This is a genomic window from Nonomuraea sp. NPDC005501 (genome assembly GCF_040605905.1).
Classification (GTDB): domain Bacteria; phylum Actinomycetota; class Actinomycetes; order Streptosporangiales; family Streptosporangiaceae; genus Nonomuraea.
Window position 1 is genome coordinate 1 of sequence record NZ_JBEXDT010000058.1, and the last position, 56,153, is coordinate 56,153.

Consider the following 56,153-nt stretch of genomic DNA (forward strand, 5'->3'; position numbering starts at 1 on the left):
CCCAGCAAGCCGCCTTCGCCACCGGTGTTCCTCCTGATATCTGCGCATTTCACCGCTACACCAGGAATTCCACTTGCCCCTACCTACCTCTAGCCGGCCCGTATCCACCGCAGACCCGCAGTTAAGCTGCGGGCTTTCACGGCAGACGCGACCAGCCACCTACGAGCTCTTTACGCCCAATAATTCCGGACAACGCTTGCGCCCTACGTATTACCGCGGCTGCTGGCACGTAGTTAGCCGGCGCTTCTTCTGCAGGTACACGTCAACTTCGTCCCTGCTGAAAGAGGTTTACAACCCGAAGGCCGTCATCCCCCACGCGGCGTCGCTGCGTCAGGCTTTCGCCCATTGCGCAATATTCCCCACTGCTGCCTCCCGTAGGAGTCTGGGCCGTGTCTCAGTCCCAGTGTGGCCGGTCGCCCTCTCAGGCCGGCTACCCGTCGTCGCCTTGGTAGGCCACTACCCCACCAACAAGCTGATAGGCCGCGAGCCCATCCCCAACCGAAAAACTTTCCACCACCACCAGATGCCTGGGGCGGTCGTATCCGGTATTAGACCCAGTTTCCCGGGCTTATCCCAGAGTCAGGGGCAGGTTGCTCACGTGTTACTCACCCGTTCGCCGCTCGAGTACCCCGAAGGGCCTTTCCGCTCGACTTGCATGTGTTAAGCACGCCGCCAGCGTTCGTCCTGAGCCAGGATCAAACTCTCCAAAAAAGGTCTGAACCTAACTGAAAAAAGGAATCCGTCACCGAAATGACGGGGTTGTGCATCATGCACTGGCTTTTAACACACTGTTGAGTTCTCAAGAAACGGACGCGTACTCCCCGGAACTGCGAGAGGCGCTTTTCGCTTCGGTCTTTCGTTGTGTCTTTATTCTTTCAGCGACCCGATTTACTGTCAAATTCGGCGCTTCCGGAATTCCGACTTACCCCGTCTCCGGGGCAACCCCTCTAACTTACCAGCCCGCAGCCATGCTCCGAACCGACTCGCCAGAGGGAGGTTGTCGACGACCAACGACACAGCCCATGCCGAATCCACTGGAGTGGAGGAGGATGGTTGTGCCGCACCGCGTCGGCTTCACAAGATTAGCAGCGCGTCCGACTGCTTGAGCCGTCTTCGCCGAGTCTCGCGGCCACAGACGGATTACGGCCGAACATAGACTCCCCACGTGAGCAGCCAAACCCAAGCGAGCAGCCAGGCCCCCGGCGGCGCGTCGACGCCCCCGGTGGCGAAGAAGGTCCCGACGGAGCGCACCCACCACGGTGACACCGTGATCGACGAGTTCGCCTGGCTCGCCGACAAGGACGACCCGGACACGGTCGCCTATCTGGAGGCGGAGAACGCCTATCTCAAGGAGCAGACCGCCCATTCGGAGGGTCTCCAGGAGCAGGTGTTCCAGGAGATCAAGGGGCGCGTGCAGGAGACGGACCTGTCGGTGCCGAGCCGCAAGGGCGGCTGGTGGTACTTCACCCGCACCGAGGAGGGCAAGCAGTACGCCGTGTCGTGCCGGGTGCCGGCGAACGGCGAGACCCCGCCGGAGATCACTACCGGTGAGCGGCTCGACGGGGAGGAGGTCATCCTCGACGGCAACGAGCTGGCGGGCGACAGCGCCTTCTTCTCGGTCGGCGTGAGCGCCATCTCCCCCGACGGGACGATGCTGGCCTACTCCACCGACTACAAGGGCGCCGAGCGCTTCACGCTGAAGTTCAGGAACCTCACGACCGGCGAGACGCTGGACGACGAGATCGAGGACATCTTCTACGGCGGCGCGTGGTCGGCCGACGGCTCGACGTTCTTCTACACGCGCGTGGACGACGCGTGGCGGCCGTACCAGGTCTACCGCCACACGCTCGGCACGCGTGACGACGTGCTCGTCTACGAGGAGTCCGACGAGCGGTACTGGGTCGGCGTCTCGCTGACGCGCAGCGAGAAGTACCTCGTGCTGGGCGCCGGCAGCAAGATCACCAGCGAGGTGCGCATCCTGGACGCCGCCGACCCGACCGGCGAGTTCCGGGTCGTGCGTCCCCGGACGGTCGGCGTGGAGTACGGCGTCGAGCACGCGGGCGACTTCTTCTACGTGCTGCACAACGAGAACGCCGAGAACTTCGAGCTGGCCACGGCCCCGCTCGACGACCCGGGCGCGTGGACGCCGCTGATCGCGCACCGCGAGGACACGCGGCTGCTGGAGATCGACGCGTTCGCGGGCCACGCCGTCGTCCACTTCCGGCGCGACGGCCTCACGGGCATCCGGGTCCTCCCGTACACGGAGGACGGCGGGGCCGCGGAGGGCGGCTGGCGCGAGCGGGCCGAGGCCGCCGCCGGCACCGCGGCGTACGAGATCGAGTTCCCCGAGCCGCTGTACGACGTGAGCCCCGCCGGCAACCCCGAGTTCGTCACCGCGCGGCTGCGGCTCGGCTACACCAGCATGGTCACCCCGTCGAGCGTCTACGACTACGACCTGGCGACCCGCGAGCTGATCCTGCTGAAGCGGCGGGCGGTGCTGGGCGGCTACGACCCGGACGACTACGAGCAGTTCCGCGAGTGGGCGACGGCCGAGGACGGCACGCGGGTGCCGATCTCCCTGGTCAAGCGGAAGGACACCGCCACTCCGGCGCCGACCGTCCTGTACGGCTACGGCAGCTACGAGACCTCGATCGACCCGGGCTTCTCGGTGCCGCGGCTGTCGCTGCTGGACCGGGGCTTCGTGTTCGCGGTCGCCCACGTGCGCGGCGGCGGGGAGCTGGGCCGGCGCTGGTACGAGGAGGGCAAGCTCACCAGGAAGCGCAACACGTTCACCGACTTCGTGGCCGCGGCGCGGCACCTGAAGCAGGCGGGCGTGAGCGAGCGGGTGGTGGCGCGCGGCGGCTCGGCGGGCGGCCTGCTCATGGGCGCGGCCGTCAACCTGGCGCCGGAGGAGTTCGCGGGCGTCGTGGCCGAGGTGCCGTTCGTCGACGCGCTCAACACGATCCTCGACCCGTCGCTGCCGTTGACCGTGATCGAGTGGGACGAGTGGGGCGACCCGCTGCACAATCCCGACGTCTACGCGTACATGAAGAGCTACACGCCGTACGAGAACGTCGACGGCCGGTCGTACCCGCCGATCCTGGCGATCACCAGCCTGAACGACACGCGTGTGCTCTACCACGAGCCGGCCAAGTGGATCGCCCGGCTGCGGGCCACCGCGGACGGCGGGCCGTTCCTGCTGAAGACCGAGATGGGCGCGGGTCACGGCGGCCGGAGCGGGCGTTACGACGCCTGGCGGGAGGAGGCGTTCGCGCTGTCCTGGATCATCGGGACGGGCACGGGGACGGGCACCGACGGGAGTGCGGCGTGACGTACACGGCGGACGAGGGCCGCTACGAGCGGCAGCCGTACAACCGCAGCGGCCGGAGCGGGCTGCGGCTTCCGGCCGTCTCGCTGGGGCTGTGGCACAACTTCGGCGACGACCGGCCGGTCGCGACGTCGCGGGAGATCCTGCGCCGCGCGTTCGACCTCGGGGTGACGCACTTCGATCTGGCCAACAACTACGGCGTGCCGTACGGCTCGGCGGAGCGGAACTTCGGCCGGATCTTCCGCGAGGACTTCGCCCCGTACCGGGACGAGCTGGTCATCTCCACGAAGGCGGGCTACGACATGTGGCCCGGCCCGTACGGCGAGTGGGGCTCGCGCAAGTACCTGCTGGCCAGCCTCGACCAGTCGCTGGAGCGGATGGGGCTGGAGTACGTCGACGTCTTCTACAGCCACCGTCCCGACCCGGACACGCCGCTGGAGGAGACGATGGGCGCGCTGGACCGGGCGGTGCGCTCGGGCAAGGCGCTGTACGCGGGCGTGTCCAACTACTCGGCGGAGCAGACGGCCCAGGCGGCCCGGATCATGCGGGAGCTGGGGACGCCGCTGCTCATCCACCAGCCGTCGTACTCCATGATCAACCGGTGGATCGAGGGTGGCCTGCTGGACACGCTGGAGGAGGCGGGCATGGGCTGCATCGTCTACTCCCCGCTGGCGCAGGGGTTGCTGACCGACCGTTACCTGGAGGGCGTGCCGGCCGGGTCGCGGGCGGCGACGAGCAGGTTCCTGAGCGCCGAGCAGATCGACCGTGAGCTGGCCGGCGAGCTGAACGAGATCGCGCGGGGCCGCGGTCAGTCACTGGCGCAGATGGCGCTGCTGTGGACGCTGCGCGATCCGCGGGTGACGAGCGTGCTGATCGGCGCGAGCAGCGTGCGGCAGCTCCAGGACAACGTGGCCTGCCTGCAGGGACCGCCCTTCACCGAGGACGAGCTGCGGGAGATCGACCGGATCACAGGGCCTCGTGCCGCTGGAGGTGCGTGAAGGACGCCCAGCCGGGCAGCACCGGCAGCCAGAACGTGAGCAGCCGGTACAGCAGCACGGCCGAGGTGGCCAGCTCGGCGGGCAGCCCGGCGACGGTCAGGCCCAGCGTGAGCGAGGCCTCGACCGCGCCGAGCCCGCCGGGGGTGGGCGCGGCCGAGCCGATGGCGTTGGCCGTGAGGTAGACGACGGCGACGGTGGTGAAGCTGATGGAGCCGCCGAACGCCTCCACGCACGCGTCGAGGCAGGCCACGAACGCCAGGGTGATCATGAGGGTGCCGAAGGTGGCCTCGATCATCTTGGCCGGCGACTGGAGCACGTCCAGCAGCCGCGGCAGCACGTTGGAGAACAGCCGCCGCATGCGTCCGGTGACGAGCCGGCGCAGCGGCGGCACGCCGAGGAGCACCACGACGAGCACGGCCACCGCGAGCATCGCCACGACCAGCCCGCGCGAGGGGGTGAAGGACGTGGCGGTGCTCGACCCGGTGATGTAGGCGAACAGCAGCAGCAGCGCGATGTGGAAGATCATCATGACGAGCTGCGACGCGCCCACGCTGGCCATCGCCGAGGCGGGTGAGATCCCGCGTTTCTGCAGGTAGCGGGTGTTGATGGCGACGCCGCCGACGGCGGCGGGCGCGACGAGCTTGACGAACGACGCCGCGAACTGCACGAGCACGGTACGCCAGAGGGGCAGCGGCTCGGGTACGAACCCGCGCAGCATGAGCGCGGCGGCCACGAAGCTGACGAACGAGGCGACCAGCGCGAGCCCGGACCACGCCCAGTCGGCCGTGGTGACGACCTGGGCGAGGTTGACCCGGCTGAGCTGCGACAGCAGGAAGTAGGCGGCCAGGGTGCTGGCGATGATGGTGACGAGCGTGCGCGGCCGGAAGCGCTCCAGCCGGATCTCCTCGGCCTTGCCCTGCGGCTTGAGCGCGACGATCTGCTCGCGCAGGTTGCCGAGCAGGGCCTTGTCCCTGGCCAGGGCCGCGCGGGTCTCGCGGGTGAGCGCGATGCGCTGCAGGAGCGGCAGGGCGGCGGCGAGCGCGTCGGGCCCCATGACGGCGGCCGCGGCGCGGACGGAGCGCTCGGGGCCGACCCGCAGGGCGAGGTAGGTGAGGAGCTGGGCGACGTCGAGCCGGAGCAGCAGGTCGCCGGCGGCGATCTCGCCGCTGCGGGCGTCCGTCAGCACGACGCGGCCGGCCTGGTCGAGGTGGATGCCCTCGCCGGTGAGCCGCCGGTGGGCGAGGCGCTGGATCTGGAGCAGCTCGATCTGCTCCCAGATCTGGGCGAGCACGTTGTCGTCGATCTCGGCGTCCGGCACCTCGTCCAGGGGCCGGGTGTCGAGGTGCTCGTAGGCGAGCAGTGCGGCCTCGGTGCCGATCTCGCTGGTGCCGAGCAGGCGGGGCGTGCTCGCGCCGGCCGCCTGCGCGGCGTACGCCATGAGCGCCTCGCGCTCCAGCTCGGCGCGGAGCGAGCGGATCGCGCGGCGGCGGGTCTCGGAGTTGAGCCGGATGCGCCGCCACAGCCTGTACGGCAGGCCGGCCACCTGGCGGTCGCGGTCGAGGACGGTGACGTCGAGGCTGCTGCCGTCCTTGAGTCCGATGGCGTAGCGGCGGCTGCCCTGGTGGTCGTCGTCGATGCGGCGGGCGGAGACGGGCGTGAAGGACAGCTTGCGCAGGGCGGCGACGACGGCGTTGCCAGGGGGCCGGGTGTTGGGGCTGCCGACGCCGTACAGGGTGCCGTAGCCGACCGCCATGCCTAGCAGGACGGTGATGATGCCGCCGACGAGCGTGATCTGGTAGCCGGTGAAGAAGGCGAGGGCGTACAGCCCGATGACGGTCCACATGAGGGCCCGCCAGGTGGGGCGGCGGGAGATGCGGACGGCCGTGGAGTAGGCGATGACCGACGTGAGCAGCGTGTTGAGCGGCTCGATGTCGCGGTTGCCGGTCAGCAGGAGGCGCAGGTCGGTGGGGGCGGCGGTGACGATCCAGCCGCCGAGCAGGAAGGCGATGACCATGCCGAGGATGGCGGCGACCAGGCCCTCGGCGACGCGCAGGCCGTCGCGGTGGAAGACGCGCTCGACGGCGAAGGCGACGGGCACGACGAGCAGCGCGGCGCCGCCCAGGAACGTCGCGACGCGGCTCAGCAGCTCGGGCAGGCGGGTGGCGCCCTCGGTGACGTCCTTCTCCAGCCCGTTCAGGGTCTGCTTGGCGACGAGCGCGATGACGATCACGCCGACGATGGCGACCAGCGTGGCGAGGAAGCGGAGCAGGTCGGAGGGGCGGCGCAGGCGCTGGGGCAGCAGCGGCTCGACCACGTACACGTCGTGGTCCGGGCGCGCTTCAGCCGCGGCCGGCCCCCCTTCCGAGAGGTCCCCCGTGTCTTCACGTTCCCTGATGTCGGCCACCGACAGCGATTCTGCACCTTCCCGACCGGACCGTACGATCTTTGGCCGCTAGTGTCCCCAATCGTCACCTCGGTTACCGCACCAGGGGTGACGCTCGACGAGCCCTTCCCTTCGATTTCTACCGCTGTCCGAGCCGTGCCGCGTGACGTGGGGTCTCCGGCCGCCCCGTGCCACGCTCGTTCACCCGTCATAAGCTGGAGCGCATGTCGGGTGAAATGCGAGTTTTGGGGGCTTGTCCGCTGGACTGCCCTGACGGCTGCTCGTGGGTGGTCACCGTCGAGGACGGCCAGGCCGTGAAGCTGCGCGGCAACCCGGACCATCCTTACACCCGGGGCGCGCTGTGCGTGAAGGTCAACCGCTACCTGGAGCACACCCGGGCCGACGACCGCATCCTGTACCCGCTGCGCCGCATCGGCCCCAAGGGCTCCGGCCGGTTCGAACGGATCACGTGGGACGAGGCGCTGGGGGAGATCTCGACCCGGCTGCGCGGGATCGTCGAGGAGCACGGGGGCGAGGCGATCTGGCCGTACGCGGGCACCGGCTCGCTCGGTTACCTCCAGGGGTGCGAGGGCGTGGCCGGCCGCCGGTTCTGGAACGTGCTGGGCGCCTCCAAGCACTGGCTGAACATCTGCTCCAGCGCCGGCAACTCCGGGCTCACCCTGGCCAACGGCACCCCCGGCGGCATGGACACCGAGGACTTCGCACTCTCGCGGCTGATCCTGCTGTGGGGGACGAACACGCTGACCAGCGGCCATCACCTGTGGAAGTTCGTGCAGGAGGCCCGGGCGAACGGCGCGTACGTGGTGGCGATCGACCCGATCCGCACCAGGACCGCGGACCAGGCGGACCGGCACCTGGCGATCAGGCCCGGCACGGACGCGGCGCTCGCCCTCGGGCTGCTCAACGTGGTGCTCGCCGAGGGCGCGCAGGACGATGACTACCTGGCACGGCACACCGCGGGCTGGGAGGCGTTCCGCGAGGAGATCCTGGCCTACCCGGTCGAGCGGGTGGCCGAGATCACCGGCATCCCGGCCGAGGACATCCACAGCCTGGGGACGCGGCTCGCGCGCACCCGGCCGACCGCCATCCGCGCCACGATGGGCATCCAGCGGCACGAGGGCGGCGGCACGGCGATGCGCACGATCGCCGCGATCCCCGCCGTCACCGGTGACTGGCGGCACCCGGGCGGGGGCGTGGCCTACTCCACCAGCGGCCACGTCCACCTGAACATCGACACCCGCGACGACCTTCTCGCCAAGCCGGTCCGCACCCTGACGATGACGCGCCTGGCCTCGGAGCTGGACTCGGTCAAGTGCCTGTGGGTGTACGGCGCGAACCCGCTCGGCTCCACCTCCGACACCGGCGCGATCAGGCGCGGGCTGGCCCGGGAGGACCTGTTCACGGTCGTCATGGAGCACTTCCCGACCGACACGGTCGACCACGCCGACATCGTGCTGCCCGCGACGATGCAGACCGAGCACGCCGACCTGCACGCCGGCTACGGCCACATGTACCTCCACTGGAACGAGCCCGCGGTGGAGGCGCCCGGCGAATGCCTGTCCACCACGGAGACGTTCCGCCGCCTGGCCCGGCACATGGGCCTGACCGAGCCGTCCCTGTACGACTCGGACCTGGAGCTGGCCGAGCAGCTCCTCGCCAGTGGCCATCCGTCGCTGGAGGGCGTCACGCTGGACCGGCTGCGCAAGGAGGGCTGGGTGCGGATGAACTATCCCAAGCCGTTCACTCCGTTCGCCGAGGGCTTCCCGACGTCGTCCGGTCGGATGCGCTTCCCGTCGCGGGGCAAGGCGTACGTGCCGTCGAGGTCGGCGCGGGAGGCGGGGAGCGGGCCGTACCCGTTGACCCTGATCACGCCGGCGGCGCACACGTTCCTCAACACGACGTTCGCCAACAACCCCGAGCTGCGGCGCCGCGCCAAGGATCCGGTGGTGCTGGTCAACCCGGCCGACGCGGCCGAGCGGGGGCTCGAGAGCGGGCGGCGGGCGCGGGTGCACAACGCGGGCGGCGAGTTCCTGGCCGAGGTGGAGGTGAGCGACCGGGTGGCGCGCGGCGTGGTCGCCTCGCCCAAGGGGCACTGGCCGAAGCACGTGCCGGGCGGCGCCAACCCGAACGCGGTCGTACGGGAGGCCGACGCGGACCTCGGCCGGGGCGCGGTCTACCACGACAACCTGGTCGAGGTCAGCCCTTGCTGACCTGCCCGTTCCTGATCGTCAACTGTGCCGGTCCATGAACGTGAGGATGCGGTCGAGGACCTGAGGGCCGTAGGCGGCGCCGAACATCGCGGAGGCGTGGGCGCTCTCGCCCTTGACCAGGAGCAGCTCGTTGGCGGCCGCCTTGGTGGCGGCGTCGTGGGCGGCCCGGAGGTCGGCGGCGCCGCCGTAGCCGTCGTTCTCGGTGCCGATCTGGAGCAGCGGCGCGGTGATCGCGGCGGCGTCGGCGGGGTCGATCGAGCCTGACAGGGCGACGACCCCGGCCGCCTTGCCGCGCATCCTGGCCGCCGCGAGGGGGGCGGTGGTGGCGCCGATCGAGCCGCCCACGAAGAACAGGCGCTTGACGCCCTTCTCCTTGGCCAGCCGCTTGCCCATGGCCACCGCGACGTCCTCCGGCGGGACCCTGCTGTCCCTGGCGTACAGCAGCACGCGGTAGCCGGCCCCCACGAGGCGGTCGGAGAGCGGGCGCCAGGTGCAGACGCTGCCGTTGCGCTCGTACGTGATCACCACGCCAACCGATCCCTTGCCCGTGATGACGCCGGGCAGGTCGTCGCCGTGGGTGAAGATCCTGCCGTCCTTCTCGGTGAAGCAGCCGCTGACGTTCGGACCGGTGACGACGGGTGACGGCGTCACCGAAGGACTGGCCGGCGCCGACGTCACCGGCCTCGGAGATGCCGGAGACGGCGCCGCCGCGGTGTTGACCGTGCCCCCGCAGGCGGTCAGCAGCGCCACGAGCCCCGCCAGGCCGGCGCCTCCCCACCCGGTGTGCCGTGAGCCGATGATCGCGCGCATGCCCGTCCCCTCTCCTCAAACTATGTCAGAAGTGACATAGCCTGGCGGCAGAATATCCTTGGCGCACGATGACCTCAACGCTTGGTTTCGCGATCCTCGCCGTCCTGGCGCGGGGCGACCGCACGGGCTACGACATCGCCGCCGCCATGCGACGGCCCGTGTCGTACTTCTGGACGGCCGGGCACAGTCAGATCCACGCCGAGCTGCAGAAGCTGTCGGCCGGGGGGCTCGTCGCGTTCGAGACCCGGCACGGGCCCGGCCCGCAGGACAAGAAGGTCTACCGGCTGACGTCCGAGGGCGGGGACGCGCTGCGGGCGTGGATCACCGAGCCACCGCGCGAGCGGCCCGAACGCGACGAGCTGGTGCTCAAGACGTACGCCTCGTGGCTGGCCGACCCCGAGCTGGTCAGGCGGCTGTTCGCCGAGCAGTTGCGGGCGCACGAGGAGCGGCTGGCCGAGTACGAGCGCGAGGAGGAGCTGTTCGGGGCGCCTCCCGACCCGGGCGACCCCCGCTTCGGCAACTACGCGGCGCTGCGGTGCGGGCTCGGCTACGAGCGGCACCGCGCCGAATGGTGCCGGTGGATGGTGGATCAGCTCAGCGCGAGCTTGAAGCCCTCGTGGGAGGCGGTGAAGCCGAGCGAGCCGTAGAAGCGGTGCGCGTCGGCGCGGGACTTGTCGGAGGTGAGCTGCACCATCGCGCAGCCCCGGGCGCGCGCCCGGTCCACGGCCCAGCCGATCATCTTGCGGCCGAGGCCCTGGCCCCGGGTGGAGGCGGCGACCCTGACCGCCTCGATCTGGCAGCGCTCGGCGCCCAGCCTCGACAGGCCGGCCAGGTAGGTGAGCTGCATGGTGCCGACGACCTTGCCGTCGACCTCGGCCACGATCAGCTCGTCGTAGGGGTCGGTGTCGATGCGGGTGAACGCCTTCAGGTAGCGCTCGTCGTTCGGGTCGCCCTCGCGCCGCGCGCCGAGCGGGTCGTCGGCCAGCATGGCCACGATCGCGGGCACGTCCTCGGCCCTGGCCCGGCGGAACAGCAGCGACAGCGCGTACTGCGACTCCCCCACCTCCGGGTCGGACGGCAGCCTCATCGTCCGGCCTGTGGGGGTGAATCCCTTACGCAGGTAGAGGGCGCGGGCGGCCTCGTTCGCGTCCACGATCCACAGCCGCACCTCCTCGGCGCCCACCGCGCGGGCCCCGGCGACCACCTCGTCCACCAGCAGCGAGCCGACGCCGCGAGTGCGGGCCTCCGGCGCCACCCACAGGGACAGCAGATGGACCCCGCCCTCCTCCTGCCGGGCGCACACCAGCCCGAGGTCGGCCGTGCCGTCGGAGGCCACCAGCCACCGCGACTCGGGGGCGCTCAGCCGCTCCGCCCACGTCTCAGGCGGGAAATCGTTCTCCCTGGCGTACGTGGACGCGAACGCGCCGGGCGCGTCCAGCAGCGCTCTCAACCTGATCTCCCGCAGACGCTGCACGTCGTCCACGCCCAGCTGCACAAGTACGATGTCCGGCATAACCGGCATCATGCCAGTAACCGGCTTGACGGCTTCGCCGGTGTCACGGTTGGGTGATCGCATGATTGAGATCCATGCTGTGACCATCGACGCCGCCGACCCGTACGAGCTGGGGAGCTGGTGGAGCAAGGTCACCGGGCTTCCGCTCGGAGACGACGACAATCCGGGCGACCCCGAGATCATGCTTCGCACCAAGCAGGACCCGTTCCTGCTGTTCATCCGCGTCCCCGAGGGCAAGGCCGGCAAGAACCGCGTCCACCTCGACGTCAACGCCATCGAGGGCAGCCGGGACCAGGAGGTCGAGCGGCTGCTGGAGCTGGGCGCCACCATCTTCGAGGACCACCGCAGGCCCGACGGGACCGGATGGGTGACCATGCACGACCCCGAGGGCAACGAGTTCTGCGTCACCCGGAACCAGGCCGAGCGGGACGGCCTGCTGGGCTGACGTCCCACCGGCCTCACGAGGACGAACGCGCGCGGCCCTTCACGGTCATCGTCAGGATGCCCGCGATGACGTACACGAGCACGCCGTGCCAGACGGACTGGAAGGCCGAACCGAAGACGCCCTCGGAGTCGAGCACGAGCTGCACCGGGTAGTCGAGCACCGTGGCGATGCCGGCGGGCAGCAGCGCGAACTTCCACGGGTGGTTCAGCGCCCACTGGCGGGCCTGCCGGGTCACCCGGTCGCCGACGTCCGGCTTGGAGACCGCGCCGATCGCCGCGATCAGCGCGAACAGGTTGATGCCGAGCCCCAGCGCCCACACCAGGTTGGCGTCGCCGGGCAGCAGGACCCCGAGGCCGAAGCTGACACCGGCCACCACACCGCCGCCGACGGCCGCGGCCTTCCAGGGCGCGCCGCGCAGCGCGGCGCCGGACAGCGAGACTTCGTCGCGTCGAGTGATTTCGTTCATATGGCCAGGGTGCCTCGCGGGCCACCCTGGCCACATCGGGGATCGTCCCTGATAAGTCCCCGACCACCCGCGGGCCCGGCGGTCAGTCCCACCAGATCGTCACCCAGCGCTCGCGCGGCAGCGGCCACATGCCCATGGAGAGCGCGGTCTCGGCGACCTCCTCCGCGCGTGCCGGGTCGAGGCAGATCCGGCGGCAGGCGCCCGCCGCCAGCTCCTCCAGGCTGCTGAATCGTTCCAGCGGGGCCTCCCGCTCCTCCACCTGGACCCGGTACCCGAGCGCCGCGGCCAGCGCGACGCAGTCCTCGGCGACGGGGCGCACGGGACGGTTGACTCCGTGGAAGTGCTCCCAGAGCGGGGTTATCCAGCTCATGGGGTGGCGGTGGGCGAGCTCGAGCACCACGCGGCCGCTCGTACGGGCGTCCAGGGCGCGCAGGAAGCCGGCCAGGTCGGGCACGTTGTAGACCACGTGCGCGGCGACCGACGCGTCCGCCACCGGCACCTGGTCGGCCACGTCGGGCCAGCGTCCCTCGACCATCGTGTGCGCGACGCCCAGCTTGTCGGCGCGCAGCGCCAGCTCGGCCAGCATCGCGGCGGAGGTGTCGACCGCGTACAGCCGTCCGGCGCGCTCGTGCAGCGGCAGCGAGGCGGCGCCCGTGCCCGCGCCGACGTCCAGGAGCGTGCCTCCCTCCGGCAGGGCCTCCGCGAGCCGGGTCATGGTGGGACCGTCGTCCGGCTCGGCCAGCGCCCTGTCGGTACGCGCGGCGAAACGGGTCGGGGAGTGGCCCCACGGATCGGCGTGGGCCTTGGCCAGGATCTCGGGCGGGATGGCCCACGAATCAAGGCGCTCTCGCCAGCGCGCGGCGAGTTCTTCGGCGTCCATGGAGATGAGCATGCCACGCATATCCACTGTTACTCGCGGGTAGCATTCGGAGTAAGGTTACTAGCCGGTAGATAAAGACCTCGGGTCAAGGAGATCAGCACCCATGGGCCACTACAAGAGCAACCTGCGTGACCTCGAGTTCAACCTCTTCGAGGTGTTCGGGCGCGGCGAGATCCTGCGCACCGGCCCGTACGCGGACATGGACGAGGACGTCGCCCGCAGCATCCTCGACGAGGTCAACAGGCTGGCCACCGGGGTCCTTGCCGAGTCCTTCGAGGAGGGCGACCGCAACCCGCCGGTCTTCGACCCCGAGAACCGCACCGTGAGCGTCCCCGCCGGTTTCAAGAAGTCGTACCAGGCGCTGCTCGACGGAGGCTGGGCGAACCTGGACCTGCCCGAGAGCCTCGGCGGCCCCGGCATCCCCCGCAGCCTCGCCTGGGCCACGGCCGAGATGGTCCTCGGCGCCAACCCCGCCCTCTACATGTACGCCGCCGGCCCCAACTTCGCCTACACCCTGTGGAAGCTCGGCACCCCCGACCAGAAGCGCTTCGCCCAGCTCGCCATCGAGCGGAACTGGGGCGCCACCATGGTCCTCACCGAGCCCGACGCCGGCTCCGACGTCGGCGCCGGCCGCGCCAAAGCGGTCCAGCAGCCCGACGGCACCTGGCACATCGAGGGCGTCAAGCGCTTCATCACCAGCGCCGAGCACGACCTGACCGAGAACATCTTCCACCTCGTGCTGGCCCGCCCCGAGGGCCACGGCCCCGGCACCAAGGGCCTGTCCATGTTCCTGGTGCCCAAGTACCACGTGAACCTCGACAACGGCCGGCTGGGCGAGCGCAACGGCGTCTACGTCACCAACGTCGAGAAGAAGATGGGCCTGAAGGTCTCCACCACCTGCGAGCTCACCTTCGGCGACCGGCACCCGGCGATCGGCTGGCTGGTGGGCGACGTCCACGAGGGCATCAAGCAGATGTTCATGGTCATCGAGCACGCCCGCATGATGGTCGGCACCAAGGCCATCGCCACGCTCTCCACCGGCTACCTCAACGCCCTGGAGTACGCCAAGTCCCGCGCGCAGGGCGCCGACCTGACCCGGATGGCCGACAAGTCCGCCCCGCGCGTCACCATCACCCACCACCCCGACGTGCGCCGCGAGCTCATGCTGCAGAAGGCGTACGCCGAGGGCATGCGGGCGCTGGTCCTCTACACCGCGACGTTCCAGGACGCCATCCAGATCGACCCGGACGACCGGCACGCCCAGGCGATGAACGACCTGTTGCTGCCCCTGGTCAAGGGCGTCGGCTCCGAGCGCTCGTACGAGCTGCTGTCCCGCTCCCTGCAGACCCTCGGCGGCTCCGGCTACCTGCAGGACTACCCCATCGAGCAGTACATCCGCGACGCCAAGATCGACTCCCTCTACGAGGGCACGACCGCGATCCAGGGCCTCGACCTGTTCTTCCGCAAGATCCTGCGCAACCAGGGCGCCGCGATCGGCGCGCTGCTCACCGAGATCAACGCCTTCGCCGGCTCCGAGGCGGGCAACGGCCGGCTCAAGGAGGAGCGCGGGCTGCTCGCCGAGGCCGCCGCGGACGTCAAGGCCATGGGCGACACGATGGCCGGCTGGGCGCTCTCCTCGCTGGAGCAGCCGCAGGAGGTCTACAAGGTCGGCCTCAACACCACCCGGTTCCTGCTCTCGCTCGGCGACCTCGTGATCGGCTGGCTGCTGCTGCGCCAGGCCGAGGTGGCGCTGGCCCGCCTGGCGGACGGCGAGGACCCCTTCTACCAGGGCAAGGTGGCCGCGGCCTCGTTCTTCGCCAAGACCGTGCTGCCGCGCCTGGCGGCCGAGCGGCGCGTGCTCGACGGCACCGGCCAGGAGCTCATGGAGCTGCCGGAGGAGGCGTTCTAGCGACGCCCTCTCCCGCGCTCCCCGACGCCCGCTCCGGACTCCGGAGCGGGCGTCCCGCGTCCGGAGGTACGGTCGCCCCATGAGCGCCACCCCTCATGACCACCCCCTCCCGCCGCCGCGCGTCGAAGAGGTCTCCGACGGCGTGTACGCCTACGTCCAGCCGGACGGGAGCTGGTGGATCAACAACACCGGCTTCCTGGCCGGCCGGCGCGGCGTCATCGGGATCGACGCGTGCTCGACCGAGCGTCGCACGCGGGCCTACCGCGAGGCCGTCGCCAGGGTCACCGACCGGCCGGTCACGACCCTGGTCAACACCCACCACCACGGCGACCACACCTTCGGCAACTACCTGTTCCCCGAGGCCACGATCGTCGCCCACGAGCGGACCCGCGAGATGGTGCTGGCCGAGGGCATCCCCGCCTACCGCGCCGCCTGGTCGCCCGACGTCGAGTGGGGCGAGCTGGAGGCGGTGGCGCCGTTCCTGACCTACGCCGACGGGGTGACCCTCCACTCGGACGAGCTGCGCTGCGAGGTACGGCACATCGGCACCGCCGCGCACACCACCAACGACTCCTACGTGTGGATCCCGGAGCGCCGCCTGCTGTTCTCCGGCGACCTGCTCTTCAACGACGGCACGCCGTTCGTGCTGATGGGCTCGGTGGACGGCGCGCTGGAGGCGCTGGACCGGCTGGAGGAGCTGGGGGCGGAGACGATCGTCCCCGGCCACGGCGACGTGTGCGGCCCCGAGGTGATCGGGCGGGTGCGCGGCTACCTGCGCTTCGTCCGGGAGACCGCCGAGCGCGGCCGGGCGGCGGGGCTCACGCCGCTGGAGACCGCCCGCGAGACCGACCTCGGCGAGTGGGCGGAGCTGCTCGACGCCGAGCGGATCGTCGGCAACCTGCACCGCGCCTACGCCGAGCTGGACGGCCTGGCGAGGGGCACCGCCATCGACATCGTCGCGGCCGTCGGCGACATGATCACGTTCAACGGGGGGCGGCCACTCTCCTGCCTCGCCTGAGGGTGTGATCGCCGTTACCCGGGTATGACCGTGGGCGTACGCGCTGTTTGCCGCCGGAGGTCGTCATGGGTGTCGGGGTCAGCATCTTCATCCTCACGCTCGGCGCCATCCTGAAGTTCGCCATCGAGCCGGACGTGTTCGGTGACGCGGTCCACATGGACGTGATCGGCCTCATCTTCATGATCGTGGGCGGGATCGGGATCGTGCTCACCGTCGTGATGGCGCCCCGGCGCGGCCGTACCTCCGACGACCGGCTGATGCACCGCGAGAACCACCCGCCCGAGATCTGACGGAAGGGTCTGCCGGGAGCGGGCAATCACGGTTGTCCATGTTCCCCGGCAAGGGAGACCCTTGCATGACCGCATCGCTCGACGAAGCCGTCGCGGACCCCGAGAGGTTCGCCACCGTCTTCGACGCCCACTACGAGGAGATCCGCCGCTACGTCGGCCGCCGGCTCGACCTCGACATCGCGGAGGACCTGGCGGCCGAGACCTTCCTCGTCGCCTTCCGCCGCCGTCACAGCTTCGACGCGGCCAAGGGCGGCGTCAGGCCCTGGCTGTACGGCATCGCCACGAAGCTCATCGGCCGGCACCGGCGCGCCGAGGTGCGCCGCTACCGGGCGCTGGCCAGATCGGGGCCGCCGCCGGACGACGACGGCCACGACCAGCGGGTCGTGGACCGGATCTCCGCCGGGGTGACCGTGGGCAGACTGTCGGCCGCGCTGGCCGGCCTGTCGCGCGGCGAGCGCGACGTGGTGCTGCTCGTCGCGTACGGCGAGCTCACCTACGACGAGGTGGCCGCGGCGCTCGGCGTCGCCTACGGCACCGTCGCCTCCCGGCTCAGCCGGGCCAGGACCAAGCTGCGCGACGCCCTGGGGGTGGAGTTGTGATGAAGGAGTTCCAGCTCATCGACGACGTGATGCCGGACGTCCCGCCCGCCGGGCAGGCGGAGACGGCGGCGGTGCGGGCGCGGGTGCTGGGGGCGGCGGCGCCACGCCGCCGGCCGCCCGTCCGGGCGCGGGCGTCGCTCGCGGCGGCAGCGGTCACAGGGGTGCTCGTGGCCGGGTTCGTGGTGGTGCCTCGCCTGGCCGACGGCGGGACCGGCACGGCGTCTCCCCCCGCTACAGCCGCTGCCGTGGCGACGGCCTCCTCGCTGAGCGACGCCCTGAAGAAGGCGGCGGACCGGCTGGCCGCGCAGCCCGCGGGCACGGGACGGTGGTGGAGACGCGAAGCGCTTCACAGCCAGCGGGCGCGAGTCAAGGACAACCCCTCCTTCTACGTCGAGAACCAGGCGAAGGAGGTGCTGTGGATCGACCGGCAGGGCCGGCAGCGAATCGAGCGCGGGCGCGTCTCCTCCACGCTCCCGACCTCCCTGGACCGGCGGGAGTGGAAGAGGGCGGGATCCCCGCCGCTCTGCGGTGACGACAGCGACTGCCAGATCGGCAGGGTGTTCATGGTTCCGCTGCCGCTCAAGCCCGTCACGGATCTGCCCGCCGAGCCCGGCGCGCTGAAGGCCGAGCTGCTGAGGCGCCTTCCCCAGGACGGCGCCTACGAGCACGAGAGCTGGCTGTGGAACGTCGCCCTCTGGTTGCTGCTCGACACCGAGGCGACGCCCGCCACCAGAGCCGCGGTCTACGGGATGCTCGCCGACCTGCCCGGGACGAACATCGCTGAGCGGGCCTTCGACGGGCGTACCGGCATCACGCTGATGCACGGCGACGCCACCGCACGTCAACAGGTGGTCATCGAGCCGCAGAGCGGCGAGCTGCTGGCCGTGCAGACCGTGACGACGGGCCGGACGGATGAGGAGGTGCTCGACACGTACAGGGTGCGTCGGCTCGGCTGGACGGACGAGCGGCCCGCCAAGGTCAAAGACTGAGCTGCACGGCGGCGCGGCTCGCCAGGATGGGCTTGATGTACTCGGCGATCAACGCCTGGTGCCCCGGGTCGTCGCGGTAGATCACGTAGTCGTCGAGGTCGTCGAAGTCGGCGACGACGGCGAAGTCGTGGTTGCCGTGGTTGATGCCCGCGTCGGGACCGAAGGCGTAGGCGCGGATCTGCGGGATGGCGGCCGGCAGCTTCTCCAGCTCGGCCGCCACCCTGGCCTTCTGCTCGTCGCTGGCGTCATCGGTCCAGGTGAACAGCACGACATGGCGAATCATGCGATCACCCTACCCAGCCCCCGCCCGGCGGATGAGCCCGGGCCCGGACGACTCGCGGGGGACGTCCGGGCCCGGCTCACGGGTCAGCTCCAGGCGAGCATGCGCAGCGGGTCCTCCAGCATCTGACCGACGTCCCGCAGGAACAGCGAGCCCAGCTCGCCGTCCACGATCCGGTGGTCGAACGAGAGCGCCAGCGTCGTGACCTTGCGCACCGCCAGCTCGCCGTCCACCACCCACGGCATGTCCCTGACCTGGCCGAAGGCGAGGATGGCGGACTCGCCCGGGTTGAGGATCGGGGTGCCCGCGTCGATGCCGAACACGCCCACGTTCGTGATCGTGAACGTGCCGCCCGCCATGTCCGCGGGCTGGGCGCGGCCGGCCCTGGCCGTCTCGGCCAGCGCGGTGAGCCGCCCGGCCAGCTCGGGCAGCGGCAGCTCGTGGGCGTCCTTGACGTTGGGCACCACGAGGCCGCGCGGGGTGGCGGCGGCGATGCCCAGGTTCACGTAGTGCTTGACCACGATCTCCTGGGCCTGCTCGTCCCAGGAGGAGTTGATCATCGGGTGGCGCCTGGCGGCGACGAGCACGGCCTTGGCCACCAGGAGCAGCGGCGAGACCTTGACGTCGGCGAAGTCGGGCAGCTCGCGCAGCCGCCGGACCGCCGCCATCGTCTCGGTGACGTCCACCTGGAGGAACTCGGTGACGTGCGGGGCGGTGAAGGCGCTGGCCACCATGGCCTGGGCCGTCATCTTGCGCACGCCCTTGACGGGGATGCGCTCCTCGCGCGGACCCCGGGCGGCCGTCCAGGAGGTCGCCGTCGCCTCCCCAGCCGGCGCGGCGGGCTGGGCGGAGCCGGCGGCGGCGTGGACGTCGTCGCGGGTGATGGAGCCGTGCGGACCCGTTCCGGTCAGCGTCGTCAGGTCCACGCCGAGGTCGCGCGCCAGCTTGCGGACGGGCGGCTTGGCGAGCGCCGCGACCCGCGCGGGGACGGCGCGCTGTGCCGGTACGGGGTCCGCCACGACGGGCTCGACGATCGCGGACCGGACCGCGGCCGGCTGGCCCGCGGGGGGCTGGCCCGCGGGGGGCTGGCCTGCGGGAGGCTGGCCGGTCGGGCGGGACTTGCGGGGGCGGCGCTTGGTGGCGCTGGTCTTGACGCCGTAGCCGACCAGGACCGCCTGCCGCTCCTCCTTGGGGGCGGGGCTGCCGTGGACGCCGGGCTCCACCGCGCCCTCGACCGGCGGACGCGGCACCATGTCGTCGGCCAACGCCTCACCGACGGCCTGCGTGGGGGCGGCCTGCGTGGGGGCGGCCTGGGTGGGGACGGCCTGGGTGGGGACGGCCTGGGTGGGAGCGCCGCCCTCCTCGGCCGTGTCGACGGCGATGATGGGCGCGCCCACGTCGACCGTCTGCCCCTCCTCGGCCATCAGGCCGCCGACCACCCCGTCCCAGGGGATCGGCAGCTCGACGATCGACTTGGCCGTCTCGATCTCGACGACGATCTGGTTGACCTTGACCGCGTCGCCTTCCTTGACGTGCCAGCGGACGATCTCCGCCTCGGTCAGCCCTTCGCCGACGTCGGGGAGCTTGAACTCACGTCGCATGAAAACGAGTCCCCTCTCAGTAGCCGAAGGACCGGTCGACGGCGTCGAGCACCCTGTCCAGGTCGGGCAGGTAGTGCTCCTCCAGCTTCGACGGGGGGTACGGCGTGGAGAAGCCGCCGACGCGCAGCACCGGAGACTCCAGGTGGTAGAAGCACTGCTCGGTGATCCGGGCCGCCAGCTCCGCGCCGAAGCCGCTGTTGACCGGCGCCTCGTGCACCACCACGACCCGGCCCGTGCGGCGGGCGGAGTCCATGACGAGCGGGGCGTCGAGCGGGTTGAGCGAGCGCAGGTCGATGACCTCCAGCGACCGCCCGTCGTCCTGGGCCGCCGCCGCGGCCTCCAGGCACGTCTTGACCATCGGCCCGTACGCGATGAGCGTGGCGTCGGTCCCCGGACGGACGATCCTGCCCTTGTCGAGGGGCGTCCACCAGCCGGTGTCGGCGGTGTCGATGTCGGCCTTCTCCCAGTAGCGGCGCTTGGGCTCGAAGAAGATGACCGGGTCGTCGCAGCGGATGGCCTGCTGGATCATCGCGTACGCGTCGGCGGGGTTGGAGCAGGCGACCACGCGCAGGCCGGCGGTGTGGGTGAAGTACGCCTCGGGCGACTCGCTGTGGTGCTCGACCGCGCCGATGCCGCCGCCGCAGGGGATGCGCACGACCACGGGCAGCTTGATCGCGCCGAGCGAGCGCATCGGCATCTTGGCGAGCTGGGTGATGATCTGGTCGGCCGCCGGGAAGACGAAGCCGTCGAACTGGATCTCGCACACCGGCCGGTAGCCGCGCAGTGCGAGGCCGATGGCGGTGCCGATGATGCCCGACTCGGCGAGCGGCGTGTCGATGACCCGGTCCTCGCCGAAGTCCTTCTGCAGGCCGTCGGTGACGCGGAAGACGCCGCCCAGCTTGCCGACGTCCTCGCCCATGATGAGGACCTTGGGGTCGTCCTCCATGGCCTTGCGCATGCCCTCGTTGAGCGCCTTGGACAGGCTCAGGATGCTCATCGCTCGAAGCCCTCCAGGTAGGCGGCGAACTGGGCGCGCTCCTCGTCCATCAGCGGATGGGGCTCCGCGTAGACGTGGTCGAAGATGTCGAGCGGCCCGGGGTCGGGCATGGCCAGGCAGCGCCTGCGCAGGTCGGCGCCCAGCTGGTCGGCCTCCGCCTCGACGGAGTCGATGAACGCCTGGTCGGCCAGCTCGTTCTTGAACAGGTACGACTTGACCCGCTCGATGGGGTCCTTGAGCTTCCACGCCTCCAGCTCGCTGGCGACCCGGTAGCGGGTGGGGTCGTCGGTGGTGGTGTGGGCGCCCATGCGGTACGTGTACGCCTCGATCAGGGTCGGGCCCTGGCCCTCGCGGGCGTTCTTGAGCGCCTGGCGGGTGACCGCGAGGCACGCGAACACGTCGTTGCCGTCGACCCGGATGCCGGGGAAGCCGAAGCCGGAGGCCCGCCGGTAGAGGGGGATGCGGGTCTGCTTCTCCAGCGGCTCGGAGATCGCCCACTGGTTGTTCTGGCAGAAGAACACGATCGGCGCGTTGAAGACGCTGGCCCAGATGAACGACTCGTTGACGTCGCCCTGGGAGGTGGCTCCGTCGCCGAAGTACGCGATGGTGGCCGAGGGCGCGTCGTCGCGCTGGATGCCCATGGCGTAGCCCACCGCGTGCAGGGTCTGGCTGCCGATGACGATCGTGTAGAGGTGGAAGTTGTGCTCCTGGGGGTCCCAGCCTCCGTGGTTCACCCCCCGGAACAGGCCCAGCAGCTTGACCGGGTCGACGTCGCGGCACCAGGCGACGCCGTGCTCCCGGTAGGTCGGGAAGGCCATGTCGGCGTCGGTCAGCGCGCGGCCGGAGCCGATCTGGGCGGCCTCCTGGCCGAGCAGGGAGGCCCAGATGCCGAGCTCGCCCTGGCGTTGCAGGGCGACGGCCTCCAGGTCGATGCGCCGGACGAGCACCAGGTCGCGGTAGAGCGACCTGACCTCCTCGGGCTTGAGGTCGATGTCGTAGTCGGGGTGTTCAACGCGCTCACCCTCCGGGGTGAGGAGCTGGACCAGCTCTGGGGGTGCTGCGGCACCACGAGAGGCGTCGGCGGTCACGTGCCACTCCTGTGCGGTCGGGGCCGATCTGGGCGGGATTGCCACCTCACGCCGGCCTTTTGAGCGTCGGACCATGTGGTGGTGGTTCGTACGCGTGTGGGGACATCGTGGCAGACGTCACAGCCCTCCGCGCAAGCCCCATGCACTTCCCCGTTCCCGTTGTACCGTCTGCCACACGCGCCGGTAGGCTGGCTTTCCCAACCCGCCGTACCAGGAGGAACGCAGTGGCGCGCGTCATCGTAGACGTCATGCTGAAGCCGGAGATTCTCGACCCCCAGGGTCAGGCCGTCGCCCGGGCGCTGCCCCGGCTCGGCTTCTCCGGGGTGTCGGAGGTGCGGCAGGGCAAGCGGTTCGAGATCGAGCTGGACGGCCCGGCCGACGAGACGGCGCTGGCGGAGATCCGTAAGATGGCCGAGACCCTGCTCGCCAACACGGTGATCGAGGACTACAGCGTCCGGGTCGACGGCTAGACCTCACATTCGGCGGCTGGATTTCCCCTTGGCGGCTTAAAGCCGGGTTCGGACGTGCCACAATGCCACGCGCGTGTCAACAGTAAATAACAACAGCGTGATTTTGCGGTTAGCCCCGTTTTCACGGGGAAACCTACTCCAGGTGACATTCCGGAGCCCGGAGGAGTCCGGTGGATATTGAGTTCTCGTTGGCGCTGCCCCGGGATGCGATCGGCATACCGATGGTCAGGCGGGTGCTCGGAGACGCGATGCGATCGCTCAGCGTGAGCGAGAGTTGCATCTCCGACATGCTGCTCGCCGTCTCCGAGGCGTGCTCCAACGCGGTCCGGCACGGAGGACCGGGCAACCGCTACGAGGTGACGGCGGCGATCGGCTACGGCCGCTGCGACGTCCGCGTGGCCGACAACGGCGGCGGTCTGCCCTCCATGCCGCTGCACTTCCCTCCCTCCGACACGGAGAACGGCCGCGGCCTGCTCATCATGCGCTCCGTGGTCGACGAGATCTCCTTCGGCGTCACCCCCGGCCAGGGCACCACGGTCCACCTGCGCAAGCTGCTCGCCTGGGACGACGAGGCCGAGGCCCGTCCCCGTCAGCTCGCCGCCGTCTGACCCGCCCGCGCGACCCTCCGGCGCGCATGCCCGGCGAGGAACATCCGCTCGCACCCGATAACCTGGTGAGTGCCGCCCCCGTACACCCCGAGCGACGGTGGCGCGCGTGCGCATTCCGAAGGGGACGACTGTCATGAGCGCTGCCCGCGTGGGCGTAGTCACGTTTCCAGGAACTCTCGACGACCAGGACGCCGCCAGAGCCGTTCACCTCGTGGGCGCCCAGGCGGTTCCGCTGTGGCACGCCGACCACGACCTCAAGGGGGTCGACGCGGTGTTCCTGCCGGGCGGCTTCTCCTACGGCGACTACCTCCGCTGCGGCGCCATCTCCCGGTTCGCGCCGCTGATGGACGAGCTCATCCCGGCCGCCCGCGCCGGGCTGCCCGTGCTCGGCACGTGCAACGGCTTCCAGATCCTCTGCGAGGCCCATCTGCTGCCGGGCGCGCTGACCCGCAACGCCTCGCTCCACTACGTCTGCCGCGACCAGCGGCTGCGGGTCGAGCAGACCGGCACGGCGTGGACGTCGGCGTTCGGCCAGGGCCAGGAGATCGTGCTGCCGGTCAAGCACGGCGAGGGCCGCTACGTCGCCTCCGCCGACACGCTCGCCGAGCTGGAGGCCGCCGGCCGGGTGGTCGTGCGCTACATCGGCAACCCCAACGGCGCCATGAACGACATCGCCGGCATCACCAACGAGGCGGGCAACGTGGTCGGCCTCATGCCGCACCCCGAGCACGCGGTCGAGGAGCTGGTCGGCGCCCCGAGCACCGACGGCCTCGGCTTCTTCACCTCCATCCTCAAGAACCTGGTGAACGCATGAGCGCCGACTCCGTCAAGCGAGCCCAGACAACCCCGGACGAGCCGATGCCGTTCGCCGAGCTGGGGATGAAGCAGGACGAGTACGACCGGGTCAAGGAGATCCTGGGCCGCCGCCCCACCGGCTCCGAGCTGGCCATCTACAGCGTCATGTGGTCCGAGCACTGCTCGTACAAGTCGTCCAAGGTGCACCTGCGGCAGTTCGCCACCAAGGCGCCGAAGTCCGAGGCGCTGCTCGTCGGCATGGGCGAGAACGCCGGCGTGGTGGACATCGGCGACGGCTGGGCGGCCACGTTCAAGATCGAGTCGCACAACCACCCGTCGTACGTCGAGCCGCACCAGGGCGCGGCCACCGGCGTCGGCGGGATCGTGCGCGACATCATGTCGATGGGCGCCCGCCCGATCGCGGTCATGGACGCCATCCGCTTCGGCGCCGCCGACGCGCCCGACACGCGGCGGGTGCTGCCCGGCGTCGTCGAGGGCATCAGCCACTACGGCAACTGCCTGGGCCTGCCCAACATCGGCGGCGAGGTCGTCTTCGACCCCTGCTACATCGGCAACCCGCTGGTCAACGCGCTCTGCGTGGGCCTGCTGCGCAAGGACCAGATCAAGCTGGCCACCGCGCCCGGCCCCGGCAACAAGGTCGTGCTCTTCGGCGCCTCGACCGGCCCCGACGGCATCGGCGGCGCCTCCGTGCTCGCCAGCGCCACGTTCGAGGACGAGTCGCACGCCAAGCGGCCCGCCGTGCAGGTGGGCGACCCGTTCATGGAGAAGCTGCTCATCGAGTGCTGCCTGGAGCTGTACGCGGCCGACGTGGTCGTGGGCATCCAGGACCTCGGCGCGGCCGGCGTCTCCTGCGCCACCACCGAGCTGGCCGCCAAGGGCACCGGCGGCATGCACGTCGACCTCAACCTCGTCCCGCTGCGCGACCCGTCGCTGCGGCCCGAGGAGATCCTGATGAGCGAGTCTCAGGAGCGCATGATGGCCGTCGTGCGCCCCGACGACATCGCGGCGTTCATGGCGATCTGCGAGAAGTGGGACGTGCCGGCCACCGTCATCGGCGAGGTCACCGACACCGGCCGCCTGGTGATGACCTGGGACGGCGAGGTCATCGTGGACATCCCGCCGGGCACCGCCGCCGACGACGGCCCCGTCTACGAGCGTCCCTTCCACGAGCCCGCCGGGCAGGCCGCGCTCAACGCCGACGTCCCCGACCGGCTGGAGCGCCCCGCCGACCTGCGGGAGACGCTGCTGCGGCTGCTCGGCTCGCCCAACCTGGCGTCCAAGGAGTGGGTGACCTCCCAGTACGACCGGTACGTCCGCTCCAACACCGTGCTGGCCCAGCCCGCCGACGCCGGCATGCTGCGCGTGTCCGAGGTGATGGCCGGGGCGGAGCCGACGACCCGGGGCATCGCGCTCGCCACCGACGGCAACGGCCGCTACGCCAAGCTCGACCCGTACGCGGGGGCGCAGCTCGCGCTGGCCGAGGCGTACCGCAACGTCGCCGTGACCGGCGCCCAGCCGCTCGCGGTGACCAACTGCCTCAACTTCGGCTCGCCGGAGGACCCCGAGGTCATGTGGCAGTTCGCCGAGGCCGTGCGCGGCCTGGCCGACGCGTGCCGCACCCTGGGCGTCCCGGTGACCGGCGGCAACGTCTCCTTCTACAACCAGACCGGCTCCACGCCCATCCACCCGACTCCGGTCGTGGGCGTGCTCGGCGTGATCGACGACGTGGCCAGGCGCGTGCCGTCCGGCTTCACCGCCGAGGGGCTGCGCGTCGCGCTGCTCGGCGAGACGCGCGCGGAGTTCGGCGGGTCGGAGTGGGCGCACGTCGTCCACGACCACCTCGGCGGGCTGCCGCCGCAGGCCGACCTGGAGGCCGAGCAGGCGCTCGCCGTCGTGCTGGTCGAGGCCGCCCGGCGCGGGCTCCTGGAGGGCTCCCACGACCTGTCCGACGGCGGCCTGGCGATCGCGCTGGCCGAGGCGTGCCTCGCCCGGGGCGTCGGCGCCACCGTGACGCTGAACGACGACCCGTTCACCGGGCTGTTCAGCGAGTCGGCGGCGCGGGCGCTGGTGGCGGTCCGGCCGGAGGCGTTCGAGGAGTTCGCCGCGCTCTGCGCCGGGCACGATGTGCCCTGCTACGGGCTGGGTGTCACCGGCGGCGAGTCGCTGGTGGTCGAGGGCGTGCTGGAGGTGCCGCTCTCCGAGCTGCGCGAGACCCACACGGGCACGCTGCCGGCCCTGTTCGGCTGACGCTTCGCGGGGTGAGGGCCGGTACGGTGCGCCGTACCGGCCCTTCTTCGTGTTTCAGGACTTCTTGCGGCAGACGACGTGTAAAAGGACGCATTGGCCGGCGGCTTCGGCGGTGGATAATCGGGGTCTGCTTACGGCCACCACCCCCTCGCCGCGACGGAGGATGACCGTGCCGACGGAGAGTCCGTACCTTCCCCCTGCCACGCAGCCGGTGCGGGGGGTCGTCTGGGCCCTTCACCTGGCGGTCCCCCTGGCCGGCCTCTGGCTCCTGCTCGCCCGGCCGCACCTGAATGTGATGTGGCAGCACAACCCCAGCCACTTCTGGATGATCCTCATGGTGGCCGGGATCAACGTGGTGCTCGGCGGCCTCGTCAGCCAGGCGTCGGCCCGGCGGGAGGACGCCCGGCTCTTCCTGGTCTCGATGGTGTTCCTGGCCGGCGCCGGGTTCTTCTTCCTGCACGGGCTCGCCACGCCGAAGGTCATCCTGCCGACCGGGTCGCTCGGGTTCGACCTCGGTCAGCAGGTCGGGCTCACGATCGCCGCGGGGTTCGCGTTCGTCTCGGCCCTGCCGCTGGGCGAGCGGGCGGCGGCGGCCGTGCTGGCCTCCCGGCACCTGATCCGGGGCGCGCTGGTCGGGTTCATGCTCCTGTGGGGGCCGGCCTCGCTCATCGACGGGCTGACGCCGCTCAGCCGGCCGCCGCTGAGCGCGTACTCCTCCTGGGTGGCCTGGAGCTCGCTGCCGGGCGTCGCGCTGTACGTGGCGGCGGCCGTGATGATGTTCCGGCTGCACCGGCGGCGGCCGTCGGCCATGCTGGTCAGCCTCATCACCGCGTACGCGCTGCTCGCCGAGTCGATGGTGGCCGGGATGTCGCAGCACAACTGGCACCTGACGTGGTGGGAGTGGCACATCCTGCTGACGTTCGCGTTCGTGTTCGTCGCCTACAGCGCCTACCTGCAGTTCAGGCGGGAGGGGTCGAGCGCGGGCCTGTTCGACTCGGTGGCGCTGTCGGCGACGGTGGCGCGCATCCAGGCCCAGTACGACCAGGCGCTGGAGGAGCTGGTCGAGCACGTACGGCGGGGCGAGCCGCTGGCCGCGACCCGGCTGTCGGGCAAGTTCCGGCTCAACGAGGGCCAGGCGGCGGTGCTCGACCGGGCGGGGCGGGCGCTGGCCGACGAGCGGGAGCTGTCGGAGCGGCTGGCCGCGCTCGTGGACGTGAGCACGCGCACCCGCGTCGGCCTGCCCGAGACCGAGCTGCTGACCGACGCGCTCGACCGGGTCCGCCAGGCGTTCGGAGACGTGCGGATCGGCCTGGTCTCGGAGGGGCGCGCGCACATCGGCTCCCGCGAGTACGACTTCGCCGGTGACCAGCCGATCCGGCGCGACCACCTCCTGGCCTTCCCGCTGACCGTCAAGGGCCGGCTGGCCGGGGCGCTGGAGATGCCGGTCGGCCGCACCACGCAGGACGAGGCGCTGGCCGCCACGCTGGCCGGGCAGCTGTCGATCTCGCTCGAGAACGCCCGCCTCTACCAGGAGCTGGACACGCTGTTCCGGCAGTACATGTCGCCCGACGTGGCGCAGGCGCTGCTGGCCGACCCGTCGCAGGCGGCGCTCGGCGGGCAGCTCAGGGAGCTGACCGCGCTGTTCGCCGACCTCAAGGGCTTCACCACGTTCTCCGAGCGGGTCACCCCCGGCGAGATCGTCGAGATGCTCAACCGCTACCACACGGCCGCCGTGCCGTGCATCCTCGACAACGGCGGCACGATCGTGCAGTTCGTCGGCGACGCGCTCCTCGCGCTGTTCAACGCCCCGGCCACACAGAAGGACCACGCCGCGGCGGCCTGCCGGGCCGCGCTGGCCATGCAGCGGGCCGCGGCCGAGATCGCCGAGGAGATCTCCTGGCAGCGGGACGACGTGCAGTGGCCGACGTTCCGGGTGGGGGTCAACACCGGACCGGCCCTCGTGGGCAACATCGGCAGCCCGCGGCTGCGCGGCTTCAACGCCATGGGCGACTGCGTGAACGTCGCGGCCCGGCTCCAGTCGCTCGCCGAGTCCGGCACGGTGGTGATCGGCGACACCACGCTGCGTCAGCTCGGCTTCGGCGCCGAGGTCTCGCCGCTGGGCAGGCTGAGCCTCAAGGGCAAGGAGGAGGCCGTGGCGGCGTACGTTCTGACCTCCATGCCATAGAACGTGCGCCTCCGTGCCGACATAATCGGGCGCATGAATCCTGAGCCCGGCGAGTTCCTCTCCATGCTCACCCCCGAGGAGGTCGAGGCGCTGCGTGCCGCCGGCCGGCCGCGCCGGTGGGAGCGCGGCTCCACCGTGATGAGCGAGGGCGACACCTCCGACTGGGTGCTCGTGCTGACCGAGGGCCGGGTCAAGGTGTCCTCGCACACGAGCAGCGGCACCGAGGTGGTGCTGGCCGTGCGCGGGCCGGGGGCGCTCCTCGGCGAGATGTGCGCCATCGACGGCTCGCCCCGCTCCGCCACGGTGACCACGCTGGAGCCGGTCGCCGGGGTCGTGGTCCGCGACTTCCCCGCGTTCCTGCAGGCCCACGGGCGGGTGGCCGTCCTGCTCATGCGGCTCGTCACCGGGCGGCTGCGTGACGCCGACAGGAAGCGCGTCGAGTACGGCGCGTTCGACACCACCGGCCGGGTGGCGACCCGGCTGCTGGAGCTGGCCGACCGCTACGGCGAGAAGACCAACGGCGGCGTGCGCGTGGCGCTGCCGCTCTCCCAGGACGAGCTGGCCGGCTGGACCGGGGCCTCACGGGAGGCGGTGAGCAAGGCCTTACGGTCGCTGCGCGACCGCGGGCTGATCGAGACGGGCCGGCGGCGGGTGGTGATCCACGACCTGGAGGGTCTGCGCAAGCGTGCGCGCTGAGGACCTCGGCTCCCGCGACACCTCGGCCGGCTACGCCGCCCGGCTGCGGTACGCCTGGAAGGTGTGCTCGGTCACCAGCCTCGGGCTGGTGCTCATCGGGATCGCCGGGAGCACGCTGAACGTGGCGCTGCCCTCGGTGGTGCGGCACTTCCACGCGGGACCGTTCGAGTCGGGCTGGGTCCTGCTGTCGTTCCTGCTGGTCAACACCGCCAGCCTGGTGTTCTTCGGCCGGGTGGCCGACCTCGTGGGGCGGCGGGAGGTGTACCTGGCGGGCTTCGCCCTGTTCACCGCCGCCTCGCTGCTGGCCGGGCTGGCGCCCGGGGTGTGGTTCCTGGTGGCGATGCGCGTGGTGCAGGCGGTCGGGGCGGCGATGATCCTGGCCAACGGGACGGTCATCATCACCGACGCGTTCCCGCCGGACCGGCTCAGCCAGGGCATGGGCGTCTACATCGGCACACTGTCGGTGGCGCAGCTCGCCGGGCCCACGCTGGGCGGGCTGATCGCCGAGACGGCCGGCTGGCAGTGGATCTTCTGGGTGAACGTGCCCGCCGGCGTGGTGGCGCTGGCCTGGGGCGCGGCCACGCTGCGCAAGGTGCCCGCCGGGCCGAGGCGGCCGGTGGACGCGCTGGGCAACGCGCTGGTGTTCGCCGCGCTGTCGGCGCTGCTGCTGGCCTTGTCGGAGGCGGGATCGGCCGGCCCGGCGAGCCCGGTCGTGCTGACCGGGGCGGCGGTCTTCGCGGTGCTGGTGCCGTTGATCGTGCTGGTGGAGCGGCGGGCGCCGCACCCGGTGCTGGATCCGCGGCTGTTCGGCGGGCGGCTGCTGGCCTTCGCCAACCTCGCCTCGTTCTGCAACGCGATGGCGCGGGCGTCGCTGATCCTGCTGGTGGCGCTGTACTTCCAGGCGGCAAGGGGCGTGGACGCCTTCACGGCCGGGCTGAGCGTGCTGCCGGTGCCGGTGGGGATGGCGCTCGCCTCGCCGGTCACGGGCGCGCTGGGGCGCAGGGTCTCGCCGTACGCGCTGGCGGTGGGCGGGGCGCTGATGAGCGCGGCGGGGCTGGCGACGCTGGCGCTGACGGCCGGGACGGGCACGTCGTACTGGGTCATCGGCGCGGGGCTGTTCGTGGCCGGCTGCGGCAGCGGCACGTTCCTGACGGGCAACACCACGCACGTGATGCGCTCGCTGCCGGCCGGGAGCCTGGGGGTGGTCAACGGGTTCCGGCTGATGGTGATGAACGTCGGCGTCGTGCTCAGCGTCGGGCTGGCGCTCAGCGTGCTTGCCGCGTCGGTCGGGCCGGAGCTGGGAGCCCAGGTGTACGCGGGGACGCTGTCGGAGCTGTCGCCCGTGGCCGTGGAGCGGCTGATGGGCGGGTTCGCGCGGGCGTACACGGTGTTGTGCGGCGTCGCCCTGCTCGGAGCCGCCCTGTCCGCGCTGGCCCGCCCGCGCGCGTGATGTGTTGTCGAGTGCGTCGCACTGCTGTCATGGGCCTGTCGACGTCCGAACCGATGAGGCGATGGAGACGGCTCTGCGCGCCGGCGATGCTGAAGCTGGGCCTCAGCTGAGTACGCCGGACAGGCGCGCCTCCACGTCGCGGTAGCGGCTGACCGGGATCAGGTGGACGCCGTCGAACGCGCCGGAGTCGCGGATGGCCAGCACCCGCTCGCAGGCCGCGTCCACACCCGCCATGCGGTCGGCCGCCACCCGGCGCACCAGGTCCTCCGGGATGGCGATGTCGGGGATCGCCGCCGACAGGGTCCGCGCGTGGCGCTCGCTGGCGATCACGATGACCCCGGCGTAGACCGGGACCTCCACCTGGTTGGCCTCGCGCCAGCGCAGCAGCGCCTCCAGCGAGAACCCGGCCTGGACGAACAGGAAGTCGGCCGCCCGCTTCCACGCCGGCAGCGGACGCGCGCCGGCCGCCGCCCCGACCTGGACGCCCGGGGAGAACTCCCTGGCCTCCTCGATCATCGAGCGCACCGTCAGGTCACTCGTCCGGTTGCCGCTCGCGGGCTTGTCCCCGTAGACGAACAGGAAGCGGTCCACCCCGTACGCGGCTGCCGTCAGCAGGTCGCGGCGGAAGCCGAGCAGGTTGCGGTCGCGGGAGTTGAGGCAGGCGATGCTGCGGCCGCCCATGGCCTGCACCTCGTGCGCCACGGCCACGCTGGACACGGTCGCCCGGCCGATGTGGTTGTCGGGGATGAGGAAGGTGTCGGCGATGGTGGTCAGCGTGCCGATCTGGTGGCGCACGCGCTTCAGGTCGGGCTTGGTGGGCGGTTCGATCTCGCACACGAGTTGGAAGGCCATGATCGGACCCTAGCGGCGGGCGGCGAGCGATTCGATGCCGCTGACGACGAGGTCGACGCCGAACGTGTCGTACGTCTCGCGGGAGATGCCGCCGACCATGGGCGCGGCCATCTCCACCAGGTGCGGGTAGCGGTCGACGGGCAGCGACTCGAGGGCGAGCCGCCTGCGGCGGCTGATCTCGGCGGCCTCCTCCGGCGTGCGGCTCGCGGCGTGGTGCACCGGGGCGTCGGCGATGGAGATGGCGCTCTGCAGGATGTACTTGGAGATCACGCAGCTCTCCTCCACGCTGAAGCCGGCGATCCGCGCGAGTCGGAGCGCCAGGTCCCAGATGGCGAGGAAGCTCGGCACCGCGGTCTGGTCGACCTGCTCCAGCACGCCCTTGGCGCACGGATGCGCGCGCAGCACGCCGATCAGCCCCTTGATGAGGTCGCGCATGCGCTCGCGCCACGGCCGGTCGTCGTCGGGCACGGGCGCGAACTCGGCGATGAGGTGGTCGGCCATGCCGGCGACGAGCTGTTCCTTGTTCTTGAAGTGCCAGTACAGGGCCATCGGCGTGACGCCGAGGTCGGTGGCCAGGCGGCGGATCGTCACCGTGTCGAGCCCCTCGGTGTCGCCGATCTCCAGGGCCCGCTCGACGATCGCGGTCGCGGTCAGTTTTCCCACCATGGTTGACAACTATACGCCGTACAAGTTAGCTATACGACGTACAAGTACGGCGTATAGGAGAAGGTGTGGACCGGAAGAAGTGGTGGGCGCTGAGCGCGGTGACGCTCGGCACCTTCATGACGTACCTCGACAACAACATCGGCAACGTGGCCCTGCCGACCATCCAGCGGGAGCTGGGGTTGACGATCTCCGGACTGGAGTGGATCGTCAGCGGCTACATCCTGGTGTTCGCCGGGCTCATTCTGGCCGGCGGCAGGCTGGCCGACGTGCTCGGCGCGCGGCGGGTGTTCGTGGCCGGCCTCGCGGTCTTCACGCTCTCGTCACTGGCCGCGGGCCTGGCGACCGGGCAGGCGGCACTCATCGCGGCCCGGGCCGTGCAGGGCGTCGGCGCGGCGCTGCTGACCCCGACGGCGCTCGCGCTGATCGGCCAGATCTTCCCCGACCCCGGCGAGCGCGGCAGGGCCGTGGGCATCTGGAGCGCGACCGGCGCTCTGTCGATGGCGCTCGGTCCGCTGACCGGCGGCTTCATCAGCGAGCGCCTGCACTGGGGGTGGATCTACCTCATCAACGTGCCGATCGGCGTGGTGACGCTCGGGCTCGCGCTGTGGGCGGTGCGTCCCTCCTTCACCCGGGCACGGCGCAGCCTGGACGTGCCGGGTCTGGTCACCTCCGCCCTCACCCTGTTCGCCCTGACGTACGCGCTCATCGAGGGTGAGGGAGCCGGCTGGACCTCCCCCGAGATCCTCGCCGCCATCGGGATCGCGCTGGCCGCCGCCGTGGCCTTCGTGCTGGTGGAGGCCCGCGCCGCGGAGCCGATGATCGACCTGTCGCTCTTCCGCTCGCGGGTGTTCTCCGGCGGAAGCCTGACCAGCGGCCTCTGGTCGTTCGGGGTGTTCGGGATCTACTTCTTCAGCGCCCTGTGGCTGCAGAACACGCTGGGCTTCTCGCCCATCGAGGCGGGCGCCGCGTTCGTGCCGATGGCCCTGGTCATGGCGGTCGTCGCCACCCTGTCGCAGCGGATCAGCGCGGCGATCGGCATCGCCCGCACCGTGGCCGCCGGCATCGCGCTCATGGGCGTCGCGCTCCTCCTGATGTCCGGTGTCGGCGCCGACGGCGGCTACATCGACGTCCTGCCCTGGTTCGTGCTGTACGGCCTCGGCGCCGGCCTGCTCGTCCCGCTGACCGCCGCCGTGGTCGGCGCGATGCCGCAGGGGCGCTCCGGCGTCGCCTCCGGCGTGCTGAACGTCTCCCGCCAGGTGTTCGGCCTGCTCGGCATCACGGTCCTCGGCGCGCTGCTGAACGCCCGCCGGGGAGACAGCGCCGACCCGGCCGCCTTCCTGGACGCCTACCAGTTCACGCTGGTCGTCGCCGCGGCCATCGTGCTGGTGGGCATCCCGGTCAGCCTGTACGCGCTGCGCTCCGGGCGGGCGCCGGAGGACGGCGCCGCGGAGGAGCGGGGCCCGGCGGTTCAGACGGCCCCGGCCACCGCCGGCTCGGCGAACTGAGTGCGGTACAGCTCCTCGTAGCGCCCCTCGGCGGCGAGGAGCTCCGCGTGGGTGCCCCGCTCGACCACCTGCCCGTCCTCGATCACCAGGATCTGGTCGGCCGTGCGGATCGTGGACAGCCGGTGCGCGATCACCACCGCCGTACGGCCGGCCAGCGCCTCGCCCAGGGCCTCCTGGACGGCCGCCTCGGAGGTGGAGTCCAGTGCGGCGGTGGCCTCGTCGAGGATCACCACGCGGGGCTGGGCGAGCAGCAGGCGGGCGATGGTCAGCCGCTGGCGCTCGCCACCGGACAGCCGGTAGCCACGCTCGCCGACCACGGTGTCGAGCCCGTCGGAGAGCGATTCGACCAGCGCGCCGAGCCGGGCGCGGCGCAGGGCGTCCCAGACCTCCTCCTCGGTGGCCTCCGGCCGGGCGAAGAGCAGGTTGGCCCGGATCGTGTCGTGGAACAGGTGGCCGTCCTGGGTGACCATGCCGAGCGTCTCCCGGATCGAGGCCGCGGTCAGGTCCCGCACGTCCACCCCGGCGAGCCGGACCGCGCCCTCGTCCACGTCGTACAGGCGGGGCAGGAGCTGGGCGATCGTCGACTTGCCGGCGCCGGAGGAGCCGACCAGCGCGACCATCTGGCCGGGCTCGGCGCGGAAGGAGACGCCGCGCAGCACCTCGACCCCGCCGCGGTCGTCGAGGGCGGCGACCTCCTCCAGCGAGGCGAGCGACACCTTGTCGGCCGAGGGGTAGGCGAAGCGCACGTTGTCGAACTCCACCGTGACGGGCCCGTCCGGCACGGCCACGGCGTCGGGCCGCTCCTTGATCAGCGGCTCCAGGTCCAGCACCTCGAAGACCCGCTCGAAGCTCACCAGCGCGCTCATCACGTCCACCCGGGCGCTGGCCAGGGCCGTCAGCGGGGCGTACAGGCGGGTGAGGAGCAGGGCCAGCGCCACCACCGAGCCGGGTTCGAGCTGGTCACGCAGCGCGTAGAAGCCGCCCAGGCCGTACACCAGCGCCAGGGCGAGCGCGGAGACCAGGGTGAGCGCGGTCACGAACACCGACTGCGCCATCGCGGTGCGGACGCCGATGTCGCGCACCCGCCGGGCCCGCGCCGCGAACTCCTCCGACTCGCGGACCGGCCGGCCGAACAGCTTCACCAGCGTCGCGCCAGGTGCGGAGAACCGCTCGGTCATCTGCGTGCCCATCGCGGCGTTGTGGTCGGCCGCCTCGCGCCGCATCCGGGCCAGCCGGACGCCGACCCGCCGCGCCGGCAGCACGAACACCGGCAGCAGCAGCAGGGCCAGCAGCGTGATCTGCCAGGAGATGCCGACCATCACGGTGAGCGACAGCACGAGCGTGACGACGTTGCCCGCGACGCTGGAGAGCGTGTCGGTGAACGCCCGCTGCGCGCCGATCACGTCGTTGTTGAGCCTGCTGACCAGCGCCCCCGTACGGGTCCGCGTGAAGAACGCGATCGGCATGCGCTGCACGTGGTCGAAGACGGCGGTGCGCAGGTCGAGGATCAGGCCCTCGCCGAGGCCCGCCGAGAGCCAGCGGTTCACCAGCCCGAGCCCCGCCTCGGCGACCGCGAGGCCGCCGATGAGCGCGGCCAGGCCGACGACGACGCCGAGCGGCTCCCCCTTGCCGATCGCGTCCAGCACCCGGCCGGCGAGCACGGGAGGGGCCACCGCCAGCGCCGCCATCACGATGCTGAGCCCGAGGAACAGCGCGATCCTGCGGCGGTGGGGCCGGGCGAAGCCCCAGACACGGCGGAGCGTCGCCCGGGAGATCGGGCGACGCTCCTTCTGGTTGCCCATCGAGTAGAGCTGCTGCCATGCGATCACTTCCATGCTCATGCATGGAAGCGTAGGACCTAAAGCGAACTTGAGGTCAACGGTTTTCCGCTCAGGCGCCGATCTTCTTGCCCTGAGTGTGCCAGGTGACCGCGACCGACGGGCGCGGCTGGTCCCCGTCGGGCCAGTGGCTCACCGGGCTGTCCGGGGTGGCGCCGTCGGCCTCGCCCGGGTGCTGCACCGCGACGAACACGCTGCGCTGGTCCTCGGTGACCATCGGGCCGCACGTCTCCGCGCCGATCGGCACCGTGAGGAACTGCCGCACGTGCCCGCGCTCCTTGCCCTTCAGCGGCGTCACGAACAGGCCGTCGTTGCTGCCGAGCGCGTTGCCGTCGGTGGCGATCCACAGGTTGCCGTCGCGGTCGAAGGCCACGTTGTCGGGGCAGGAGATCGGCGACACCTTGGTCTTGTCGTAGCCGCCGAAGTACGTGGAGGGGTCGTTCGGGTCGCCGCAGACGAGCGGCAGCGACCAGACGAACTCCGTCGACCCCGCGTCGTCGCGCCGCTCGACCAGCTCCAGGATGTGGCCGTGCTTGTTGGCGGGGCGCGGGTTGGCCTCGTCCACCTGCGCCGGGACGCGGTTGGAGTTGTTGGTCAGCGCGACGTAGACGGCGCCGTTGACCGGGTTGCGCTCCACGTCCTCCGGACGGTCCATCTTCGTGGCGTTCACCTTGTCGGCGGCGGCGCGCGTGTAGACCAGCACCTCGGCCGCGGTCATGCCGTCCACGAACGACTTGTCACCCGAGACCAGCGGGATCCACTCGCCCGACCCGTCGAACGCCCCGTCGGAGGGCAGCTTGCCGGAGCCGTCGATCTCGGCCGCCGGACTGTCGCCCGTGAACCGGGCCACGTACAGCGTGCCCTCGTCGAGCAGGTCGCGGTTGTGCCGGTCGAAGCCCGGGATGTAGCGGTTCTTGGAGACGAACTTGTAGACGTACTCGAAGCGGGAGTCGTCGCCCATGTACACCACGAGGCGGCCGTCGCGGGCCAGCGTCGTGGTGGCGGCCTCGTGCTTGAAGCGGCCGAGCGCGGTCCGCTTGACCGGCGGCGCGTCGGGGTCGAACGGGTCGATCTCCACGACCCAGCCGAACCTGTTGACCTCGTTCGGGTGCTTGGCCAGGTCGAAGCGCTCCTCGACCCGGTCGAAGCGCCGGTTGCCGGAGGCGATGCCCGACGGGATCGTGTAACGGGTGATGTACGGCTTCTGCGCCGCGGGCACCTTGTCGCCGTTGACGAAGTACTGGTCGAAGTTCTCCTCGGCGGTGAGGACCGTGCGCCAGGGGGTGGTGCCGCCGGAGCAGTTGTTCAGCATGCCGACCGGCTTCAGTCCCGCCGGGTCCGCGGCCGTCTTCAGCAGGTCGCTGCCCGCCGCCGGGCCGCTGAACCGCATCGGCGTGAGCGCCGTGACGCGCCGGTTGTAGCGCCTGCGGCCGGTCGTCACCAGCTTCCACTGGCCGGTGCCGCGCACCCGCTGCACCTCGACCACCGAGCCGCCGTGCGCGGCCAGCGCGATCCTGATCTGCTCCTCGGTCGCGGCGGTGCCGTCCTTGTAGCCGCGGAACATCAGCGCCTCGTTGGTGTACTCGTGGTTCACCCACAGCAGGCCCCGGTCGCTCCCCAGCGGGAACAGGGTCACGAAGTCGCAGTTGTAGCCGAACTGCTTGGCCTGCGCCTCGGGGCTCTGGTTGTCGAACGCGAACTCCGGCGCCTCGGGCAGCACGGGATCGCCCCAGCGCACCACCACGCCGGTGCTGTAGCCGTCGGGCACGCGCAGGGCGTCGTCCTTGTTGGGGGCCACGGGGGTGAAGCGCAGGTTGCCGGCGCCGCCGCCGAGCCGGGCGGCGTCGTCGGACACGGCCTCCGGGGCCGCCGGGTCGGCCAGCGCCGGGACCGCGCCCGCCACGCCGGCGCCGACCACCAGCGCGCCCAGGGCTCCGGCGCGCAGCACGCCCCTGCGGGTCAGCGCCTCGGCCACGACGTCGCCGAAGTAGGTGTTGCCGCTGGTGTTGCCGTCCTCGTGCGCGCACGCGTTGCCGCAGCGGAACTGGCAGGTCATCGCCGAACGGCCGGATTTGTGCGGGCTGGAAAGCAGCGGAAGGTGCCGGTTCGCCACGGGGTGCTCCAAGGTTGTGCGCAGTGGTTCGGCTGGGACGCTACGGCGGGCGTCGAAACCGGAGGTGAACGACGACCTCCGGGACGATGAACGCTTCCAGGGAGAAACCGGACACCACTGCATTTCGCCCCCTGCCGGACGGAGCAGAATGGGCGGGTGCCACCACGCAGACCGGATCCCGAGAAGCTGAGGGCGGCGCTCGACGCCCAGCTCGTCGCCCTCGACCAGCCCGCGTACGACGGCCCGGCCGCCGCGCTGCCCGGCGCGCTGGTCGAGGCCGTGCTCACCGCCTACGACCGCGGCCTGGAGCCCGAGCGCGACGCGGCCCGGCAGGTCGTGCGCCACCTGCTCGACCGGCTCGCCACCACCGCGCCCGGCCGCACGGTCGAGGTCCGGGTGCCGCCGTACGCGGCGGCGCAGGTCATCGAGGGCCCCCGGCACACGCGCGGCACCCCGCCGAACGTCGTGGAGATGAGCCCCCGCACCTGGATCGAGCTGGCCGTCGGCCGCCGGACCTGGGGCGAGGCCATGGCCCAGGGCGCCGTCGCGGCGAGCGGGTCCCGCGCGGACCTGTCCGGGCACCTGCCGCTCGCCTGAGCGACCTCGGGCCGGACCCCTAGCCGGAGCGGCCCACCCAGGGGAACCTGCTCCGGAAGCACTGGTCGGCCAGCTGCCCCGGCAGCCGGCCGCAGTCCTGCACCACGTTCCAGAACCACATGGCCACGATCGTGAACAGGATCAGCGCCAGGACGCTGACCACGATGCCGGCGATGGCGCGGCCCTTGCCCACGCCCCTGCTGAGCGCCACGCCGCCGAACACGATCGACAGGATCGCGGTCAGCACGCCGACGAAGCAGACGAACACGAGGAACGGGCTGGCCACGCCCAGCACCAGCGACGCGGTCGCCAGGCCGCTGCCCGGCCTGGGCTGCTGGTACGGCCCCTGGTAGCCGCCGGGAGGCGGCGCCTGGTAACCGCCCGGAGGTGGCGGCTGGTAGCCGCCCGGGCCCGGCGCCGGCCCGTAGGGGCCTCCGCCGGGTGGCCCGCCGTACGGGCTGGACGGCGAGGTACCGGGCACGGCGGGCTCGCCCCGCCGGCCGGAGGGCGTGTCCGGGCCCGGCTGCTCGAAGCGGGACGGGGCCGGGGTGCCCGGCCGGGTGGGAGGCGGCTCGGCCGTGCCCTCCCAGCCCGGGTAGGGCGGGGTGCCGCCCGGCACCGGATACGCCTGCGTCTTCTCCGCGTCCGGCTCCTCGCCGCCCGGCCGGCCGCCCTGGACGCGCGTCGGGTCCGGCACCTCGGGCGTGGTCGGCTGGTCGGGACCCGGCGGATGCACGGGCGGCTCGCCGGGCTCGGGCACCGTGGGGCGGGGCTCTCCGCCCGGACGCGGCCCCTCGGGCTGCGGCACGACCGGTGGCGCGGGCCCGAGCGGCGGCTCCGGCGTCTCCGCGCCGGCCGGTGCGGCGCCGCCGGACTCCTCGGCCGGGGACGGGCCGCCGGAGCCGAGGTAGTCGTCGGCATCCTCGCGCGGGTCCTGGCCCTGGCCGGACTGGTTCGGATCCCCCGATGTGGTCACGTGTGCGTCTCCCGACGGGTGTGCATGCCGGACACTTCACCCTTACGCGGAGAGCAGCCCAGAAAGGGCGTGACACGGTAAAACCGCGTCCATGCTTGGGACACCATGCGTTTAACGACCACCGGTACGGCCCCGCAACGGGCCCCGGGTGCACGAGCAGCGAAGCGTCCGACCTAAACTGAGGCACGTGCTGAAAGGCGACGGCCGGCTCGGCCATGACCTGGACCCCACCGATCGAGCTCCGCAAGACGCCTGTGGCGTCTTCGGCGTGTGGGCGCCAGGCGAGGAAGTGTCCAAACTCACCTACTACGGGCTGTACGCGTTGCAGCATCGCGGCCAGGAGTCCGCGGGCATCGCGGTCAGCGAGGGCAGCCGTATTCTCGTCTACAAGGACATGGGCCTGGTGGCCCAGGTCTTCGACGAGTCCGTGCTGGGGACCCTGCGGGGGCACCTGGCGATCGGCCACTGCCGCTACTCGACGACCGGGTCGAGCGTGTGGGAGAACGCGCAGCCCACGCTGAGCTCCACCGAGGTCGGCGGCCTCGCCCTGGCCCACAACGGCAACCTCATCAACACCGCTGAGCTGTCCCAGCGCCTGGCTCCTGGCGCGACGCGGGCCACCACCGACACCGAGGTGCTGGCCTCGCTGCTGGCGCAGGACCGCAGCAAGTCCGTCGAGGACGCGGCCGCGGAGCTGCTGCCGCAGGTCAAGGGCGCGTACTCGCTCGTGTTCATGGACGAGACGACCCTCTACGCGGCGCGCGACCCGCAGGGCATCCGCCCGCTGGTGCTGGGCCGCCTGGAGCGCGGCTGGGTGGTCGCCTCCGAGACGGCCGCCCTCGACATCGTCGGCGCCACGTTCGTGCGGGAGATCGAGCCCGGCGAGCTGCTCACGATCGACGAGCAGGGCGTCAGGTCGCGCCGCTTCGCGCTGGCCGAGCCCAAGGGCTGCCTGTTCGAGTACGTCTACCTCGCCCGCCCCGACACCACGATCGCCGGCCAGGGCGTCCAGGTGACCCGCGTCGAGATCGGCCGCGTGCTGGCCCGCGAGCACCCGGTCGACGCCGACCTGGTCATCCCCACGCCCGAGTCCGGCACGCCCGCCGCCGTGGGCTACGCCGAGGAGAGCGGCATCCCCTACGGCCAGGGCCTGGTCAAGAACTCCTACGTCGGCCGCACCTTCATCCAGCCGTCGCAGACCATCCGCCAGCTCGGCATCCGGCTCAAGCTCAACCCGCTGCGCGAGGTCGTGCGGGGCAAGCGGCTGGTCGTCGTCGACGACTCGATCGTGCGCGGCAACACCCAGCGCGCGATCGTCAAGATGCTGCGCGAGGCCGGGGCCAAGGAGGTGCACGTGCGCATCTCCTCGCCGCCGGTGTCGTGGCCGTGCTTCTACGGCATCGACTTCGCCACCCGGGCCGAGCTGATCGCCGGCTCCCTGTCGGTGGAGGAGATCCGGGACTCGCTCGGCGCCGACTCGCTCGGCTACATCTCGCTGGAGGGGCTGACCCGCGCCACCACGATCCCGGCCGACCGGCTGTGCCGTGCCTGCTTCGACGGCTCCTACCCCATACCCATCGACCAGGACAACGTCGGCAAGTACGTACTGGAGAGCAAGGCGTGACGAGTTACGAGGCCGCCGGCGTCGACATCGAGGCCGGCGAGCGCGCGGTCGCGCTGATGAAGGACAAGGTCGCGCGCTCGCGCAGGCCCGAGGTGGTGGACGACGCCAGCGGCTTCGCCGGGCTGTTCGACGCCTCGGCGCTGCTGAAGTACCGGCGGCCGCTGCTGGCGACCTCCACCGACGGCGTGGGCACCAAGGTGATGATCGCCCAGCGCTACGGCAAGCACGACACGATCGGCATCGACCTGGTCGGCATGGTCCTGGACGACCTGGTGGTGTGCGGGGCCGAGCCGCTGTTCATGACCGACTACATCGCCTGCGGCAAGGTGGTGCCCGAGCGGGTCGCCGAGATCGTCGGCGGCATCGCCGAGGGCTGCCGGCTGGCCGGCGCGGCCCTGGTGGGCGGCGAGACGGCCGAGCACCCCGGCGCGATGGGGGCCGACGAGTACGACCTGGCGGGCGCCGGCACGGGCGTCGTGGAGGCGTCGGCCATGCTCGGGCCCTCGCGGGTGCGCGCGGGCGACGTGGTGCTCGGCCTCGCCTCCTCGGGCGTCCACTCCAACGGCTACTCGCTGGTGCGTCACGTGGTGCGCGAGGCGGGGCTGTCGCTGGACGCGGAGCTGCCCGAGCTGGGCCGGCCGCTCGGCGAGGAGCTGCTGGAGCCGACCCGGATCTACTCCCTCGACTGCCTGGCCCTGGCCGGGGCGGTGGAGGTGCACGCGTACGCGCACATCACGGGCGGCGGTGTCGAGGGCAACCTGTCGCGCTCGCTGCCCGGCCACCTCGACGCGCTGCTCGACCGCTCCTCCTGGACGCCCCCGGCGATCTTCGAGGTGCTCGCCGGGCACGGCGGGATCGCGCGGAAGGACATGGACCGCACGTTCAACCTGGGCGTCGGGATGGCGGCGATCGTCGCCCCCGAGGTCGCGGACGAGGCGGTGCGGCTGCTCGCCGAGCGCGGGCTGCCCGCGTGGGTGCTCGGCGAGGTCGTGCCCGGCTCAGGCCAGGCCCGCTACCGCTGAGCCGCGAGTGAGCCGCGCGGCACGACGAAAGCCCCACGGGCGAATGCCCGTGGGGCCCTGCTCGATGGACACGCGGCCCCACCCGGCGCGGAGGTCACGCCAGGAGATGGGCCACGCCAACCAGAAGCACGTCAACCAGGAGAACGCCTACCGGCGGCCGGACGTACGGTCATCGTCGTCGTCTCCGCTCACATACTCGTCCGCGTAATCGGAGTAGCGATCCGCGAGCTCGTCGTTGAGGTCGTCGGCGTCGTCACTGCTGGAGTCTCCGACCCCGAGTTCATCGCGAAGACGGTCAAGATCCGTGCCACCGCTGTTGTACTTCAGCTGGCGAGCAACCTTGACCTGCTTGGCCTTTGCTCGGCCGCGCCCCATTGGCTCGACCCCCTCATGTGGGGTCGTCCCCGACCCCTCGTCGCTAACGCACCACACGCTGACGCCACCTGACTATGGGCGTCAGCCTATCGTTCGCCTATTACCGTACCTGTTTTGTGCCCAGCTCGGTACGTCGTATGGGCGCGGGGCGTCAGTGGCCCAGCCAAATGGCCCGAATCCGCCCGACTTCCGACATTCTGCGCTCGGCTAGCCTATCGGCTGCGACGGCCGGAGGGACGCCCTCATCGCCCGCGATCGCGAAAATCTTCAGCGTGGTGTCGTAGATCTGGGCGGCCTTCGCCCTGGCGCGTTCCATGTCGAAGCCGCGGAGCTCGTCGGCCACCTGGATGACGCCGCCGGAGTTGACCACGTAGTCGGGCGCGTACAGGATGCCGCGCTCGGCGAGCTGCTTCTCGACGCCGGGATGGGCGAGCTGGTTGTTGGCCGCGCCGCAGACGATGCCCGCCCGCAGCCGCGTGACCGTGGCGTCGTCGAGGGCGCCGCCCAGCGCGCAGGGGGCGAAGACGTCGATGTCGGCGCCGGTCAGCGCCTCGGCGTCGGCGACGACGTCCACCTCGGGGTGCCGCAGCCGCACGCGCTCCACGGCGCGCTCGTCCACGTCGCACACGACGACGTCGGCGCCGTCCTCGCGCAGCAGCTCCACCAGGCGGTGGCCGACCTTGCCGACGCCCTCGACGCCGACCCGCCGGCCGCGCAGCGTGGGCGCGCCGTACACCCGCTCGGCCGAGGCCCGCATGCCCTGGAAGACGCCGAAGGCGGTGAGGATGGAGGAGTCGCCGGCGCCGCCCTGGGCGAGCGTGCGGCCGGTCACGAAGCGCGACTCCCGCGAGACGATGTCCATGTCCTCGCTGTAGGTGCCGACGTCGCAGGCGGTGACGTAGCGCCCGCCGAGCGACTCGACGAACCTTCCGTAGGCGCGCAGCAGCGCCTCGCTCTTGTCGCGCGACGGGTCGCCGATGATGACGGCCTTGCCGCCGCCGTGGTCGAGCCCGGCCAGCGCGTTCTTGTAGGACATGCCGCGGGAGAGGTTGAGCACGTCGGCGAGCGCGGCCTGCTCGCTCTCGTACGGATAGAACCTCGTGCCGCCGAGGCCGGGGCCGAGGGCCGTGCTGTGGACGGCGATGATGGCGCGCAGGCCGCTGCGCGGGTCGGCGCAGAAGACAACCTGCTCGTGCGCGTCCTTGTGAGACGGGTCGAAGACGTCGGTCACGGTAGTGACTCCCTGTCCGGTCCACCGCATCTTCGCGGCGGAGATCACCTCTCAGGGTAGTGGCCGCAACGGTGCAAGCAGGTTGTCTTCATGACACGATGCCTCCGTGCTGCCCTATGCCGCGTATCTCCGCGTCTACGAGCCGTTGACCGCATTCCCCGAGCCCGAGCAGAAGGCATGGGCCGAGTACGCCGACTCGCGTGACCGTCCGCGCCGCGCCAACGCCCTGAACGCGGAGCACGGCGAGTCGATCAGGCGCCTGCTCGGCAGGCCGCCTCACCCGGTTCCCGCCCAGGAGAGTCCCAACGCCTATCTGCGGCGAGTGGAGGACCGTCTCTATGTCTGCCCCTGGCAGACGCGGCTGCGCTCCTGGATGGCGTTCTCACGGCTGCGCGGCGCCACCCCGGCCAAGCTGATGGACCGTCTCGTCCCCAAGGCGATCTCCGACCAGACGGCCGACGACTTCGACCGGTACAAGCGGGCGGCCGGCTCCTCCGCCCTGCGCACCCACATCCGCACGACGGCCTGGCACGTGCCGTCGTCGTGGTTCGTGCCGTTCGACGGCAACGAGCGCTGGCTGGTGCTCGGCGGCTCGGCCCCGGGACAGGACGTGACCACGGCCACGGGGCGCAACCTCATCTACGTCACCTCCATGGCGCAGGCCCGCAGGCGCGCGGCCAGGGCTCTGCAGGTGCTGCGGCGGCACCTGGGCGAGGTGTCGGCCCACCTCGACGTGGAGGACGTGGCCCGCTGGCTGGAGGAGTTCCACCCGCACTCGCTGGTCGAGCTCGACTACGGCGGCCTGGTGCACCTCATGGACGACGACGCGCTGCAGGCGGACCAGTCGGTGGCGGAGCTGTCGGCGGCGCTCACGGGCCTGGACACGGGTCAAGAAGAGCTTGCCTACGCCATGTACCAGAGGGTCAACCTGCGCTGGAAGTCAATGCAACTTCTGGAATCTGCCAACTGAACCCCAATACAACCGTCTGACCTGCATGAGTGGGTCATGACTAGCGGCTACTCGCTTCTGCGAACTGAGCAGTTTGCCGTTTTCACTGCGATACCACGAAACGTGTCGCTAGAATCACCGAGCGTGACATCGCCATGGGGGCGGGCAGTTGGGTCAAAGAAGGGCTCGCCAATCGCTCTGCGTGGCGGTATGGTCACTTCGGGTGATGCCGCATATGGGCCAGAAAAGCCGCACGCTTTGGGCCATAGGGGGACATCCGTGACACGCGCAAAGGCAGTCACAGGATCGCTGAGCCGGTCCACACGGAGGAGAGGCCGCACAAATGTCAGCTCGTACACCCGAGGCCGAGCCGCTGCTCACGCCCGCCGAGGTCGCGACCATGTTCAGGGTCGACCCCAAGACCGTCACCCGGTGGGCCAAGGCGGGCAAGTTGACGTCGATCCGCACCCTCGGAGGACACCGGCGTTACCGGGAGACCGAGGTTCGGGCGCTTCTGGCGGGGATTCCGCAGCAGCGCTCGGAGTAGTGCCGAGGTCGTCACGGACCTCAGGGGGGTTGAACGGTGGGCCTGGCCGGCGGTCCGGTCCACCACTGTGACGACGGACGTCGCTCTGGGAAGTTGGCGCCGCCCGCCCGGCGCCACTCTTCCGGCCGTCCTTCCCGGCCGGTCCACCGGCCGGCGCGGCACATGTCCCCCGGCCCCTTCGGGCCCGGCCTACCCCGGCTGGTCCCCCGTCAGCGCGTGAAGCAGCCGGGCGGCCTCGCCGTCGCGGCGGGCGGCGACACCCAGCAGGGCCACCATGTCCTCCACGAGGAGCCGCTCCAGCTCCGCGCGCTCGATGTCGCGGTTCTCCAGCCAGTCGAGCCCCGCCGTCTCCACCGACGCGATCCACGAACGCAGCGTCGCCCGTAGCACCGGGCTCGGCTCCGCCACGCGCATCTGCCGCTGGATCAGCAGGAACAGCCGCCCGCGCACGCCGTCGACGATCTCGCCGATCTCGCCCGCGCGGTTCGCCGGGCCGCCACGGAGCAGGGCCGCGTAGCCGGCCGCGTGCTGCTCCACGAAGTCGAAGTAGCGCGCGATCCCCGCGGCCAGCTCCTCCAGCGGCCGGCCGCTCCCCTGCGGCCGCAGTCGCGACTCCAGCAGCTCCGCGGCGCTCCTCAGCGCGGCCACGTAGAGCTCCTGCTTGCCGCCGAAGTAGTGGTAGACCAGCGCCCGCGACGCTCCCGCCGCCGAGGCGACGTCGTCGATCGAGACGTGCTCGGCGTCGCGCCTGCTGAACAGCTCCAGGGCGGCCGTTATCAGCTCCTCGCGGCGACGGTCGACGCTCAGCCTGCGCCGCGCCGGCCGCGGCGTCTCTGTCACAGGGAGCTCTGTCACAGGGAGCACAGTATCCGACCAGATGCGGCCATAGCGGACAGGTGTCGTCATGGTCAATATGAGGCTTCCCTAACCCCAGGCCGTACCCTGCGGGGAACTCGATCGTTTGGTGAGACAGGTGCCCAACTTCGCATCGCGGGGGAGACCCATGTCAGGACCACCCGTCAAGTCTTCAACCATCAACGACCTCCGGGAGATACCCCGGCCAAGACCCACCATCCGGAACGTCGCCGAGCGCGCCGGCGTCTCCAAATCGCTGGTATCGCTCGTGCTCCGCGGCTCGCCGCACGTGAGCGAGCACCGGCGGCAGGCCGTGCTGCAGGCGGCCCGCGAGCTCGGCTACCGGCCCAACGCGGTCGCGCGCAGCCTGGTCGAGGGCCGTACCCACCTGGTCGGCGCGCTCGTCGCCGACCTGCACAACCCCCTCTACGCCGAGGTCCTCGACGGCCTCCAGGAGAGCCTGCACGGCGACGGCCTGCGCATGCTCATCGGCAACAGCCAGTGGGACCCCGCGTTCGAGGACGAGGCCGTGGAGGCCTTCCTGGAGCTGAGGGTCGACGGGCTGGTGCTGTTAGGCATCGCGCCGACCAGCGAGACGCTGATGGAGGCCACCAGCTACACCCCCACGGTCGTCGTGGGGGAACGTGACATCGACCTCGGCGGCGTCGACATCGTGGTCGACGACGACCAGCTCGGCGCCCGCCTGGCCATCGACCACCTGGTCGAGCTCGGCCACAAGCGGATCGCCCACATCGAGGGCGCCCGGCCGACCCGCTGCGAGGGCTACCTCGTGGCCATGCGGCGGCACGCGCTGGCGCCGTACATCATGGTCGAGGCCGCGGACTCGACCGAGGACGGCGGGCGCAAGGCCGCGCTCGCGCTGCTGACCCGCGACCCCAGGCCCACGGCGATCTTCGCCGCCACCGACGCGGTGGCCCTCGGCGTGCTCTCGGCCGCCGCGGAGCTGGGCCTCGCCGTGCCCGGCGACCTGTCGGTCGTCGGCTACGACAACACCCAACTGTCCGCCTCGCACCACATCTCCCTCACCTCGGTCGACCAGCCGCGCCGTGCCATGGGGCGCTCGGCGGCGGCACTGCTCAGCGACCGCATCGGAGAGCCCGGCAAGGTCGCGCGGCTGCGCCAGGTCACCCCCGAGCTCGTCGTACGGCGCAGCACGGGCCCCGCCTAAGAGCGGTCAAAGGCTCGGTCAACACACCCGGCATCCCGGCCTCCTGGAGGTTTACTCGTCAGGTCATGCGATACGCGGCCGTACATGGTGCGGTCGCGAATCTGATCCGGGGGACAGTCATGCGTGATCCAGAACTGGTTTCCTGCGCCCAGCGCGCCGCGTCCGAGCTCGAACGCGCCTGGGCGCAGTGGCGGGCGAGCCGGGGTCGTGCCGGGGACAACGGCGCCGAGTCCGTGGCCGGGTACGTCGCCCACTCCCTCGACCACCCGTGGGGGCGGCCCCGCGTCGTGCTCGGCCTCGACGCCGAGGACGCCCGGGAGCTCGCCGCCCTCCTCCTCCAGCGCCAGGAGGTCGCCAAGCGCGTCTGGTGACAGCCGTGGACGGATCGAGCACGGGCGCGGACCGATGCCTTCGGCGGCGAACGCGCCGGGCCGGCGCGCGTCGTGACGTAAGTTGGAGCGTATGCGTGCTCTTCCCGTCACCCTTCTCGCCGCCTGCGGCCTGATCGCCTCCGCGTGCGGCACGGCCGCCACGGGCGGCGCCGCGGCCGGCGGCCCGGCCTCCGGCGTCCCCGCCGGGCAGGCGCGACCGGCGACCGCGTCCACGGCAGGCTCCACAGCGGCCTCCACGGGGACCCCCACGGCGGGGCCGGGTGCGGGCCGGACCGGTGAGACCGGCGGGGCCAAGCCGCTCGCCGGCAAGGTCGTGGTCGTCGACCCGGGCCACAACGGCGGCAACTACCGCGACCCGAAGGCCGTGAACCGCAAGGTCAACGTGCTGACGCAGTGGAAGGCGTGCGACACCACCGGCACGTCCACCAACGACGGCTACACCGAGGCGGCGTTCACCTGGGACGTCTCCAACCGGCTCGTCAAGATCCTCAAGAGCCGGGGCGCCACGGTCAAGCTGACCAGGTCCGACAACGCCGGCGTGGGCCCGTGCATCACCCAGCGGGCCGCGATCGGCAACCGCGCCAAGGCCGACGCCGCCATCTCCATCCACGGCGACGGGTCCGCGCCCGCCAACCACGGCTTCCACGTGATCATGCCGAAGAAGATCGGCGGGCCGGTCGACCCGGTCGTCGGCGACTCGCGCAAGCTGGGCGTGGCGGTCCGCGACTCCTTCCGGCAGGGCACCGGTCTGCCCTACTCCACCTACATCGGCAGCAAGGCGCTGGACTTCCGCTCCGACCTCGGCGGCCTGAACCTCTCGACCGTGCCGAAGATCTTCATCGAGTGCGGCAACATGCGCAACGCCGCCGAGGCGGCCAAGTTCCGCGACCCGGCGTTCCGGCAGCGGATCGCCCTGGCGCTGGCGAACGGCATGCAGCACTATTTGCAACCGTGATCCCTCTTCCCCGCCTGATCCGCCACCTGTCCGGCTCCTTCGAGCTGACCCCGGGGTCCGTCGTCTCCGGGCCGGCCGCGCCGGTCGACGCCGTGCGCCTCGCGCTGCCCGGGCTCGACCTGCGGCCCGGCGACTCCGGTGACATCGACGTACGGCTCGACCCGGCTCTCGGGCCGGAGGCGTACCGGCTGGTCACCGGGTCGCGCGGGGTGGAGATCACGGCGGGCGGGCGGGCCGGGGCCTTCTACGCCGCGCAGACCCTCCACCAGTTCCTGCCCGACTCCTCCTACCGGGCGCCGGCCGGGCCCGGCCACGAGGGCGGGTGGAGCGTTCCGGGGGTGCGGGTCGAGGACGAGCCGCGGTTCGCCTGGCGGGGACTCCACCTGGACGTGGCCCGGCACTTCTTCCCCAAGCGCGAGGTGCTGCGCCTGGTGGACCTGATGGCCGCGCACAAGCTCAACCGGCTGCACCTGCACCTCGTGGACGACCAGGGCTGGCGGGTGGAGAGCAGGGCGTATCCGCTGCTGCACGAGGTGGCCTCGCACCGGCCGCGGACCGCGAGCCACCAGCGGGGCGAGCCCGAGTCCTACGACGGCGTCCCGCACGGCGGCCACTACAGCCTGGCCGACCTGGCCGAGATCGCGGCCTACGCGCGGGCGCGCGAGGTCGTGGTGGTGCCGGAGATCGACGTGCCCGGCCACGCCTCGGCCATCCTGGCGGCCTACCCGTCGCTGGGGGCCACCGGTGAGCGGTACGAGGTGCTGGACCGCTGGGGCATCTCCCCCGCGATCCTGTCGCCGCTGCCGCCGACCGTGGAGTTCCTGACCGCGATCTTCGACGAGCTGGCCGGCGCCCTGGGCGCGACGCCGTTCTTCCACATCGGCGGCGACGAGGTGGTGCTCGACCACTGGGCTGCCTCGCCCGAGATCGACGCCTACCGGCGGTCGCTGGGGCTGGACTCTATGCCGGCGCTGCAGGCGTGGTTCCTGCGGCGGCTGGCCGACGCCCTGGCCGAGCGGGGCTCGCGGGCGGTGGTGTGGGACGAGGCGTTCGTCAGCGGGGAGCTGCGGCCCGACACGGTCGTCATGCCGTGGCGCGGCATGGGCGTCGGCCGCCGCGCCGCCGCGGCGGGCCACGACGTGGTGGCCACCCCGGTGTTCCCGCTGTACTTCGACTACGCCGAGTCGGCGTCGCCGGACGAGCCGGTGGCGATCGGCGACGAGATCACGGTGGCGGACGTGGCGGCGTTCGTCCCGGCGCCCGCCGACTGGACGGACGAGGAGCGGTCGCGGGTCCTCGGCGCGCAGGCCCAGCTCTGGACCGAGCGCATCCCCGACGCCCGCGTGCTCGACTACCGGGCCTGGCCGCGGGCGTGCGCCCTGGCCGAGGTCGTCTGGGGCGGCGAGGCGGGCCCGGACTTCGCCGACCGGCTGCGGGCGCACCTCGGGCGGCTGGACGCCCTCGGGGTCGAGTACCGTCCGCTGGACGGGCCGCGGCCGTGGCAGCGGCGCCGGCCGCACCGGGCGAGCGCCACGCGGGTGGCGGACGTCATGGAGCGGCTCGACCGCATGACCCACGACGCGGAGTCCACGCGGCCCAGCGTCTAGGTCACAGCTCCGGGATCACAGCGCCGGGGTCAGAGCGTGGGCGTGCGGTCGTTGAGTATGCGCTGGTAGACGCGGTGGTCGCGCCACTGGCCGTCGATGTGGATGAAGTTCGGGGCGACGCCGTACGGCTCGAAGCCGGCCTTCTCCAGCACCCGCTGGGAGGCCACGTTGTCCAGCAGCGTGGCCGCCTCCACGCGGTGCAGGCCCAGCCGCTCGTCGGCGTCGCGACACACCGCCGCCACGGCCCTGGTGGCCAGGCCGCGGCCGGTGTAGCCGGCGTCGAGCCAGTAGCCCAGGTTGGCGCTGTGGAAGGCGCCGTACACGATGCCGGACACGTTCATGCAGCCGACGATCCGGTCGCCGTCCGCCAGCACCCACGGCATGAGCCGGCCGTCGCGGCACTGCTGGAGCTGCGCCTCCAGCCGCTCGCTCTGGCCGGTCAGGGTGAAGAAGGTGTCCGGCCTGCGCGGCTCCCAGGGCCGCAGGTGGTCGCGGTTGCGTACGTAGGCGTCGGTGAGCGCCTGCGCGTCGTCCTCGGCGACGGGGCGCATGACGACGTCGTCTGCCAGCGAGATCCTCACCGTCCAACCCTAGGGCCGCCCGCGCCCCCGGCTCTCACAGAGGTCGCGCCGACACGGGCGTCCGGGCGGCCCGGCGGTCAGGAGCCGGTGCGGGTGCCGGTGCGGGTGCCCGGACCGGGGGCCGTGGCCGAGCCAGGGGCTGTGCGGCCGATGACCTCGGTGACGGAGGTGAGGCCGTGGCGGCGGATCCGGCGCGAGAGCTGCCGGTGGATGTGCGAGGCCCACAGCGGCCCGCCGTACACCCAGCCGGTGTACCCCTGCACGAGCGTGGCCCCGGCCAGCAGCCGCTCCCAGACGTCGTCCACGTCCTCGACCCCCCCGACGGAGACCAGCGTGAGCCGGTCGCCGACGCGGGCCCGCAGCCGCCGCAGCACCTCCAGCGAGCGCGCCTTGAGCGGCCGGCCGGACAGCCCGCCCGTCTCGCCGCTGTGCCTGATCGTGGTGTTGGTCGCGATGATGCCGTCGAGCCCCAGCTCCAGGGCCAGGTCGGCGACCGCGTCCACGTCCTCGTCGGCGAGGTCGGGCGCGATCTTCACGAGCAGCGGGGTACGGCGGGGTGTGCCGTCGGCGACCTCCTTGACCGCGGTGAGCAGCGGGCGCAGCAGCGAGACGGCCTGGAGGTCCCGCAGCCCCGGCGTGTTGGGCGAGCTGACGTTGACCACGAGGTAGTCGGCCAGGGGCGCGAGCTCCTTGGCGCCGGCGACGTAGTCGGCCGCCGCCTCGGACTCCGGCACCACCTTGGTCTTGCCGATGTTGACGCCGACCACCACGGGCACCCCGCGGACGCGGCGCAGGCGGCGGGCGGCGGACGCGGCGCCGGCGTTGTTGAAGCCCATGCGGTTGACGACCGCCCGCTCGCGCACCAGCCGGAACAGGCGGGGCCGCGGGTTGCCGGGCTGGCCGTGCGCGGTGATCGTGCCGACCTCCACGTGGCCGAACCCGAGCGCGGCGGCCCCCTCGGCGCACGCGGCGTCCTTGTCGAAGCCGGCGGCGAGCCCGAGCGGGCCGGGGAAGTGGACGCCGAACGCGCTGACGCGCAGCGCCGGGTCGTGGGGCGCCAGCGCCCTGTGGAGCAGCCGCTTGACCAGCGGCAGCGCCGACAGCAACGCGAGGGCGCGGACGGTGAGGTGGTGCACGGCCTCGGCGTCGAAACGCCGCAAGACCTGCGTGAACACGAGGCGATACATCACGCGTCAGGCTACCAAGCCGGCCTCGTGGGCGATGATCGCGGCCTGCACCCGGTTGCGCACGTCGAGACGGGCGAGGATGGCGCTGACGTACGCCTTCACCGTGCCCTCCACGATGTGCAGCCGTCTGGCGATCTCCGCGTTGGACAGGCCGGCGCCGAGCAGGGCGAGCACCTCGCGCTCCCGCTCGGTCAGCGCCTCGACCCGGTCGCGGGCCGCCGCGCCGCGTGACACGCGCCCGGCGGCGAGCTGGGTGATGACGCGCTGGGCGACCTTGGGCGACAGGTACGCGGCGCCGCCCGCGACGGCGTGGACACCGGCGATCAGCTCCCGCGGGTCGCCCGACTTGAGCAGGAAGCCGCTGGCGCCCACGTCGATGGCCTTGGCGATGTAGTCGTCCTCGCCGAACGTGGTGAGCATCACCACGGCCGTCCCCGGCGCCGCCCGGCGGATCTCGGCGGCGGCGCCCAGCCCGTCGAGCCTGGGCATGCGGATGTCCAGGAGGGCCACGTCCGGGTGGTGGCTGATGGCCAGGTCCACCGCCTCGCGGCCGTCCCCCGCCTCGGCCACCACGGCGAGCGTCGGATCGGTGGCGAGGATGGCCCGCACCCCGGCCCGGATCATGGCCTCGTCGTCAGCCAGGAGCAACCGGATCATTCCCCTATAGTGCCGCACATGGCACAGGTGAAGCTTTACGGGCGCAGGGACGTGTGGGCGGGACGGCAGCGCGAGGTGTCCGACCTCGTCCACTCCTGCCTGGTGGAGACGTGGGGGCTGCCGGAGGAGAAGAGGTTCCACCGGTTCCTGCTGCTGGAAGCTGACGACCTCATCTGCCCGCAGCGCGGCGACGGCTACCTGATCATCGAGGTGCTCTGCTTCACGGGGCGCAGCGACGAGGCCAAGCGGGCGCTCATCCGGGCGATCTACGACAGGTGCCCGTACCCCGCCGATGACGTGGAGATCACCATCGTCGAGATGCCCAAGGTCAACTGGGGCATCCGCGGGGTGCCGGCGGACGAGCTGTCCCTGCCGTACAAGGTGGAGGTCTGACGGGAGGGCGGACGTCGCCCGTCACGACCTCGTAAGGGTTGCCCCGGGTCGCGAGCTCTACGGTCGGTCATATGAAGATCGCCCTGGAGGCGGCATGACGACCATCGTGACCATCGCCAAGGAGCCGGTGGCCGGGCGGGTCAAGACCCGCCTCACCCCGCCGCTGAGCCCCGCCCAGGCCGCGCTCCTCGCCGAGGCGGCGATCGAGGACACCCTGCGGACCGTCGCCGCCACTCCCGCCGGTCAGCGGGTGCTGGCCCTGGACGGGCTGCCCGGGAGCTGGCTGCCGCCCGGCTTCGTGGTGATCCCCCAGCGCGGGACCGGTCTGGACGAGCGGCTGGCCGCCGCCTTCGCCGACTGCCGCCGGCTCCGGCCGGAGCCGGTGGTGCTCATCGGCATGGACACCCCGCAGGTGACCCCCGGCCTGCTGCGCGGCGCGGCGGAGGCGCTGACGGAGTGCGACGCGGTGTTCGGTCCGGCCGCCGACGGGGGGTTCTGGCTGCTGGGGTTGCGGCGGCCCGATCCGGGGCTGCTGCTGGGCGTGCCCATGTCGCGGCCGTACACCGGGGCCGCGCAGCTCGAACGGCTCTCCCGGGCCGGGCTGGCGGTGCGGCGCCTGCCCGAGCTGACCGACGTGGACACCGCGGCCGACGCCTTCCGGGTGGCCTCGGAGACACCGGCCTCCCGCTTCGCCGCGACGCTGCGCGAGCTGGCGGGCGCCCCCGAGACACGGGCCACCGAGGCACGGGCCACCGAGGCACGGGCGACCGAGGCGGGCGCGCTCCGATGATGGGAGAGATCTACGCCGACGCCCTCGGCGGCGCCCCCGTCGAGATCGAGCACGTCGACGGGGCCCGCGCCGTCCTGGAGGCCGCCCGCTGGCTGGCGCCCATGGACGGCGACGAGGCCATGCTGCGCCGGTGCGCCGGCCCGACCCTCGACATCGGGTCCGGCCCCGGGCGGCTCACCGTCGCGCTCAACCGCCGCGGCGTCGCGGCCCTGGGCATCGACATCACGCCCCACGCCGTACGGCTGACCCGCCGGGCGGGCGGCTTCGCCCTGCTGCGCAGCGTGTTCGACGAGCTGCCCGGCAGCGGCCGGTGGGAGACGGCGCTGCTCGCCGACGGCAACATCGGCATCGGCGGCCACCCGAACGTCCTGCTGCGCAGGGTCAGGGAGCTGGTACGGCCCGGCGGCGAGGTCATCGTGGAGGTGGAGCCGCCGGGCGTGGCCAGCCGGGTCGAGCGGGTGCGGCTGCGCCGCGGGAGCACCGTGGGCGAGTGGTTCGGGTGGGCGGTGGTGTCGGCCGACGACATCGCGCGGGTCGCCCGCTCCAGCGGCTTCGCCCTGGCCGAGTGCTGGGAGGAGCTGGGGCGCTGGTTCGCCGGCCTGCGCTGAAGCCAGGAGCCCGTCATCCCATGCTGCCCAGCACCACGGCACCGGCCCCGAGCGCGAGCGCCAGCGGGACGGCCCACCACCGGGGCGCGGGGCCCGCACGCAGAACCCTCACCCCGTACGGGACCAGCGCCACGCACAGCCCGGCGACGGCCAGGACCGACATCGGGCCGGTCCCCTTGAGCACCCCGATCGGCAGCGCCGTCATCAGCCCGAGGGCGACGCTCGGCACGAGCCCCAGCGTCCCGGCCCGCCACAGGCCGGCAGCCAGCACGGCCCACCCGAAGAGCACCGCCATGTTGAACGGCTGGAAGACGTGGAACGCGCCGTAGGCGTCGGCCACGGCCCGCTGCGCGGAGGTTAGGCCCTGGACGTCCACGAGCTGGAGGGCCAGGTGGCTCACCCCGGCGTGGAAGGCGCGGGCGAACAGGCCGCACAGCACCATCACCCCGCCGCAGAGCACCAGGCGGGAGGCGGGCGAGCGCCGGACCAGCCCGAGCACACCGGGCCAGAGCAGGACGCTGCCGAGGGCGAAGCACCCGTACGAGGCGGACATCAGGGTGGGCGCGTCGGCGAAGGCGGCGAGCTGGGCGGGGAAGAAGCCGTCGTACTCGACGCGGAGCAGCACGCCGGCGAGCATGAGGACGGGCGCGAGAACCAGGCTCACGCCTTCGGCCCAGCGGCCGGGGAAGTCGGTCATGGGTACGATCCAAGCCGCCGACAGGCTCCGTATCACTGGGGCAGGGGCGAGGGTCAGGGGTAGACCTGGGTGGACGGTATGGTCCGACTCATGAGCACTCACTATGACGTCGTCGTTCTCGGCGCGGGTCCCGGAGGGTACACGGCCGCGGTCCGCGCCGCCCAGCTCGGGCTGCGCGCAGCGGTCATCGAGGAGAAGTACTGGGGTGGCGTCTGCCTGAACGTGGGCTGCATCCCCTCCAAGGCGCTGCTGCGCAACGCGGAGCTGGCTCACATCTTCCACAACGAGGCCAAGACCTTCGGCATCAGCGGCGAGGTCTCCTTCGACTACGGCGCCGCCTTCACGCGCAGCCGCAAGGTGGCGGACGGCCGGGTCAAGGGCGTCCACTACCTGATGAAGAAGAACGCCATCACGGAGTACGACGGCCGCGGCACCTTCCTGGACCCCAACTCGATCCAGGTGAACGGCGAGACGATCACGTTCGACCATTGCATCATCGCCGCCGGCGCCACCACCCGGCTGATCCCCGGCACGTCGCTGTCGGAGCGCGTGGTGACGTACGAAGAGCAGATCATGACCGGCGAGCTGCCGGGCAGCATCATCATCGCGGGCGCGGGCGCGATCGGCGTGGAGTTCGCGTACGTGCTGCACAACTACGGCGTCAAGGTGACGATCGTGGAGTTCCTCGACCGGGTGGTCCCCCTGGAGGACGAGGAGGTGTCGGCGGAGCTGGCCAAGCGCTACAAGCGGCTCGGCATCGAGATCCTCACCTCCACGCGGGTGAACGCCATCGACGACAACGGCTCCTCGGTCAAGGTCACCGTGACGCGCGACGGCCGGCAGGAGGTGCTGGAGGCCGACAAGGTGATGCAGGCGATCGGCTTCCAGCCGCGGGTCGACGGCTACGGCCTGGAGAAGACCGGTGTGGCCCTCACCGACCGGGGCGCCATCGCGGTCGACGGCCGCTGCCGGACGAGCGTGCCGCACATCTTCGCCATCGGCGACGTCACGGCCAAGCTGATGCTGGCCCACGCCGCCGAGTCCATGGGCATCATCGCGGCCGAGACCATCGGCGGCGCGGAGACCATGGAGCTCGACTACGTGATGATCCCCCGGGCGACCTACTGCCAGCCGCAGGTGGCGAGCTTCGGCTACACCGAGACGCAGGCCCGTGACCTGGGCTACGACGTGAAGGTGGCCAAGTTCCCGTTCACCGCCAACGGCAAGGCCCACGGCCTCGGTGACAGCGGCGGCTTCGTCAAGGTCATCAGCGACGGCAAGTACGGCGAGCTGCTCGGCGCCCACCTCATCGGGCCCGAGGTGACCGAGCTGCTGCCGGAGCTCACCCTGGCCCAGCAGTGGGATCTGACGGTGCACGAGGTCGCGCGCAACGTCCACGCCCACCCGACGCTCGGCGAGGCGGTCAAGGAGGCGATCCACGGCCTGGCCGGCCACATGATCAACATGTAGGGACATTCCTGACGAGATCGGTACGGCCGCCGCCGTACCGATCGTGCCTCGGCCTCTCGGAACGTGCTCAGGCTTTGGCGACCGCCTCCCGTACGGCGGGGACGACCTCCCTGGCCCAGCGGCCGAGCAGGAGAGGGTCCGGCCCGGCGTGGCCGGCCGAGAAGAGCATGAAGCCCGACG

53 protein-coding genes, 1 rRNA gene and 1 pseudogene (1 of these 55 running past the window's edge) are annotated in these 56,153 nt (G+C 71.8%); 31 read left to right on the forward strand and 24 right to left on the reverse strand.

Features of this window, described 5'->3' with window-relative positions; translation table 11 throughout:
• A 16S ribosomal RNA gene (locus tag ABZS51_RS25760) occupies positions 1-711 on the reverse strand; the annotation flags it as partial.
• A gap of 454 nt (positions 712-1,165) precedes the next feature.
• Here ABZS51_RS25760 and ABZS51_RS25765 point away from each other — a divergent pair.
• A complete protein-coding gene (locus ABZS51_RS25765) occupies positions 1,166-3,331 on the forward strand; it encodes a S9 family peptidase (RefSeq protein WP_355445817.1) in 2,166 nt (721 codons plus the stop codon).
• Entirely contained in the window at positions 3,328-4,326 is a 999-nt protein-coding gene (gene mgrA, locus ABZS51_RS25770) for an L-glyceraldehyde 3-phosphate reductase (protein ID WP_355445820.1), read from the forward strand. Before ABZS51_RS25765 ends, mgrA begins: the two co-directional genes overlap by 4 nt.
• On the opposite strand, the gene ABZS51_RS25775 is transcribed toward mgrA, so the two are convergent.
• Positions 4,295-6,730 (reverse strand): lysylphosphatidylglycerol synthase transmembrane domain-containing protein, encoded by a 2,436-nt coding sequence (locus ABZS51_RS25775; protein WP_355445823.1) that lies wholly within the window; start codon positions 6,728-6,730, stop codon positions 4,295-4,297. The genes mgrA and ABZS51_RS25775 overlap by 32 nt on opposite strands.
• 215 nt (positions 6,731-6,945) lie before the next feature.
• Here ABZS51_RS25775 and ABZS51_RS25780 point away from each other — a divergent pair, with 215 nt between their 5' ends.
• Complete coding sequence (locus ABZS51_RS25780) at positions 6,946-8,940, forward strand: molybdopterin oxidoreductase family protein (protein WP_355445950.1); 1,995 nt, start codon at positions 6,946-6,948, stop codon at positions 8,938-8,940.
• Between the two features lie 18 nt (positions 8,941-8,958).
• Here the strand turns inward: ABZS51_RS25780 and ABZS51_RS25785 are convergent, their stop codons facing one another.
• Entirely contained in the window at positions 8,959-9,750 is a 792-nt protein-coding gene (locus tag ABZS51_RS25785; protein WP_355445826.1) for a hypothetical protein, read from the reverse strand.
• Between the two features lie 68 nt (positions 9,751-9,818).
• Between ABZS51_RS25785 and ABZS51_RS25790 the strand changes: the two genes are divergently transcribed.
• A complete protein-coding gene (locus tag ABZS51_RS25790) occupies positions 9,819-10,397 on the forward strand; it encodes a helix-turn-helix transcriptional regulator (protein ID WP_355445829.1) in 579 nt (192 codons plus the stop codon).
• Here the strand turns inward: ABZS51_RS25790 and ABZS51_RS25795 are convergent.
• Both ABZS51_RS25795 and ABZS51_RS25800 read right to left on the reverse strand, forming a co-directional pair.
• Positions 10,340-10,738, reverse strand: a complete 399-nt coding sequence (locus tag ABZS51_RS25795; RefSeq protein WP_355445953.1) for a GNAT family N-acetyltransferase — start codon at positions 10,736-10,738, stop codon at positions 10,340-10,342. The two genes, ABZS51_RS25790 and ABZS51_RS25795, sit on opposite strands and share 58 nt — an antisense overlap.
• A gap of 111 nt (positions 10,739-10,849) precedes the next feature.
• A pseudogene (locus ABZS51_RS25800) lies at positions 10,850-11,350 on the reverse strand (GNAT family N-acetyltransferase); the annotation flags it as partial.
• On the opposite strand from ABZS51_RS25800, the gene ABZS51_RS25805 reads away from it, so the two are divergent.
• On the forward strand, positions 11,325-11,708 hold the full coding sequence (locus ABZS51_RS25805) for a VOC family protein (RefSeq protein WP_310717200.1): 384 nt from the start codon (positions 11,325-11,327) through the stop codon (positions 11,706-11,708). The pseudogene ABZS51_RS25800 and the gene ABZS51_RS25805 sit on opposite strands and share 26 nt — an antisense overlap.
• Positions 11,709-11,721: 13 nt before the next feature.
• Here ABZS51_RS25805 and ABZS51_RS25810 read toward each other — a convergent pair whose 3' ends face one another.
• Both ABZS51_RS25810 and ABZS51_RS25815 read right to left on the reverse strand, forming a co-directional pair.
• On the reverse strand, positions 11,722-12,174 hold the full coding sequence (locus ABZS51_RS25810) for a hypothetical protein (protein WP_310717202.1): 453 nt from the start codon (positions 12,172-12,174) through the stop codon (positions 11,722-11,724).
• An 82-nt stretch (positions 12,175-12,256) separates the two neighbouring features.
• A complete protein-coding gene (locus ABZS51_RS25815; protein WP_355445834.1) occupies positions 12,257-13,054 on the reverse strand; it encodes a methyltransferase domain-containing protein in 798 nt (265 codons plus the stop codon).
• A 103-nt stretch (positions 13,055-13,157) separates the two neighbouring features.
• Between ABZS51_RS25815 and ABZS51_RS25820 the strand changes: the two genes are divergently transcribed.
• From ABZS51_RS25820 to ABZS51_RS25840, 5 genes are all read left to right on the forward strand, one after another.
• Positions 13,158-14,963: an acyl-CoA dehydrogenase gene (locus tag ABZS51_RS25820; protein WP_355445837.1), complete on the forward strand. Its 1,806-nt coding sequence runs from the start codon at positions 13,158-13,160 to the stop codon at positions 14,961-14,963.
• A 79-nt stretch (positions 14,964-15,042) separates the two neighbouring features.
• A complete protein-coding gene (locus ABZS51_RS25825; RefSeq protein WP_355445840.1) occupies positions 15,043-15,981 on the forward strand; it encodes an MBL fold metallo-hydrolase in 939 nt (312 codons plus the stop codon).
• Between the two features lie 65 nt (positions 15,982-16,046).
• The gene (locus ABZS51_RS25830) at positions 16,047-16,271 is read left to right on the forward strand and encodes a DUF6458 family protein (RefSeq protein ID WP_355445843.1); all 225 of its coding nucleotides are present in this window, start codon (positions 16,047-16,049) and stop codon (positions 16,269-16,271) included.
• 65 nt (positions 16,272-16,336) lie between these two features.
• Positions 16,337-16,870, forward strand: a complete 534-nt coding sequence (locus tag ABZS51_RS25835) for an RNA polymerase sigma factor (RefSeq protein ID WP_355445846.1) — start codon at positions 16,337-16,339, stop codon at positions 16,868-16,870.
• A complete protein-coding gene (locus ABZS51_RS25840; protein WP_355445849.1) occupies positions 16,870-17,859 on the forward strand; it encodes a CU044_5270 family protein in 990 nt (329 codons plus the stop codon). Before ABZS51_RS25835 ends, ABZS51_RS25840 begins: the two co-directional genes overlap by 1 nt.
• On the opposite strand, the gene ABZS51_RS25845 is transcribed toward ABZS51_RS25840, so the two are convergent.
• The 4 genes from ABZS51_RS25845 to pdhA form a co-directional block, all read right to left on the reverse strand.
• Complete coding sequence (locus ABZS51_RS25845) at positions 17,849-18,142, reverse strand: Dabb family protein (RefSeq protein ID WP_310717217.1); 294 nt, start codon at positions 18,140-18,142, stop codon at positions 17,849-17,851. The genes ABZS51_RS25840 and ABZS51_RS25845 overlap by 11 nt on opposite strands.
• Before the next feature lie 83 nt (positions 18,143-18,225).
• Positions 18,226-19,740, reverse strand: a complete 1,515-nt coding sequence (locus ABZS51_RS25850; protein WP_355445852.1) for a 2-oxo acid dehydrogenase subunit E2 — start codon at positions 19,738-19,740, stop codon at positions 18,226-18,228.
• 16 nt (positions 19,741-19,756) lie between these two features.
• Entirely contained in the window at positions 19,757-20,737 is a 981-nt protein-coding gene (locus ABZS51_RS25855; protein WP_310717222.1) for an alpha-ketoacid dehydrogenase subunit beta, read from the reverse strand.
• Positions 20,734-21,825: a pyruvate dehydrogenase (acetyl-transferring) E1 component subunit alpha gene (gene pdhA / locus ABZS51_RS25860; protein ID WP_355445855.1), complete on the reverse strand. Its 1,092-nt coding sequence runs from the start codon at positions 21,823-21,825 to the stop codon at positions 20,734-20,736. Before pdhA ends, ABZS51_RS25855 begins: the two co-directional genes overlap by 4 nt.
• A 224-nt stretch (positions 21,826-22,049) precedes the next feature.
• On the opposite strand from pdhA, the gene purS reads away from it, so the two are divergent.
• The 7 genes from purS (at position 22,050) to ABZS51_RS25895 (ending at position 30,297) form a co-directional block, all read left to right on the forward strand.
• Complete coding sequence (gene purS, locus ABZS51_RS25865; protein WP_310717225.1) at positions 22,050-22,295, forward strand: phosphoribosylformylglycinamidine synthase subunit PurS; 246 nt, start codon at positions 22,050-22,052, stop codon at positions 22,293-22,295.
• Positions 22,296-22,465: 170 nt separating this feature from the next.
• Positions 22,466-22,903 (forward strand): ATP-binding protein, encoded by a 438-nt coding sequence (locus tag ABZS51_RS25870; RefSeq protein WP_355445858.1) that lies wholly within the window; start codon positions 22,466-22,468, stop codon positions 22,901-22,903.
• Positions 22,904-23,036: 133 nt separating this feature from the next.
• Positions 23,037-23,717 (forward strand): phosphoribosylformylglycinamidine synthase subunit PurQ, encoded by a 681-nt coding sequence (gene purQ / locus ABZS51_RS25875; RefSeq protein WP_355445861.1) that lies wholly within the window; start codon positions 23,037-23,039, stop codon positions 23,715-23,717.
• The gene (purL, locus tag ABZS51_RS25880; RefSeq protein WP_355445864.1) at positions 23,714-25,966 is read left to right on the forward strand and encodes a phosphoribosylformylglycinamidine synthase subunit PurL; all 2,253 of its coding nucleotides are present in this window, start codon (positions 23,714-23,716) and stop codon (positions 25,964-25,966) included. The genes purQ and purL overlap by 4 nt, the downstream gene beginning before the upstream one ends.
• 169 nt (positions 25,967-26,135) lie before the next feature.
• Positions 26,136-28,151 carry an adenylate/guanylate cyclase domain-containing protein gene (locus ABZS51_RS25885; RefSeq protein WP_355445867.1) on the forward strand — a complete coding sequence of 672 codons (2,016 nt, stop codon included), beginning with the start codon at positions 26,136-26,138 and terminating at the stop codon, positions 28,149-28,151.
• 33 nt (positions 28,152-28,184) lie between these two features.
• Positions 28,185-28,847, forward strand: coding sequence for a Crp/Fnr family transcriptional regulator (locus ABZS51_RS25890; RefSeq protein WP_355445870.1), 663 nt, complete (start codon positions 28,185-28,187; stop codon positions 28,845-28,847).
• Positions 28,837-30,297, forward strand: coding sequence for an MFS transporter (locus ABZS51_RS25895; RefSeq protein WP_355445873.1), 1,461 nt, complete (start codon positions 28,837-28,839; stop codon positions 30,295-30,297). Before ABZS51_RS25890 ends, ABZS51_RS25895 begins: the two co-directional genes overlap by 11 nt.
• A 102-nt stretch (positions 30,298-30,399) precedes the next feature.
• Here ABZS51_RS25895 and ABZS51_RS25900 read toward each other — a convergent pair whose 3' ends face one another.
• Both ABZS51_RS25900 and ABZS51_RS25905 read right to left on the reverse strand, forming a co-directional pair.
• A complete protein-coding gene (locus ABZS51_RS25900) occupies positions 30,400-31,149 on the reverse strand; it encodes a methylenetetrahydrofolate reductase (RefSeq protein ID WP_355445876.1) in 750 nt (249 codons plus the stop codon).
• A gap of 9 nt (positions 31,150-31,158) precedes the next feature.
• Entirely contained in the window at positions 31,159-31,815 is a 657-nt protein-coding gene (locus tag ABZS51_RS25905; RefSeq protein ID WP_355445879.1) for a TetR family transcriptional regulator, read from the reverse strand.
• A 65-nt stretch (positions 31,816-31,880) separates the two neighbouring features.
• On the opposite strand from ABZS51_RS25905, the gene ABZS51_RS25910 reads away from it, so the two are divergent.
• The gene (locus ABZS51_RS25910) at positions 31,881-33,320 is read left to right on the forward strand and encodes an MFS transporter (RefSeq protein ID WP_355445882.1); all 1,440 of its coding nucleotides are present in this window, start codon (positions 31,881-31,883) and stop codon (positions 33,318-33,320) included.
• On the opposite strand, the gene ABZS51_RS25915 is transcribed toward ABZS51_RS25910, so the two are convergent.
• Both ABZS51_RS25915 and ABZS51_RS25920 read right to left on the reverse strand, forming a co-directional pair.
• A complete protein-coding gene (locus tag ABZS51_RS25915) occupies positions 33,284-35,161 on the reverse strand; it encodes an ABC transporter ATP-binding protein (protein WP_355445884.1) in 1,878 nt (625 codons plus the stop codon). The genes ABZS51_RS25910 and ABZS51_RS25915 overlap by 37 nt on opposite strands.
• Before the next feature lie 49 nt (positions 35,162-35,210).
• A complete protein-coding gene (locus ABZS51_RS25920) occupies positions 35,211-37,214 on the reverse strand; it encodes a PhoX family phosphatase (protein ID WP_355445887.1) in 2,004 nt (667 codons plus the stop codon).
• Positions 37,215-37,427: 213 nt separating this feature from the next.
• Between ABZS51_RS25920 and ABZS51_RS25925 the strand changes: the two genes are divergently transcribed.
• Entirely contained in the window at positions 37,428-37,868 is a 441-nt protein-coding gene (locus ABZS51_RS25925) for a sterol carrier family protein (RefSeq protein WP_355445890.1), read from the forward strand.
• Positions 37,869-37,887: 19 nt separating this feature from the next.
• Here the strand turns inward: ABZS51_RS25925 and ABZS51_RS25930 are convergent, their stop codons facing one another.
• Positions 37,888-38,844 (reverse strand): hypothetical protein, encoded by a 957-nt coding sequence (locus ABZS51_RS25930; protein ID WP_355445893.1) that lies wholly within the window; start codon positions 38,842-38,844, stop codon positions 37,888-37,890.
• A 187-nt stretch (positions 38,845-39,031) separates the two neighbouring features.
• Between ABZS51_RS25930 and purF the strand changes: the two genes are divergently transcribed.
• Complete coding sequence (purF, locus tag ABZS51_RS25935; RefSeq protein WP_310716116.1) at positions 39,032-40,468, forward strand: amidophosphoribosyltransferase; 1,437 nt, start codon at positions 39,032-39,034, stop codon at positions 40,466-40,468.
• Complete coding sequence (purM, locus tag ABZS51_RS25940) at positions 40,465-41,490, forward strand: phosphoribosylformylglycinamidine cyclo-ligase (RefSeq protein ID WP_310716115.1); 1,026 nt, start codon at positions 40,465-40,467, stop codon at positions 41,488-41,490. Before purF ends, purM begins: the two co-directional genes overlap by 4 nt.
• 147 nt (positions 41,491-41,637) lie before the next feature.
• Here the strand turns inward: purM and ABZS51_RS25945 are convergent, their stop codons facing one another.
• Complete coding sequence (locus tag ABZS51_RS25945) at positions 41,638-41,865, reverse strand: DUF3073 domain-containing protein (protein WP_310716114.1); 228 nt, start codon at positions 41,863-41,865, stop codon at positions 41,638-41,640.
• Positions 41,866-42,016: 151 nt separating this feature from the next.
• Positions 42,017-43,096 (reverse strand): Glu/Leu/Phe/Val dehydrogenase dimerization domain-containing protein, encoded by a 1,080-nt coding sequence (locus ABZS51_RS25950; protein ID WP_355445898.1) that lies wholly within the window; start codon positions 43,094-43,096, stop codon positions 42,017-42,019.
• Between the two features lie 106 nt (positions 43,097-43,202).
• On the opposite strand from ABZS51_RS25950, the gene ABZS51_RS25955 reads away from it, so the two are divergent.
• On the forward strand, positions 43,203-44,066 hold the full coding sequence (locus tag ABZS51_RS25955; protein WP_310716111.1) for a hypothetical protein: 864 nt from the start codon (positions 43,203-43,205) through the stop codon (positions 44,064-44,066).
• Positions 44,067-44,388: 322 nt separating this feature from the next.
• Complete coding sequence (gene bldC / locus ABZS51_RS25960; protein WP_013133571.1) at positions 44,389-44,592, forward strand: developmental transcriptional regulator BldC; 204 nt, start codon at positions 44,389-44,391, stop codon at positions 44,590-44,592.
• Between the two features lie 189 nt (positions 44,593-44,781).
• Here bldC and ABZS51_RS25965 read toward each other — a convergent pair whose 3' ends face one another.
• The gene (locus ABZS51_RS25965) at positions 44,782-45,447 is read right to left on the reverse strand and encodes a TetR/AcrR family transcriptional regulator (protein WP_355445901.1); all 666 of its coding nucleotides are present in this window, start codon (positions 45,445-45,447) and stop codon (positions 44,782-44,784) included.
• 148 nt (positions 45,448-45,595) lie between these two features.
• On the opposite strand from ABZS51_RS25965, the gene ABZS51_RS25970 reads away from it, so the two are divergent.
• The 4 genes from ABZS51_RS25970 (at position 45,596) to ABZS51_RS25985 (ending at position 49,590) form a co-directional block, all read left to right on the forward strand.
• The gene (locus tag ABZS51_RS25970) at positions 45,596-46,636 is read left to right on the forward strand and encodes a LacI family DNA-binding transcriptional regulator (RefSeq protein WP_355445904.1); all 1,041 of its coding nucleotides are present in this window, start codon (positions 45,596-45,598) and stop codon (positions 46,634-46,636) included.
• Between the two features lie 119 nt (positions 46,637-46,755).
• Entirely contained in the window at positions 46,756-47,007 is a 252-nt protein-coding gene (locus ABZS51_RS25975) for a hypothetical protein (protein WP_355445907.1), read from the forward strand.
• Positions 47,008-47,098: 91 nt separating this feature from the next.
• The gene (locus tag ABZS51_RS25980; RefSeq protein WP_355445910.1) at positions 47,099-47,983 is read left to right on the forward strand and encodes an N-acetylmuramoyl-L-alanine amidase; all 885 of its coding nucleotides are present in this window, start codon (positions 47,099-47,101) and stop codon (positions 47,981-47,983) included.
• Entirely contained in the window at positions 47,980-49,590 is a 1,611-nt protein-coding gene (locus ABZS51_RS25985) for a beta-N-acetylhexosaminidase (RefSeq protein ID WP_355445913.1), read from the forward strand. Before ABZS51_RS25980 ends, ABZS51_RS25985 begins: the two co-directional genes overlap by 4 nt.
• A gap of 29 nt (positions 49,591-49,619) precedes the next feature.
• Here the strand turns inward: ABZS51_RS25985 and ABZS51_RS25990 are convergent, their stop codons facing one another.
• The 3 genes from ABZS51_RS25990 to ABZS51_RS26000 all read right to left on the reverse strand — a co-directional run bounded on the left by ABZS51_RS25990 (position 49,620) and on the right by ABZS51_RS26000 (position 52,015).
• On the reverse strand, positions 49,620-50,171 hold the full coding sequence (locus ABZS51_RS25990; protein WP_355445916.1) for a GNAT family N-acetyltransferase: 552 nt from the start codon (positions 50,169-50,171) through the stop codon (positions 49,620-49,622).
• A 77-nt stretch (positions 50,172-50,248) separates the two neighbouring features.
• On the reverse strand, positions 50,249-51,358 hold the full coding sequence (locus tag ABZS51_RS25995; protein WP_355445919.1) for a quinone-dependent dihydroorotate dehydrogenase: 1,110 nt from the start codon (positions 51,356-51,358) through the stop codon (positions 50,249-50,251).
• 6 nt (positions 51,359-51,364) lie between these two features.
• Complete coding sequence (locus ABZS51_RS26000) at positions 51,365-52,015, reverse strand: response regulator transcription factor (RefSeq protein WP_355445922.1); 651 nt, start codon at positions 52,013-52,015, stop codon at positions 51,365-51,367.
• A gap of 18 nt (positions 52,016-52,033) precedes the next feature.
• Here ABZS51_RS26000 and ABZS51_RS26005 point away from each other — a divergent pair, with 18 nt between their 5' ends.
• The 3 genes from ABZS51_RS26005 to ABZS51_RS26015 all read left to right on the forward strand — a co-directional run bounded on the left by ABZS51_RS26005 (position 52,034) and on the right by ABZS51_RS26015 (position 53,806).
• Positions 52,034-52,408, forward strand: a complete 375-nt coding sequence (locus ABZS51_RS26005) for a tautomerase family protein (RefSeq protein ID WP_355445925.1) — start codon at positions 52,034-52,036, stop codon at positions 52,406-52,408.
• A 94-nt stretch (positions 52,409-52,502) separates the two neighbouring features.
• Entirely contained in the window at positions 52,503-53,198 is a 696-nt protein-coding gene (locus tag ABZS51_RS26010) for a TIGR04282 family arsenosugar biosynthesis glycosyltransferase (protein WP_355445928.1), read from the forward strand.
• The gene (locus ABZS51_RS26015; protein ID WP_355445931.1) at positions 53,195-53,806 is read left to right on the forward strand and encodes a methyltransferase domain-containing protein; all 612 of its coding nucleotides are present in this window, start codon (positions 53,195-53,197) and stop codon (positions 53,804-53,806) included. The genes ABZS51_RS26010 and ABZS51_RS26015 overlap by 4 nt, the downstream gene beginning before the upstream one ends.
• Before the next feature lie 13 nt (positions 53,807-53,819).
• On the opposite strand, the gene ABZS51_RS26020 is transcribed toward ABZS51_RS26015, so the two are convergent.
• The gene (locus ABZS51_RS26020; RefSeq protein ID WP_355445934.1) at positions 53,820-54,503 is read right to left on the reverse strand and encodes a hypothetical protein; all 684 of its coding nucleotides are present in this window, start codon (positions 54,501-54,503) and stop codon (positions 53,820-53,822) included.
• Positions 54,504-54,593: 90 nt separating this feature from the next.
• Between ABZS51_RS26020 and lpdA the strand changes: the two genes are divergently transcribed.
• Positions 54,594-55,973 carry a dihydrolipoyl dehydrogenase gene (lpdA, locus tag ABZS51_RS26025; protein ID WP_355445937.1) on the forward strand — a complete coding sequence of 460 codons (1,380 nt, stop codon included), beginning with the start codon at positions 54,594-54,596 and terminating at the stop codon, positions 55,971-55,973.
• 67 nt (positions 55,974-56,040) lie between these two features.
• Here lpdA and ABZS51_RS26030 read toward each other — a convergent pair whose 3' ends face one another.
• A protein-coding gene (locus tag ABZS51_RS26030; RefSeq protein WP_355445939.1) for an LLM class flavin-dependent oxidoreductase crosses the window boundary here: on the reverse strand, positions 56,041-56,153 show its 3' portion. Its footprint extends 793 nt past the window's final position; only the last 113 of its 906 coding nucleotides appear in the window; its start codon lies off the right edge, out of view; its stop codon occupies positions 56,041-56,043.

Bases quoted from the DNA above. Each gene is read 5' to 3' on its own strand.
- ABZS51_RS25780 (WP_355445950.1), top strand. From the start codon at position 6,946: ATGCGAGTTTTGGGGGCTTGTCCGCTGGACTGCCCTGACGGCTGCTCG.
- ABZS51_RS25785 (WP_355445826.1), bottom strand. From the start codon at position 9,750: ATGCGCGCGATCATCGGCTCACGGCACACCGGGTGGGGAGGCGCCGGC.
- ABZS51_RS25790 (WP_355445829.1), top strand. From the start codon at position 9,819: ATGACCTCAACGCTTGGTTTCGCGATCCTCGCCGTCCTGGCGCGGGGC.
- ABZS51_RS25795 (WP_355445953.1), bottom strand. From the start codon at position 10,738: ATGCTGGCCGACGACCCGCTCGGCGCGCGGCGCGAGGGCGACCCGAAC.
- ABZS51_RS25805 (WP_310717200.1), top strand. From the start codon at position 11,325: ATGATTGAGATCCATGCTGTGACCATCGACGCCGCCGACCCGTACGAG.
- ABZS51_RS25810 (WP_310717202.1), bottom strand. From the start codon at position 12,174: ATGAACGAAATCACTCGACGCGACGAAGTCTCGCTGTCCGGCGCCGCG.
- ABZS51_RS25815 (WP_355445834.1), bottom strand. From the start codon at position 13,054: ATGGACGCCGAAGAACTCGCCGCGCGCTGGCGAGAGCGCCTTGATTCG.
- ABZS51_RS25820 (WP_355445837.1), top strand. From the start codon at position 13,158: ATGGGCCACTACAAGAGCAACCTGCGTGACCTCGAGTTCAACCTCTTC.
- ABZS51_RS25825 (WP_355445840.1), top strand. From the start codon at position 15,043: ATGAGCGCCACCCCTCATGACCACCCCCTCCCGCCGCCGCGCGTCGAA.
- ABZS51_RS25830 (WP_355445843.1), top strand. From the start codon at position 16,047: ATGGGTGTCGGGGTCAGCATCTTCATCCTCACGCTCGGCGCCATCCTG.
- ABZS51_RS25835 (WP_355445846.1), top strand. From the start codon at position 16,337: ATGACCGCATCGCTCGACGAAGCCGTCGCGGACCCCGAGAGGTTCGCC.
- ABZS51_RS25840 (WP_355445849.1), top strand. From the start codon at position 16,870: ATGAAGGAGTTCCAGCTCATCGACGACGTGATGCCGGACGTCCCGCCC.
- ABZS51_RS25845 (WP_310717217.1), bottom strand. From the start codon at position 18,142: ATGATTCGCCATGTCGTGCTGTTCACCTGGACCGATGACGCCAGCGAC.
- ABZS51_RS25850 (WP_355445852.1), bottom strand. From the start codon at position 19,740: ATGCGACGTGAGTTCAAGCTCCCCGACGTCGGCGAAGGGCTGACCGAG.
- ABZS51_RS25855 (WP_310717222.1), bottom strand. From the start codon at position 20,737: ATGAGCATCCTGAGCCTGTCCAAGGCGCTCAACGAGGGCATGCGCAAG.
- purQ (WP_355445861.1), top strand. From the start codon at position 23,037: ATGAGCGCTGCCCGCGTGGGCGTAGTCACGTTTCCAGGAACTCTCGAC.
- purL (WP_355445864.1), top strand. From the start codon at position 23,714: ATGAGCGCCGACTCCGTCAAGCGAGCCCAGACAACCCCGGACGAGCCG.
- ABZS51_RS25890 (WP_355445870.1), top strand. From the start codon at position 28,185: ATGAATCCTGAGCCCGGCGAGTTCCTCTCCATGCTCACCCCCGAGGAG.
- ABZS51_RS25900 (WP_355445876.1), bottom strand. From the start codon at position 31,149: ATGGCCTTCCAACTCGTGTGCGAGATCGAACCGCCCACCAAGCCCGAC.
- ABZS51_RS25905 (WP_355445879.1), bottom strand. From the start codon at position 31,815: ATGGTGGGAAAACTGACCGCGACCGCGATCGTCGAGCGGGCCCTGGAG.
- ABZS51_RS25915 (WP_355445884.1), bottom strand. From the start codon at position 35,161: ATGAGCATGGAAGTGATCGCATGGCAGCAGCTCTACTCGATGGGCAAC.
- ABZS51_RS25920 (WP_355445887.1), bottom strand. From the start codon at position 37,214: ATGACCTGCCAGTTCCGCTGCGGCAACGCGTGCGCGCACGAGGACGGC.
- ABZS51_RS25945 (WP_310716114.1), bottom strand. From the start codon at position 41,865: ATGGGGCGCGGCCGAGCAAAGGCCAAGCAGGTCAAGGTTGCTCGCCAG.
- bldC (WP_013133571.1), top strand. From the start codon at position 44,389: ATGTCAGCTCGTACACCCGAGGCCGAGCCGCTGCTCACGCCCGCCGAG.
- ABZS51_RS25970 (WP_355445904.1), top strand. From the start codon at position 45,596: ATGTCAGGACCACCCGTCAAGTCTTCAACCATCAACGACCTCCGGGAG.
- ABZS51_RS25975 (WP_355445907.1), top strand. From the start codon at position 46,756: ATGCGTGATCCAGAACTGGTTTCCTGCGCCCAGCGCGCCGCGTCCGAG.
- ABZS51_RS25980 (WP_355445910.1), top strand. From the start codon at position 47,099: ATGCGTGCTCTTCCCGTCACCCTTCTCGCCGCCTGCGGCCTGATCGCC.
- ABZS51_RS25995 (WP_355445919.1), bottom strand. From the start codon at position 51,358: ATGTATCGCCTCGTGTTCACGCAGGTCTTGCGGCGTTTCGACGCCGAG.
- ABZS51_RS26000 (WP_355445922.1), bottom strand. From the start codon at position 52,015: ATGATCCGGTTGCTCCTGGCTGACGACGAGGCCATGATCCGGGCCGGG.
- ABZS51_RS26005 (WP_355445925.1), top strand. From the start codon at position 52,034: ATGGCACAGGTGAAGCTTTACGGGCGCAGGGACGTGTGGGCGGGACGG.
- ABZS51_RS26010 (WP_355445928.1), top strand. From the start codon at position 52,503: ATGACGACCATCGTGACCATCGCCAAGGAGCCGGTGGCCGGGCGGGTC.
- ABZS51_RS26015 (WP_355445931.1), top strand. From the start codon at position 53,195: ATGATGGGAGAGATCTACGCCGACGCCCTCGGCGGCGCCCCCGTCGAG.
- ABZS51_RS26020 (WP_355445934.1), bottom strand. From the start codon at position 54,503: ATGACCGACTTCCCCGGCCGCTGGGCCGAAGGCGTGAGCCTGGTTCTC.
- lpdA (WP_355445937.1), top strand. From the start codon at position 54,594: ATGAGCACTCACTATGACGTCGTCGTTCTCGGCGCGGGTCCCGGAGGG.